Raw genomic sequence first — 57,100 nt, forward strand, 5'->3', positions numbered from 1 at the left:
AGATAATTCCTTAGATCATGTTGGCGTGATTGATTTTAATGGGGTTCAAGGTACGACTCTATTTTTTGATGAATTAAATATAGCAGAGGGCGGATATTTGGTAATCAAAAACCTTGGGGATAATAGTATTGCTGGGCACCACCACCGTTCTTCGAATTGGGAAAAACTCCGGAGTATTACCATCGAGATAGGTGGAAAATTAATGGAGGTTCGCCATTACTGGCAGGGTAATCATTGGTCGTGCTGCGAGTGGGCTCCCTATGATCTCATCGTGCCTACATACAACCTGTGGACTCCCATCCCCGAGCCCGGCACTTACGGGCAAATCTTCGCTGCCCTGGGAGTCGGCGTAGCCTCGTTTCGGCGAAAGAGAGGGGGGAAACGCCTATCCTGATAGGCTCTGTGCAAGAGGTGCTCGTTCAGGCGAGCACGTTTTTGGGAAACTACGCGGATAGGGTTGGAGCGCCACTGGCCTCGCTGTGGCTTTTTACCGAATAGCGCGCAAGACCCCGCCCTCAAGGGCGAGGTCTTGCGCGCAACTCGATAAAACGCTCTTTGGCTGCGCCCTCGACATTCGGTTTGGAGCCCGATGCTCTGCGCAGCAGATGAAGATTTATTTCATGGGGATTTGCGGGACGGCGATGGGAAATGCGGCGCTACTCGCGCGTGCTAGCGGGCACGAAGTGCTGGGGAGCGATGCGGGCGTATATCCGCCGATGAGTACGGTTTTGCACGAGGCCGGCATCGCCATTCACGAGGGCTATGCTGCCGGACGGCTGGCGGCGCTCGCGCCCGACTTGGTGGTAATTGGCAATGCGCTTTCGCGTGGGAATCCCGAGGTCGAGTGGCTGCTCGATTCGCGGCAAATCCCCTATACCTCGCTGCCCGCTTGGCTGGCCGAGTTTGTTCTAAAAGGCCGTCGTCCGATTGTCATTTGTGGCACGCATGGGAAGACTACGACGAGCGCGTTAACGGCATTTCTGCTGCGGGAAAATGGGCGCGATGCCGGGTTTCTGATTGGCGGTGTGCCTGTTGAGCCGCCGGTGGGGCAGCATCTCGGGGAGCCGAGCGAGCCCTTTGTCATTGAGGGCGACGAGTACGACAGTGCGTTTTTTGACAAGCGCAGTAAGTTCATCCACTACGCGCCGCAGATCGCGGTGCTCAACAATCTGGAGTTCGACCATGCCGATATTTTCAGGGATTTGGCGGACGTTCAGCGTAGTTTTAAACACCTTACACGGATCGTTCCGAGCAGCGGCTATATCGTGATGAATGGGGATGACGAAAACCTTGCTGCGCTCGGGCCGATTGACTGGACGCGCGTTGTCCGGGTGGGGACGGGCGCGCATTGCGAGGTGCAGTTGGTCGATTTCTCAGAGGATGTGAATGGGGCGGCCTTTTCGCTTTTTTGGCGCGGCGAAGTGTGGGCTAAGGTACGCTGGGCACAGCCGGGCATTTTCAATGCCCGCAATGCCGCGATGGCCGCGACTGCGGCGGCGCTTGCCGTGTGTCCGGATAGTCCGAGCAGCTTCGACCTCGGCGGGCTTGCACGGTTTCGCGGTGTGCGCCGCCGGCAGGAGCGGCGAGTGGATACGCCCGAGCTCACCGTGATTGAGGATTTCGGCCACCACCCGACTGCGATTGCCGAGACCTTGCGCTCGCTGCGTGCGCGCTACCCGCAGCATGTGCTTTGCGCGGCCTTTGAGCCGCGCAGTAATACGGCGCGAACGAGCGTGCTTTTGGAGGGCTTTATCGCGGCGCTGAGCCTGGCCGACCGTGTGTATTTGGGGGCGACTTTTGAGCCGCGTGTTGAGGGCGCGGCGCGTTTTGACACGGCGCGAGTCATTGAGGAACTGGCTAAAAAGGGAGTGGTCGCGAAGACTGCGACTCGTGCGCTAGCGCAGTCGGCGACTCGTGCGCTAGCGCAGTCGGCGGGGTGGCGTGAGGCGTTGTTGGAGCTGATGCTGCAGGAGACTTTGCCCGCGCTTGGCGAGAGTAGTGAGCCGGGGCGGTTGAATCGGTCGCCGCAGCTAGTCGTGTTTTTTACGAGCGGCTCGTTTGCTGGGATTATTGAGGACTACGTGTCGGCGGCGAAGGCCTTGGCTCAATGATTCTGGTGATACGAGCTGTGCCATTTGTGCAGGCACAGCCAGCTTAGCCCGAGGACGGTGCATACGAAAAGGAAGCCGAGCAGGCAGGTAAGCCCTGCTGTGGCGAAGAGTGCGGCGTATTTGCCTTGGGAGCTAAAGAGGACGGCTTGGAAGCCGAGTCCACCGGCCCCGCGCACGGTGCTGCCCGCTGTGTAATCGCCCACAAGTGCGCCGATCGGTGCGAGGACGGCGGCGATACGCAGGCCGGTAAAAAAATACGGGAGTGCACCGGGCAGCCGCAGCCGCCAGAGGGTTTGGGCTTCGGTTGCACGATAGAGTTTGAAGAGATCCACGAGTCCGCGATCCGCCGAGATGAGCCCTTGGGTCGTGTTTACGACGAGTGGAAAAAAACACATCAGGAAGGTGACCATGACGACGCTCGGCAGGCCGGGCCCGACCCAGAGGATGAGGATGGGCACCATGATGATGATGGGCGTCATCTGCAGAATCATGAGGTAGGGGTAGAGACTGAGCCGGATGAGTCGCGAAAGCGAGAGCACTACCGCGCACGCGACGCTCGCTAGGATTGCTAGGCCGAAACCGAGGAGGGCGGCTTGTGTGGTGTTGAGGATGGCACGGGTGAGCAGCGCAAAGTTGTCGCGTAGTGCCGCGAGGACTTCGTGCGGCAGCGGGAGCAAGAAACGTGTCTCCGGCGAGAGCCGGTGCCAGAGCCCATACCAAAGCGCGATGACGAGTGCACCGGTCGCGCACGGGTAGCCGATTGTTCGCAACTTGTTTCTCATGAGGCGGTTGCCGTTTCGACGTTGCGAAGGAGGCGAGAGACTTCGGCGACTTGGGCTTGGTAAGCGGGGCTTAGGCGTGTGTCGGCGTCGCGTTCGCTGGGGAGTTTTATTGAGACCTCGTGGACGAGTTTTCCGGGGTTGGCACTCATGATAAAAATGCGGTCGGAGAGGAAGACGGCTTCGGCGACCGAGTGCGTGACGAAGAGCCCGCACCAGCGTTGCGCGGCGTGCAGTGCGAGGAGTTCTTCTTGGAGGTGCTCGCGGGTCATCTCGTCGAGTGCGCCAAAGGGTTCGTCGAGGAGGAGGAGCTGCGGCGAGAGCGTGAGGGCGCGTGCGATTGAGACGCGCATTTTTTGGCCGCCGGAGAGTTCGTGCGGATAGGCGCGCGAGTGCTCGGTTAGCCGGACGAGCGCTAGGAGAGCTTTTGCCGTTTGTGGCCTTTGCTTAGTTGAGTGGCTGCGCAGCGTTTGCGGGAGCGCGACGTTGGCCTCGACTGTGAGCCAAGGCAGCAGCGTCGGATCTTGGAAAACGAAGCCGACCTCCGTGTGTGGCGCGAGTTGTAGTGTGCCTGTGGTGACAGGGAGGAGCCTCGCGATGAGTCGCAGGAGGGTGGATTTTCCGCAGCCACTCGGGCCGATGAAGCTGATGAACTCGCCGCGGCGGGCTTTTAGGGAGAGTCGATCGAGGACGAGCGAGCTGTCGCCATTTTTATACCGATGGCTGAGCGCGCTAAATTCGACGATGGGGGCTGCAGTGTTTGAACTCACAGGTTATCGAGGGCGATCCGGGCTGCGGCAAAGTCTGGGGCGAGTGTGAGAGCGGTTTCGTAAGCTTGGCGGGCTTTGGTTTTCTCGCCCACCTTTGCAGCGAGTTGTCCGAGTGTGTAATGGGCGAAGGCGTTGTCGGGATTGTCGATTAGGAAGGCCTCATAAACCTCGATAGCGCGTGCGGTGTCGTTTGAGCGTAGATAAAGGTGGGCGAGGAGTCGGGTGCCACGCTCTGCGTCTTGCGCTCGAATCTGCTCCGCTTGAGCGAAGGCTTTCGCGATTCCGCCACCGAGGAAGCTCGGTGCTTGGCGGTAGTAATCGACCAGTCCCTCGCGGGCATCGAGATTGCTCGGGTCGAGTGTGACGGCGTGTTCGAGCGTGCTGCGGACTTTGCGTGCGAGACCCGGCTTTTTGAGTGTCGCGGCCTTATCAAGGGCGAGTGCGTAGGCCGCACCGAGTTCGGCGAAGTAGCCGCTGTTACTCGGGGCGAGTGCGGTCGCGCGTTCTAAGTGAAAAATCGCATCCCGCTCGTCGCTGCGCTTTATCGCGATCCGACCGAGGTAGTAATGGATGCGTGGGTTGTCCGGTTCAGTGGTCGAGCCCAACTCCTCAAAGGCACGCCGCGACTCGGGATAACGCTGTGCCATGAAGAGTGCTCGCGCTTCCTGAAATGCGGGAGAGTCAGGGCCGGCGTTTCCCCCCGCAGCCGACAGCAGCGGTGTAAAGAGCAAGCAGACGAGTAATAACAGGGAGCCAGCGTAGGGCATGATTCGCGCAAAGACTGCGCCAGCTTTCGCGCGGGCTTCCAGAACTTAATGGTTAAGGCTGGAGCGCCGGCCCTCGCGTCAGCGGGGAGCACCTGTTGCCGTGCCTCGTCATATCCGCGAGGTGCGCGGCACAGGCAGAGCAGCATGCCTTACTCGTAGCGCAGAGCGTCGATTGGGTCTAGGAGGGCGGCTTTGCGGGCCGGGTAGTAACCAAAGAAGATGCCGACTGCGGCACTAAAGAGGACGGCGATTAGCATGGCGTCGGTCGACACGAGGGTGGGCCATCCGTTGAGCCGCGACATGAGTTGCGAGAGCCCGATGCCGAGGGCGACCCCGAGTAGTCCGCCGAAGGCACTGAGGACGACCGACTCGGTGAGGAACTGGAGCATGACGTCGCGGCTGCGCGCACCGATGGCGAGGCGGATGCCGATCTCGCGCGTGCGCTCGGTGACGCTTACGAGCATGATGTTCATGATGCCGATGCCGCCGACGAGGAGCGATACGCCGGCGATTGCCCCTAGGAGCAGTGTCATGGTGCGGGTAGTGGCAGTGGCCGCTTCGGCGATTTCGACTTGGTTGCGCACGGTGAAGTCGACGCGCCCGCCCGGGCGGCGTTCGGCAAGGAGGTCTTCGATGGCTTCTTGGATGCGGGGCATGTGCTCGGGCGCATCGGCTTGGACGAGGATGGAGCTGAGGTTTCGTTGCCAACTGAAGCGGCTGAGGTAGCTGGTGATGGGCATGATAACCACATCGTCTTGGTCTTGGCCGAAGGAGTTGAAGCCTTTGGGGCTTAGGGTACCGACGACGCGGAAGGGGGAGTTGAAGATCCGGATGCTTTGGCCGACCGGGTCTTCGTCAGGGAAAAGCTGCTCGACGACGGTTTGGCCGATGACGACAACCTTGGCGTAGCGGTCTTGGTCTTGCTCGGTGAACATCGCGCCTTCGGCGAGGGGCCAACTGCGGATTTGGAGATAGTCGACTTCTTCGCCGAGGACTTGGGAGCGCCAGTTTAGCCCGTTTGCGATGAGTTGGGCCATGCCGCGCATCTCGGCACTGACACCGATGACGCCGGGGATTTCGTTCGCAATCGCTTGGGCGTCAGCTCGGGTGAGCGTGCTACTGCTGCCCCAACCGCCACGGAGGCCGCCAGTGGTGCTAGTGCCTGGCCAGATGAGGATGACGTTTTGGCCAAGCCCTGCGATTTGGGCTTCGACTTGAGATTTGGCCCCGTTGCCGATGCCGACCATCGCAATGACGGCGGCGACGCCGATGATGATCCCGAGCGCGGTGAGCGCGGAGCGCATGACATTGCGCCGGAGGGCTTGTAGGGCGATAGCGATGGTGATTCCGAATCTCACGGGTGACGTGTTTTGGAGCTAGGGGCGTAGCCTTGGCAGGCGTTAGGCGGCTTTGGGAGTGGCTGTGCTCGGCATTTCGTCCTTGGGGGCGTTGGCAAGGTAGCGGCGCAGCTCTTCGTCGGCGAGTGTGCGTGGCGATACGGTCGTGTCACTGACAAGGAGGCCGTCGCGCACGAGGAGATCGCGTTTACAGAAGCGGGCGATGTCGGGTTCGTGGGTGACCATGATGATGGTCATCCCGGCGTCATTGAGCCGCTGGAAGACGCCCATGATTTCGATGGAAGTCTTGCTATCGAGGTTGCCTGTGGGCTCGTCGGCGAGAAGGAGCTGGGGCTGATTAGCGATGGCGCGGGCGATCGCGACGCGTTGTTGCTGGCCGCCGGAGAGTTGTGAGGAGTAGTGGTGTGCGCGTTCGGCGAGGCCCACGATTTCGAGGCTGCGCAGGGCGCGTTCGCGGCGTTCGGCTTTGGGGAGGTTTTCGGCACCGTAAAGCATGGGGAGCTCTACGTTTTCGAGGGCGGTGGTGCGGGCGAGCAGGTTAAAGCCTTGGAAGACGAAGCCGAGCTTGTGGTTGCGGATGTCGGCGAGTTCGTCGCGGTCGAGGTGCGAGACGTCCGTGCCGTCGAGCAGGTATTGTCCCGACGTGGGGCGGTCTAGGCAGCCAAGCGTGTTCATTAGCGTGGACTTGCCCGAGCCGGAGGCACCCATGATGGCGACAAATTCGCCGCGCTCGATTTTTAGCGAGATGCCGCGCACCGCGTGCACGGTGGCCTCGCCCGAGGCATAGGTTTTGCGAATGTCGTGGAGTTCGACGACGGGGGAGGTGCTCATCGGCGGCGGGTGGGGGCTTGGGGCGCGAAGGGGTTACTGGCGGAGGCCGCGGGAGTGCTGACCGCCTTGGCGGCTTTGCCCGAGGTGATGAGTGCACTGGTGACGAGTTTGTCGCCAGCCTCTAGGCCTTCAATTACCTCGGTAATGGTGCCGTCGGTGATGCCGAGTTTGACGGTCACGGGGAGGACTTCCGGTTTTTGTGCAGAGCCGCCGAGTTTGTAGACAGTGCGGGTCGTGACGGCATCGGCGTCGGGGCTTTGCGGGCTACGGCGACGCGTGCCGAAGCCTCCGGGGCCTCCGGGCGCGCCTGCTGCGCCACTGCCGCCCGCCATTCCGCCCGGGAGGGTGATGCCGCGCTCTTTGGCGAGTTCTTGCATGCGGGCGCGGACTTCGGGCGAGGGCGCGCCGCTGCCGGGAGTGAAGCCGGCGTCGCGCATGAGTTGCTGCATGGCGTCTCTATTATTGGGCGCCGGGCTCGTGGCCCCCGTGGTCGAGCTGGTCGTTTCTGCGGGAGGGAGCAGTGCGGCGGGGACGCGGGCGCGCAGTGCACTGTTGGCGAGGCGCAGGGTGTTTTGGCGTTCGGCGACGATTACCGAGACGTTGGCCGTCATGCCGGGCTTGAGCTTCAGGTCGTCGTTGGTGACTTGGATGATGGTTTGGTAGTTAACGACGTTCGACGAGGTGGTGGGTGAGTTGCGGATTTGGGTGATGCGGCCGCGGAACTCGCGATTGGGGAAAGCATCGACGGTGAAATTGACGCGCTGGCCTTCGACGATTTGCCCGATATCGGCCTCGGAGATGAGGGCGTTGATCTGCATCTGGGTGAGGTCGGCGGCGATGATGAAGAGGACGGGAGCGTTGAGGCTGGCGGCGACGGTGCGCCCTACCTCAATTTGCCGGTCGAGGACGATGCCGTCGACGGGTGCGTAGATGGAGCAGCGGTCGAGGTCGACACGGGCATTTTCGACGCTGGCTTCGCGGGTGAGCAGATTCGCTGCGGCTTGCTTGAGGTTGGCCTCGGCTTGGTCGAGCTCTTGCTGGGAAACTAGGTTTTTCTCACGGAGTTCGCGGGTGCGCTCGGTGTTGAGGTGCACGAGGGCGTAGCTGGCTTGCGAGCTGGCGAGGTCGGCCTCGACTTGGCGGAGGCGTTGCTCGTAGGTCGCGGGGTCGATTCGAGCGATGAGCTGGCCCGCTTTGACCGGCGAATTAAAGTCAACGAACACATCAGTGATGAGCCCGGAAACTTGGCTGCCGACTTGGATAGAGGTGACGGGCTCAAGCTGGCCGGTGGCAGTGACGATCTGGGACATATCACCGCGCTCGACGGTCGTCGTGGTAAAGACGGCACTGGCTTCAGCACTGCTTTGGGTGCGGAGCCAGAGCCCAAAGCCGAGCCCAGCGATGACGAGGAGAATCAGGAGCTTGCGGACGGAGGAGGAGCGTTTTTTGCGGGCCATGCGGCGAAGGAGCGTGTGGGTAGGTTTTGAGGGACTTGCGAGAGCTCTAAAACTAGCGGGGCCTGCCCCAGCAGAAGGGCAGGAACGGCGGCTAAGACGGTGGGCTCTGCAAGTCGGTGACAGAGACTCGTCGCATTTTTTTGGAGCTGCGCTTGTCTTTTTAAGACCGCAGTGCGGGGCGCATTCCTACCTGAATAGGCCCGAGATGCAGTTAGGGCCTACTCTACTGGCTGGAGGCGGCACTGGGCAGTGCCAGCGGGCACTGCGCCAATAAAAAAAGCCAGCGACTCTCAGTCGATGTGGCCGCGCGCTTCGGCGGCGCGTTTGAGCGCGGTGGCCACGATGGGGGGGACGAAGTGGGTGACATCGCCGCCGTATTTGGCGACTTGTTTGACGAGCGTGGAGCTGGTGTAGCTGAATTGCTCGCTGGGCATCACAAAGAGGGTTTCGAGCGTGGGCTGGAGGTGCCGGTTCATGAGTGCCATGTTAAACTCGAACTCAAAATCGGAGAGCGCACGCAGTCCGCGGATGATGGCTTGGGCTTTTTGCTCGGAGGCGAAGTTAACGAGCAGTCCGTCGAAAACCGTCGCGCTGACATTGGGGATTTCCCTAATCGTTTCCTCCACCATAGCGAGTCGCAGCTCGGTGCTAAAGAACGGAGCCTTGGTGGAGCTGCGCGCGATAGCGACGGTGACGTGGTCGAAGAGTTTGGCGGCGCGGTGCAGCACGTCGAGGTGACCATTGGTGATCGGGTCAAAGGTGCCTGGGTAGATACAGTGGCGCATGGTGGTATTTTGGAGAAGTCCGCTACTTATAAGAAGATAAAGTGAAGTTTGAGGCTGCGCAGGCTGGAGGCTGAGCTGACCTCGCCGCCGAAGAGTTCGAGGTGAAGATCGATCGAGCGGTTGAAGGTCCGGTTCCCCTCGGTGACTAGTTCGTGTTTGTGGCGGATGAGGTGTTCTTGGCGTTTTTCGCGGCGGTCGGGGCGTTCATTGCCGTTGCGATCGCCAAAAAAGGTGAGGGCCACCCCGTCGTAGTAAAAGTGCACTTTTACGGTCTCGTCGCTGCGCCAGCTCTTGCGCGAGTTGCGCTTCATTTTGAGTTCGAGCCGGTAGAAGTTTTCGCCGAGCGGGTAAACGATGGGCGGCGCATCGGGGGACAGGGTGTAGTCCTTTTTGCCAATATTGGCCTGTGCGTGGAGGAGCCGGAGGTCGAGCGGCGCGGGGGCCGAGATGGGGTAGCCGCCTTGCGGTAAGGGTTGAGCGCGGGCAACGCCTGCTGTAAAGGCCGCAGCGGTGCAGGCGAGTAGCGCGAGGAGGAGCCGGTGCGCAAATGGTGCGAGTCGGCGCAGCGTGTAACTTGGAAGGAGGAGTCGGGAGTGATTCATGGCGGAGTTCGGGGCGGGGGGCGAAAATGTGGGGAGTTGGCAGGGAGGCTAGCCCGCCTAGCGGGCGGGGGAAAAGAAATAGTTGAAGGAGCTTGGTGCCGTGTGTGTCGTCGTGCTCAGCGTGCGCTTTAACCTGCCCAATATTCTCACGATCTCTCGCGTGCCTGCGCTTTTCGCCATCGTGGCGTTGATGTATGGCGACTTCCGCTGGGGCGCGACTTTTGCGTTTTGGCTATTTGTCGCTGCAGCATTTTCCGACTGGCTCGACGGGAAGCTGGCGCGCAGTGGTGGGCAAGTCTCCACCTTTGGCCGCTTCATGGATGCGGTGATTGATAAGGTGATGGTGGTCGGGTTGATGGTCGCGCTGGTGAATGGCGGCTACTTCGTGCAATGGCGGACGACCGCGATGGTGCTGCTGCTGTGTGTGATCGGGCGCGAGTTTATCATTTCGGGGCTGCGGATGGTCGCCGCGAGCAAGGGGGTGGTGGTCGAGGCCGACGCAGGCGGGAAATTGAAAACCTTTATGCAGCTCAATGCAATCGGCTGGCTACTCGCCTGGCGGATGCTGGCGCATAACTTTATCCCCGAGCCGCACGGGCTGGGGCTGCAAGTAGTGCACACGATCGGGCTCTTGTTTTTCGCTGCGTCGGTGCTGCTAGCACTCACCTCCGGCTGGTCGTATTGGCGCAAACACGGCTATGTCGTCCGTGACTGAGTTTTCCGTCCTGCCGTTTTTATAACTTAACGCCTTTCGCCGCGCCGCCTTAGCCCCGTGTTCCCGTTTTCCGATGTCGCTTAAACAACCCGTTTGGCCACGTTTTCTATCGACTGCCGCCGTGCTCAATTGCGCGACACTTGGACCGCTGGGCCGTCGATTGCCCGCGCCGGGCACTTGGGGGAGCCTCGCGGGACTGTTGTATTTTACTGTGTTTTTTGCGGGCCGCTACGGTGTGGTCGGGACTTTTTTGCTAAGTGCGATTGGGGTTTATGTCGCAATCGGCGTGTGCGGCGAAGCGGAGTTTCGGCTTGGGCGGCGAGACCCGGGCGAAGTGATTTTAGACGAGTTTGTGGTTATGCCCTTGTGTTTTCTTGGCTGGCCGATGCTCGCGCACAACGTGCCGAACTGGATGGTATTCTTGGCCGGTTTCGCGCTCTTCCGGCTCTTTGATATTATAAAACCTTTCGGCATAAAACGCCTGCAAAGCCTTCCCGGTGGCTGGGGTGTCGTGTTGGACGACGTGGCCGCCGCACTCGCCACCTGCGCCACATTGCACGGACTCGTCGCACTCGCTACGGGCTTGGGCTGGCTCGACTAGGCCGATTTGGCGGCGAAATCGAGTGGGGCCCTTTGGCTTTTGAAACGGGAACAGACCCTAGCGATTGTGCTCTCGAGCATCGGGGGAGCTGTTATTCCTGCCTCGGGTCAGATTCTTGAAGACCCGCTCCCACATTTCTTTACGGCGCAAACTCCGTTGCCGCTCGCCCTTGTAAAAGCAAAAAAGCAAGCCCTAGGGCTTGCTTCTTTTATGATAAACTAGGTTTGAGGGTGCGCGCTTAGCCTTTGACGGCCCCTCCGGTGAGGCCCGCGATGAATTCGCGTTGTAGGAGGAGGAAGATGCACATGACGGGCGCGATAGAGACAATCGTCCCTGCCATGATGAGGCCGTAGTCGGTGCCGTAGATGCCTTTGAGGCTGTTGAGCGCGACAGAGAGAGGTTGGAGGTCAGGGGATTGGAGGATAATTTGAGGGCTAATGAAGTTATTCCATGTGCCCATGAAGCTGATCATGAGGTAGGCGCCCATCATGGGGCGGACGAGCGGGAGCACTAGGCTGAAGAAGATGCGCGCTTCGTTTGCCCCGTCGATACGGGCGGCTTCGAGGAGTTCGCTCGGGATGCCGTTGAGCATGGCCTGGCGGAAGAGGAAGACGCCAAAGGCGGGGGTCAGGCCGGGGAGGATTAGGCCGGTGTAGGTGTTGAGGAGGCCGAGTTGGTAGAGGAGTTTAAAGCCCGGGGCGAGGAGCAGTGGGCCGGGGATGATGAGGGCGACTAGGACGACCATCGTCACTGCTTCGCGGCCTTTGAACTGGAGTTTCGAGAGGGCATAGCCGCCCATTGAGCAGAAGAGGACGGTGAGGCTAGAGGTGACAGAGGAGAGAAACAGCGAGTTAAGCATGGCGCGCGAGATCTTCAGCTCGGTGAAGAGGCGCACGAAGTTATCAACGGTGATGCGATCCCAGCCGATGCCCAGGAAGCCGTCACCGGCTGGGAGGAAGAGGGTGGCCGCGTAGTCGAACTTGGTCTTCAAGGCCCCCGCGAGCATGTGCGCAAAGGGGATGAGTGTGATGACCGCGAAAACTACGAGCATGGTGTAGACGGTGATTTCGACGATACGTTTAACCTGTGTGACAGTCATGGCGCGTGTGTGGCTGTGTTTGGGGCTTTGGAGGCGTGGGGGCAGGGGGGGATTTCAGTCTTCTTTGCGCTTCATTATGCGACGCTGAATATAGGCGACACTCATGAGGATGAGCGCGAGTACCCAGCCGATGGTACTGGCGTAGCCGAGGTCGCCGGTTTGGAAGCCCGTCTGATAAAGGTACATCACGATAGTGAGGCCGCGGTTATCGGGGCCGGCGGAGTCGCCAAGCATGATCCAACTGAGTTCAAAGAGTTGGAAGCTGCCGATGATGGACAGGAGGGTGACGAAGCCGGCGACAGGGGTAATCTCGGGCAGGGTAATGTGCCAGAATCGGTGCCAAGGTCCGGCGCCGTCGATTTCTGCGGCTTCGAGGAGTTCTTTGGAGACGTTTTGAAGGGCGGCGAGGAAGTACACCATGTTAAAGCCCGCATACATCCAAGTGGAGGCGATGATGAGGGCGGTCATGATGTAGTTTTGCGTCCATGCGAAGTCGGGATCCCAAGCTGAGGTGATGTTGTGGAGCATCACGTTGAGGAGGCCGGTGCGTCGCTCGAAGATGGGCGCAAAGAGCATCGCGACAAAAGGGAGCCCGACGAGCGAGGGGGCGAAGAAAGTGAGGCGGAATAAGGCGCGGCCTTTGAGGCCCGGGCTGTTGAGCAGGATCGCGAGGCCGAGGGCGATGGGGAGTTGAAAGGCCAGCGTGCCAACGGCGAATTTTACCGTGTTGGCCGTGGCTTTCCAAAAGAGCGGGTCAGAGAGAAGGAACTTAAAGTTGTGCAGGCCGACCCACTGGGAGTGTCCGGGCCCGTAGGTTTGCTGCATGGCAAGCACCATCGAGTGAATCAGCGGCCAGACGGCGAAGAGACCAAATAGGCCGAGGAAAGGGGTCAGAAAAACCCATGGCGCGTAGTTCCAGCGTGTCGTCATAAAGGGGAGGGTATTTTTTCGAATTATGGGGTTAACCTTACAGCCGTTAGTAACGTAGGGGGACGGCTGCTTATAAAAAGACAAAGGGCTGCGTCATCTGGGGGCACTCGCACACACCGGAGTCAGCAGAACAAGCGGTGAGGTAGAGAGGGGCATGAGAGTAACTTTGACGGAGTGGGGAGGATGAAAAGGAGGGGACCCGCGCGAAAGGCGCAGACTCGGAAAGCTACTAGTGCTTTGTCAACATGTACTTAAGCGGTAGTAATTGACTTCGAGGGGAAAGGGGAAAGTCGGAGCGTAGAGATGTTCTCTTCTGTGAGGCAAGAAATAGAAAGTGGCTGCGTAATGTTATGGGGGAGTGAGTTTGCTTCGCGTGGATTACTCTTCCCATAGGGTGTTTCGGGACATGAAGAGGATGAGTTCAGACTGGGCTTTCTCGAGGAGACGCTGGGCTTCGGGCACGAGTGCATCAATATCGTAATTCTCATTGCGGTCGGCGTAGGCGCGCAGGGCCATCGCAGCGGTGCTGATGGCCTGCTCGGCACTGGTGGTGTAGGGGGAGGCGGTGCGGATGGGGATTTGTGGCGCGTAGTCGATGTAGAGGCGCCCGATTTTTTGGCCGCCGAAGAAGGGGTCTGGCTGGTCGTAAAATGGGGCGTCCCAGAGTGCTTTTACCGGGGAAATGATGCAGTTGGTCGCGAAGAGTTCTTCGGCCACTTCGGCAGAGGTGTAGAGGTAGAGGGCGAGCTCCCAGGCGAGGTCGATTTGCGTACTGGTTTTGCTGATGCCCATCATACAGCCTTGGGCGACGGAGACTCGCCGGCCGCCGCGTTCCCATGCCGGTAAGGGCATGACTTTGAGTTTTCCGCTGAGACCGGGGTTTTCGATTTTCCAGTGGCCGAGCATCCAGTCCGGGGCGATGGTGCCGATGACTGCGCCGTCTAGGCGTTGGCGATGGCCGGAGGCACTGGAGGGGGGGACTTCGAGGCAGCGGCGATTTGGGCCGGTGACCCAAGTGATGAGGGTGGCGAGGAGGCGGGCGTTGCGCGCGTTGGCGAAGGCGGGGCGGTCATCGGCGTCGAAGATTTCGCCTCCGTTTTGGAGCATGAGGATGATGATTTCGGTGGGGCGGATTTCGGAAAATTCGAGGAGGTAGCGGTCGGGGCGACCGTCGCCGTCGTGGTCGGCCATGAGCGGGGCCATGACGCGGAAGTAGTCGTCCCAAGTTTCGATTTGGGAGACGTCGATACCCGCGGCTTCGACTAGGTCGGCGCGATAGGCGAGGAGCACGGGGTGGACATCGTGCGGGAGGCCAAAGATGCGTCCGCGCGAGGTATAGGGGGCGAAGGAGGCTTCGTTGAACTGGTCGTAGACGCCCTCGGCGTGGAGCCGATCGGTGAGGTCGAGAAAGCCGACTTGGTCGAGTGGGCCGAGGAAGGCTTTTGGCGAGACGATGGAGCTGACTTCGAGCAGGTCGGCTACGGGCGTGCCGGAGAGGAAGCCGGAGAGCATGCGGCGCTCGAAGGCGCTTTGGTGAAGGAGCTGCATGTCGACGCGTTTTTCGGGGTGGCGGGCGTTCCACTCGGCGACTTTGGGCTCGTAGGCTTCGTAGTGGCGGATACGCATCGTCCAAAAGGGGAGGCCCTCGCGTTTCTCGCTTGGGGTGAGGGCGACGATAACGCTGGTGACGATGGCGATAAAGAGGATGAGGATGCGGCCCGAGGGCAGGGCACGGGCGAGACCTGTTTTTTTCGATGTGGGCGATTGCGCAGAGGGCGTGTGCGAGGAAGTCATTGTTGCGGAGAGCGAGTGCTGAGCTAGCGGTGGGTGAGTATGAGGGGCGGCTTCCTTTGGGTAAGTCTCACTGCGAGTGCTGCGGCGAAGTAAGAAAGACGTTTCGCGAGATGAGTTTTTCGAGGCGGGCTTGGGCCTCTTGTAGGAGGCGGAGCGCTTCGGTCTCTAGCTGAGGGATGTCGTAAACGGCGTGTTGGTCGGCGTAGCTGCGCAGGGCCATCGCGACGCTACCGATGTAGTCTTCGGCAGTGGGATTGTAGGGGGAAGAGGGGCGGTGCGGGACGTGGGGTGCCTGCTCAATGTAGAGCCGTCCGCTAGGCTGGCCGCTAACGAAAGGGTCTGGCTCGTCGTAAAAAGGTGCAGCCCACAGCGCTTTTACCGGAGAGATTATGGAGCTGTCGCGGTAAGTCTGCTCGGCGACTTCGATCGAGGTGTAGAGGTATTTTAGGACTTCCCAGCAGGTCTCGATGTGGGGGCTGCGTTTGTTGATACCGATCATCGTGCCGCCGCGGACGCTGGTGCGGCGGCCTCCGCGTTCCCAAGCGGGTAGAGGCATGAGTTTAATTTTTCCGCCGATTTGGGGATTCTCGACTTTCCAATAGCCGAGCATCCAATCGGGCATGATAACGCCGACGACGAGGCCCTCTAGACGTTGGCGGTGCGCGGCGAGGCCGCTGGTGTTGGACGTGACGCGGTTGGGGCCGGTGATCCATGTGGTAAGGGTGGCGAGGGTGCGGGCGTTGCGCGGATTGGCGAAGATGGGGCGGTCGTACTCGTCGAAAATCTCTCCGTCGTTTTGGAGGAGCAGCATGATGATTTCCGAGGTGCGGTATTCGGAGAGTTCGAGGAGGTAGCGGTCGGGGCGACCATCACCGTCGAGATCTTGTATCAAGGGATGCATGACGCGGAAGTAGTCGTCCCAAGTTTCGATTTGGGAGACGTCGATACCGGCGGCTTCGACGATGTCGGCGCGGTAGCAAAGGAGCGCGGGGTGTACGTCGTGTGGCAGGCCGTAAATGCGTCCGCGAGAGGTGAAAAAGGAGAAGGAGGGCGCGTTGAGCTGCTCGTAGATGCCCTCGGCGTGGAGCCGATCCGTGAGGTCGAGGAAGCCGACTTGTTCGGGTGGGCCGAGAAAGGCCCGGGGGATGACACTCACGTCGGACTCCAGCAAGTCGGCGAGTGGGGTTTCGGACAAGAAGCCGGAGAGCATCCGCCGCTCGAAGGCGCGGGTGTGAAAGAGTGTGGCGGCGACTTGTTTTTCGGGGTGCCGGGCGTTCCACTCGTCGAGTTTGGGCTGATAGGCTTCGTAATGGCGGTGTGCCGTCAGCCAAAATGGGATACCGCTGCGCTGCCGGGCGGGAAGCAGCCAGACGAGTGCGGAGCTAGCAAGCGCGAGCGCAAGGATGACGACTATGCCTGGGGAGAGGAGTTTTCCAGAGAGCGATGAGAGGAAGCGGGGGCGCGATTGGCTGAGTTTCTTATCCGGTGTCGATTCGGTTTGGGGCGGGGTAGAGTGGGGCATCGGGGCTTAGGGGGTTTGGGAAAAGAGGTTTCGCGCGATTTGTTTTTGGAGTGCGGCTTGGGCTTCGGAAAGGAGGCGGAGCGCCTCGGTCTCGAGGGCGGCCACGTCATAAGTTTCGGTGCGTTCTGCGTACGCTCGCAGGGCCATTGTCACGTTGCGGACGTATTCACTGGCCAAGCCTGCGTAGGGGGATGAGGGCTTGCGTGGTACATGCGGGGCTTGGTCGATGTACATGCGTCCGACGATTTGGCCGCCGCAGTAGGGCTCGGGCTCGTCGTAGATAGGGAGCGACCAGAGGGCTTTGACGGTGGTGATAAGGGAGTTTTCCCTAAAACTCTGCTCGGCGAGTTCGGCGGACATGTAGAGGTGCTTGGCGAGTTCCCAAGCCTGCTCGATATGTTCGGCGCGTTTGTTGATGCCGATCATTGTGCCGCCGTTTATAGTCGTACGGCGTCCGCCGCGTTCCCACGCGGGCAGCGGCATGAGTTTGATTTTTCCGGCGAGTTGGGGGTTTTCGACTTTCCAAGAGCCGAGCATCCAGTCGGGGAGGATCATCCCGATGACGATGCCCTCGAGCCGCTGGCGATGTCCGGCGGCGGTGAATAGGGGGACGTCAATGGCGGCCTGTGCGGGCCCGGTGAGCCAAGTGACGATAGTGGCGAGGGCGTGGGCGTTGCGCGGGGAGGCGAAGGCGAGGGCGTCGTTTTCGTCGAATAGGAGTCCGTCGTTTTGGAAGAGCAGCGAGATGATGAGGCCGGTATCGTTTTCGGAGAGGTTGAGGAGGTAGTGGTCGGGGCGTCCGTTGCCGTCGTGGTCGGCCATCAGCGGGCGCATGATGCGAAAGTAGTCGTCCCAAGTTTCGATTTGGGAGACATCGATACCGGCGGCTTCAACAAGGTCGGCGCGGTAGGCGAGGAGCACCGGGTGCACGCTGCGCGGCAGGCCAAAGATGCGCCCGCGCGAGGTGAAGGCGGAGAAGGAGGGTTCGTTAAATTGCTCGTAGAGCCCCTCAGCGTGGATCCGGTCGGTGAGGTCGAGGAAGCCGACTTGATCAATGGGGCCGAGGAAAGCCTTGGGGGCAGTGCCGTCGTTGAGTTCTAGGAGGTCGGCAACTGGAGTTCCGGCGAGGAAGCCGGAGAGCATGCGGCGCTCAAAGGCGCGGTCGGTGATGAGCTGCATGCCGAAGCGTTTTTCGGGGTGCTTGCGATTCCACTCGGCGATGACCGGCACGTAAGCGCGGTGTATTTGCGTGGACATTACCCAGAAGGGGATGCCCTCGGGATCTTTGGCGGGGATGAGCGCGACGATGACGCTGGTAACGACGGCAATCGCGAGGATGACGAGCGCGCCGAACGAAAAGACAGTACGGGAGAGTTTTTCGCGCAAGCTGGGGTGGGGAGGCGCAGCTTGGGGTGGCGGCTGTGTTGTCATGGGGCCGGAGGTTAACGCGCGATTGTCATTATGACAATCGGGGGGACTTACGGAGCTGCCGTTGGGAGACAAGGGGCGCCGGCACCGCGCGCGCATTTTCTTTTCAATTCGCACACTTAAGAACTTGCGGGGCCTGTGCTTTCGCTTTCAGCGTGCGCTCCGTTGTTTTCTCAGCAAAGGCGCGGTAGCCAAGTGGTAAGGCCGAGCTCTGCAAAAGCTCTATGCGCCGGTTCGATTCCGGCCCGCGCCTCCAACGATTGTCTTTTCGTCGGCTTTTTTCACCTTAGCGGGCCGCATTTGCGGGCTGTTTTTTGAGTGGGAGGGGCGACAGCTAGTCGCTGCGGAGGAGACATTGTCTCGTATACCCCACCCCAAACACACATTGTACATGAAGACCGCGCCTAAGTTTAAGAAGGCTTCGGATATTAAAGTCGGTGTCGTCGGCTACGGCGGCGCTTTTAGCATGGGGAGGTTACACCTTAACTCCATGAAGGAGGCGGGGATGACCCCTTATGCAGTGGCTGAGCCGGACAAGTCACGGCTCGCCGTGGCCGCCGAGGAGTTCCCCGGGATCGAGACCTACGCGAGCATTACAGAAATGCTCAAGAAGTCGGCGGTAAACCTCGTGGTCCTCATCACTCCGCACAACACGCATGCGCCTCTCGCACTCCAGTGTCTGCGTGCAGGTCGCCATGTGATCAGCGAGAAGCCGCTGGCTCTGACGACTAAGGAGTGCGACGCGATGATTGCCGCCGCGAAGAAGGCGGGTGTCATGCTCTCCACTTACCACAATCGACACTGGGATGGCTGCGTGCTTAGTGCGCTAGAGACCTTGCGCTCGGGGGCGATCGGCGAACTCGTGCGCGTGGAAGCGCGTATGGGAGGCTGGGGCAAGCCGGGCGATTGGTGGCGCAGCAGCCGCTCAATCTCCGGCGGGATTCTCTACGACTGGGGAGTGCACTTGCTCGAATATACGCTGCAACTGGTGGACTCGGAAATCGTTGAGGTCAGCGGCTTCGCTAAAAACGGCTTCTGGGCTAAACAAACCAAATGGAAGTCCGATACGAACGAGGATGAGGCCCAAGCAATCGTGCGCTACAAGAGTGGCGTATGGTCGAGCCTGCGGATGAGCTCCATCGACTCTAGTCCGAAGCCCGGCTTCCTCGAAATCACGGGCACTAAGGGCACGATCCTCGCCGAGGGCGACATGAAGCTCATCGTGAAGTCGGAGAGCGGTACGACGACCACTCAAGTGAAGTGCCCTCCTAACCAATGGGATAAGTATTACGCGAATATCTCTGCCCACCTCGCTAAGGGCGAGCCACTGATTATTACGCCCGAGTGGTCGCGCCGCCCGATTCACATCATCGACCTCGCAATTCAGAGTGCGAAAAAGGGCCGCAGCCTCACGGCGAAGTACAAGTAGAGCCCCTTCACGGACTCGTATTTACACGGCGTGTTGGGTGTCGCCGCCACCGTGTGTTTCGCTTTGCGGCCCCAATAAAAAACCGGCTCTGTTTGGAGCCGGTTTTTTCGTTTCTTGTTCTTAGTAAAATCGCGTTCCGAAAATCGGGCTTACAGGCTTCGGCCTTTAAAGGTGATCTCGGCGACACCGGACTTGTCGAGTCCGCCCAAGCCGCGCGCGACGAGCCGTTCGTATTGTTGTTTTGCGGCCGAGGCGAGCGGGAGCGGGAGCCCCGCCTCGACGCCGAGCGTCCACGCGATGCCACTGTCTTTCGCGGCGTGCGCGGCAGAGAAGTAGCACTCGTGGTCGCGCCGCTGCATGTCTTCGCCATCGGTTTTAAGGACATGGGAGGCGGCTCCTGTTTGCGAAAACACTTCGCGCAACATGTCGAGGTCGAGGCCCAGTGCTTCGCCGAGCCCGAGCCCTTCGGCGAGGCCGGCCGTGTTGATGTTCATGACCATGTTGACGAGAGCCTTCACTTGGGCGGCTTGGCCAGTCCTGCCGATGTAGCGCAGCGAAGAGGAGAGCGTTTTGAGGATGGGTTCGGCGCGGGCGAAGTCCGTTTCGGCACCGGCACACATTAGATAGAGAGTGCCTTGGCGAGCTTGGGGAATGGAGGAGGCCATGCAGGCTTCGAGGGTTGCGGCCCCGGCTGCTTGGGCGCGTCGCTCGACTTCGACATGAGTCTTGGGGCTGATGGTCGCACAGTTGATGAAGAGTTTTCCCTGGGCGCTGGTGAGGAGCGTATCAGTGTTGTTACCGGCCTCATCGAAGAGCGAGAGTTGTGCCGCGTCGTCCGTGACGACGGTAAAGATAATGTCTGCCGCCGCCGTGACCTCGGCGAGCGTTTCGGCATGTTTCGCACCAATCTCTTTGGCGAGTGCGGTGGCGTTTTCGCTGTGGGCGTCGTAGACGGCAGTGACGGCATAGCCGCAATCTACGAGTCGGCGGGCCATGTTGCCGCCCATGCGGCCTACTCCGACGAGGGCGATTTTTTCAGATTTTTCGGACATATGTGTTTTGAGTATTGAGTGTTTTGAGGGGATGCGAGCGGAGGCGGGGAGAGACGGGCCTGTGCACCTAAGCGGGGGAGCGCGTCAACGGGCAGCCCTCTATCTATCGCGCGAAGAAGGGATTATATTTTTTCTCTTGGGCAACGGTCGTGAGCGGGCCGTGACCAGGGGCGATGATGGTGTCTTTGGGCAGCGTCATCAGTTTCTCCTTATTGTGGTGGAGTTGGTTCCCGAAGTGGCTGGGGCTGCCGCCCATTGAACACGAAAAAATGGAGTCGCCGACGATGGCCAGCGGCCAGCTAAGTCCCGTGATGTAGAAGCTGCTTTGTCCCGGAGAGTGTCCCCAGGTGTAGAGCGTTTTGATGGCGATCTCGCCGAGGTGGAATTGGGCGTTTTCTTTAAAAGTCCGCGCATCGGGGTGCTCGACGGGCTCGCGCTCGCTGGCCCAGACCTCGGCACGGGGGGCCGCTGCGGCGAGGCGCTCGAGGTCAGCGATGTGGTCGCCGTGCGTGTGAGTGAGGAAGACATAGTGCAGGTCGAGCCGTTCGTCGCGGAGGACGTCGAGCATGGCCTGGCAATCCGAGCCGGTGTCAAAGGCTGCGGCCTGCCGCGTGCGCGTATCCCAGACGAGATAGGCGTTTACGGTCATGTCTTCGTAGGCGGTGTTGAACATCGCGAAGCCACGTGGGAGCACGGGTTGCTCGGGGTACCACGCTTTTTTCGCCAGAACTTCGAGCGCGTCAGGGCTGAGGTTGAGGTGACGGGCGACGCGACGGATGACGCCGTACAGAGGAGTGCCACTTTTTACGGCGGCGAGCTGATCGGCAGTGATTTCGGCGCGGGCGGCGAGGTCTTCGTCGCTGATGCGCAGCCCGCGCTGCGTCTTGTTAATCACATCGTCAAAATTGTCCTCAATCGGTATTCTGGGCATAGGGCGCAGACGAGTAATGCGCACTCCTGCGGAGGGCAAGCGGGGGCCTGTGATTTTTTGCAAAGAAGGAAGATCGGGAGCGTGGGAGGCACCTGAGCGCGATGGCATCCGACGCTAGACGCCGTTTACCCGTTCGCGGGGCGCAATTGGGCCCGTCTTGGTGGGGAAATGTGAATTCAGCAGCCTCGCTGTTGGCTGGCCGTCATGCCGACTGAATAATGGCACGCAGCTAGCTTAGCCATTTAAGTGAGATAAAATTATACTCAAGTTCAGTAGAGTGTAGGGAGGGGCTGTAGAGTTATTTATTTGTCCGAGTTTCTTTTTGCGTTATTTGCTTTCTAGCTAGTTTTAGCCCTAAAATTTATAAACCTTGGCGGGCTTTCTTGTTCCTTAGCTAAAAACACCCCCAAACCCGTGCTCCCATGAAACCCTCCCTAATCGCTGCTGCGTTTGGCCTTTGTTCCTGCGTTTTCCGCCTCACGCCAGAGCTTGTCGCTCAATCTAGGCCTTACACTGCTGACCAAGCTCAACAAGCCGACGACGAAATGGTCGTCTTGCCTACTTTTACCATCGAGAGCGATACGGTCGACCGCTACCGTGCTGCGGATGCACTCTCCTCTGCACGCGTCCGTACTCAATTAATCGAGACGCCAAGCTCTATCTCGGTGATCCCGCGCGTGTTCTTAGAGGATGTCGTTCCCGTTCGTTTATATGAGGCGGCCAAATACATCGCCGGTGTCCAAGATGCCCGGGGTAATACTTTCCAAGATCGGGTGACCATACGCGGCTTTGAAAGTGCGGGGCGTCTAGTTAATAACTTCTCGGATACTGGAGCGCACAATATTGATGAGTCTCTTATTGAGCGTGTTGAGATAAGCAAAGGCCCCAATGCTATCCTCTCTCCCGGTGGCAACCCCGGTGGCACGATTAATATCGTGACCAAGGCCCCAGAGTTTACAGCGAAACACTCGATTACGGCCTTAGTCGGGCAATATGACGCACAAAAGGTCTCGATCGACACGACTGCTCCGCTTCCGGACTCTGATCGCTTTGCCTATCGGGTGATTGCTGCCTACCAAGACACGCGCCGCTATGTGTCTAGTGAGGCCAAGCTCCGCACTAAGGTGATTGCCCCGCAGTTTACTTGGAAAATTAGCCCAACGAGTGAACTGATTACGCGCTACGACTACCTCGAAACGATCACGTTTCGTGAGCAGTTTATGATTATCGATCCCGAGGCTGTGGGGACTAAAGCCCCCGCCCCTGCTCCCGGCTTTAACTGGAGAGGGACGAACGGGGCTCCCGGCTGGAGCAATCTCGCGTATCAGAAGCACAGCTTTTCACTAGAGTTTAATACCTCGTTTAACCAATACCTGACGATGCGTTTGGCTGGCCGCTTCCAGCGTGCCAGAGAAACCTCCGAGCAAGCGGCGATAGTTGTTCCGGGCTTAGCTGATCGGTACAACCCCTATACGGGGATTCAAACTCCTAACCAAACTTGGGGCCTTGTAGATCCGAATCTCGATCACGATGAGGTGTTAAATCCCTATGTCCCGACTGATTCGCCCTACTATGATCCGACTAACATAGAAGTTCGCGCGACGCGGAATCTCGGCTCTTATACCAATACCTATTCGCTGCAAAACGACTGGGTACTTAGCGTTGAGGTGCCTTATGCCAAGTTGCAAACGGTCGCAGGCTTCGCTTGGGCCAATGATAAAGGCGTGGGGCTAGCGGGAGAGGGGGCGCTCGCCCCGCTCAACCTCTTCGACCTAGCAAGCTACGATCCTAACCCAACTTGGGGGAGCGCTCTCATTGCGGATAACGAAAGTAAAGCCACCAATTGGCAACTCTACCTCAACCAACGAGTTACATTTTGGGAAGATCGTATTGCATTAACGGGGGGAGTCCTCCGCTACGATACAGACGGCAAGGGCCGCGATAAGCTCGTCGGGGGGCCTTGGAATGGACTCGCGGAGGCCAAGGATCTGTTTCTTGGGAGCGTGTTGGTGCGCATCACCCCCTCAGCTTCAGTCTACTACAGTCACTCGACTAACGCGACACCGACGGTGGTGGATTCCGTCCCCACATGGCGCGAGGGCAAGCAACAGGAATGGGGAGCAAAGATGGAGTTCTTTAACCGTCGGCTTGGAGTAAACATCGCCTACTTCGAGATTCGCCAGACTAACGTAGTCACGGGCAATCCCGAATACTACGCGGGCGATCTGACCCAACCCCCGGAGATTCTTACTGACTATGGAAACCACGGCACCGAGTTCGAAGTTACTGGAGCACTCACTCGCAATCTTTCGGTCGTAGGCAGTGTGACCGATCTCAAAATGCGCGATCCACGTGGTCGCCGAGTGCGTTCTATCGCCGATCGCCTTGCTGGACTCATGCTCAACTATCACTTTGACGAAGGAGCGCTTAAAGGGCTTAGCCTTAAATTAGGCGGTAACTACGTGGGGGGTCGGGCGGGGGATTTACCCAGCGGCGAATTCACTCAGCTCGGCGTCGTGCGTCAGACTAGCTTTTTCGTCCCAAGCCAAACTCTCCTGAATGCAGGTGCCTCCTACGAGTGGGGCGGTTTCGGTGTAAGGCTGATCGTCAATAATCTCGCCGACAAAAAGAACTACTTCTCGGGGGCGGGCGGGCGCTTTTCCGGCACGGGCCTGTTTACCGCGACCGGTCGTAATATCCGAGGGGCATTCACCGTAAAGTTCTAAGCTTAGTTAATTTAGTGTATTCTGCTGGACTCATTTTTTAATAAAAACCTAGGGAAACGCATTAGGTGCAAGCGTTCCCGTTGCATAGATCTTTGACATCCTCCCCCGCCTAAAGACGGGGGATTCCTACCGCGTCCAGCGAAGCGTTGCCGCTTTGCTGAATCACCTCGGCGGATTCCTGCTGCTGATCCCTTTTGGGATTCACTTCACAGGCGAACCGGGCATGCCCTGCCCTTAGTACATTAATTGCGCCGACAACATCGGCATTGTTTTTATAACCGCATTCGACACAAACGAAACCGGCTTGCGTTTGGCGATTATCTTTTGAGACATGCCCGCATGCGGGACATGTACGGCTGGTATTTTGCGGCGGCACCGCTATCAGCATCCCGCCGTTCCAGTCCAGCTTGTATTGCAACTGCCGCCGAAACTCGAACCAGCCTTGGTCGAGTATGGCTTTGTTCAGGCCAGACTTGGCACGGACATTACGCCCCGGCGCTTCGCTTGTCCCCGTCGCCGATTTCGACATATTGCGTACCTGCAAATCCTCAATACACACCATCGCGTGGTTTTTGCTAATAGTGGTTGTGGCTTTGTGCAGGTAGTCGTGGCGGGCGTTGCCAATGCGAGCGTGCAGGCGCTGAACCTTGCGTTTGGCCTTCCTCCAATTGCTGCTGAATTTCTCTTTTCGGCTCAATGACTGCTGCGCCTTTCTTAGCGCCGCTTCATGCCACTTGAAACTGCTTAACGGCGCAAGATAGCTGCCGTCCGAGAACGTGGCAAACCGGACAATACCAACATCAATACCAATGGCACTGGTAGATTTAGGCAATGGCCGATCCACTTCCCGCTCGGTCTGTATAGACACAAACCACTTACCCGCACGCAGCAATACTGTGACGTTTCGCAATACACCTTGAATATTGCGGCTGTTGCGATAGCGCATCCAACCCAGTTTGGGTAGAAATATCCGGCTATTCGCTTCATCGAGCTTAATTTGTTGCGGCTGCGGATAACGGAAACTGTCGCGCACGCCTTTCCTTTTGAACCGTGGAAATTCCGTCCGTTTGGCAAAGAAGTTGGCATACGCCCGCTCAAGGTCTTTGAGCGATTGCTGCAACGCTTGGGAGGGACTGTCGCAAAGCCACGGGGTTTCAAAACTTGCCCGCCATTGCGTGAGCAGCTTGCATAACGCCGAGTAGCTGTGTTTCTCCTCACCTGCCTCGTAGCGCTCCTTTTGCAACGCCAGCCCCTTGTTATAGACGAACCGGCACGAACCGGCAAAACGGCTCATGCTGCGCTTTTGCTGCCCATCCGGCATCAGTTCGTATTTGTAGGCCTGCAGACGCTGCATGCCTGCCAGTATATAGTTTTGTCTATGAAAAACAACAAGGAAGTTCGACACGGAAGTCACTGTGGATCTGCCATGCACGTCCACTTGGTCTTTGTGACTAAATATCGCCGTAAGGTGTTCACCAAAGCAATCCTGGACGACATGCGCACCATCTTCGAGAGCGTCTGCCGTGACTTTGAAGCCGAACTTATTGAGTTCGACGGCGAAGATGACCACGTTCACCTGCTGGTGACCTGTCCGCCCAAAGTCCCCATCTCCTCCTTGGTGAACAGCCTCAAGGGCGTATCCAGCCGCATGCTGCGCAAGAAAAACTATCCCAGCATCCGCAAAAAATTATGGGGCAATGCCCTCTGGTCGCCTTCTTACTTCGCCGTTAGCTGTGGCGGCGCGCCATCAGCATCATCCGGCAGTACATCGAACAACAACAAACACCACACTGAATCGTTACGCTGCAAGGACGGCTACGCCGTCCGCGCTATCCATCCCCGCCCTGAAGGACGGGGTTTTCTGCGCTATTTGGTAAAACTACGAGGGGCGGGGGTTGCTTATTGCGCAGCTCGGTTATAAGCAGGTGTAAGTTATTGTCGGTTAACCATAAGTTTTTATAGATTGGTAAATATTCTTAAGGCGATATTTCGTATCCCGTTTATGACACGGTTTTATTTTAAGCTGTGTTGTTTCTAAGCCGGGTTAGCCCAAAGCCTGCTTTTCCATGTCGTATTCCAAACTCCTCGGCCGTGCTTTGCCCGGCCTTAGTCTTGCGATGGGACTTTCGTCGTTTTCTTATGCGCAACTTGCTCCTTCCGATACCTCTGATGATCAAGTCGATGAGGACACAGTCGTCCTTTCGCCATTCGAGGTTTCGTCTGCTGCTACAGGCCGTTATCAGGCCAACGATGTCGTGAGCGGTGGGCGTATCTCGACCAACGTCTTGGATGCTCCGGGCTCGATCACAGTACTCACGAGTGACTTTATTAAAGATATCGGCGGAGGCCGCGTCCTCGATGTGGCTAAATACGTAGCCGGTGTAACCGAGTCGACTATCCCAAATGCCCAAGATCGCGCGTACATTCGCGGATTCCAGGGCGCGTCGGCACTGGTCGATGGTTTCATGACCGCCTCCGATGCGAACTACGACTATGTCGCGATTGAGCGTATGGAAGTGACCAAAGGCCCCGATGCGGTGCTCCAGCCTGCGGGTATCCCGGGCGGTTCCATTAACCTCGTGACCAAGAAACCGCAGTGGGACTTTGGCGGTTCGCTTAAGCTCAAGCTTGGCGAGTACGATGCAAACCGTATCGAGGCGGATGTTACGGGCCCGATTAACTCGGCACTCGCGTACCGGCTCGTGATGGCGGGGCAGGATAGCAGGAGCTACATGCGCAATAGTTTCCGCGACTCGCTGTTCATCAACCCCTCGATCGCGTGGCGGATTTCGCCCAGCACGCAGCTCGTGCTCCGCTACGAGCATTACGACTTTAAGAGCTCGCAGCTAGAGGGGCTTAGCATTGATCCGACGGTTGGCACCGACGATGAGTTTAGGACCTTCCCGGGCATGCCCACGGACTTTAACCCCGAGCCGGGCAAGGAGTTTGCCTCTCGCGTAAGTCGGTTCAATACGGGGACGATGCTGCTCACTTCAGTCATCACCGATCGGCTTTCGGTGCGCTTATCGGGACGCTTGCAGCACATTCAGGGCGGAGCCTCGGCCTTCCACTATGGGTTTTTGGACAAAGATGGAAACGTCACCGAAGGCGGCAGCCGAAATCCTTTTACTGGCAAATGGGAAGGCGGGGTTTTGTGGGTTAATACTTCGACCGACCCGGCGAATCCCAACTGGGTTGCTACGCCGGCCACCCAGCCCACCGGCAGCTTCCGGCATGCAGGTAACTACTCGAAGAGTCAGGTGTGGTACCGCGATTTGCAGAACGACTGGGCCTATGTGGTCGATTCGGACTTTGCGAAGTCGAGCACCCTAATAGGCTTCTCGTACCGTTATGCGCACAATAACAGTCAATCGGGCGCAGAGTCCTTGCCGGATTTCACGATCGATGATGTGCCTAACGGCCCTATCATCACAAAACCCTACGGGGGCGATAGCCGTGGGATTACCACGAGCTATCAGACCTATGCCACGGAGACTTTAGAGTTTTTTAAGAATCGGCTGATTCTCTCGGGAGGCATCGCGCATATGAGCTTTAGTGGAAGTAGCCAAGATAAGCTCTCGGATCCGATTACCGATGGCCCCTTTCCTGTGCCTGCTGGGATGACCTACCCGGGCTCAGGCTCGAAGGCGACTTACAACTATGGAGTCGTCGTTAAGCCTACGGAAAACATCTCGCTCTACTACGGGCACACTGAAAACGCGGTTCCCTCGGGGGATCATAAGGAGACTTATAAGGGCGAAGATCCTTTTACTTTGGGGACCCAAGATGACCTTGGGCTCAAGCTGCGGCTGTTTGATGGGAGACTCTTTGCGACGATTGCTTATTACGAGATTACCCAGGAAAACTACGCGGTAGCGGATCCTCGTAATAGCGAACTGCCTCCGCCGCCACTGTACTACCCTGACATCTTACTTCATCGCGAAGCTAAGGGCTGGGAGTTCCAAGTCATCGGTTCAATTACTCCGCAGCTTTCGTTCATCGCTTCCTATGCTGATACCAAAAACCGCGACCCAAACGGGATCATGCTGCGTGGTGCGGCGGAGGACTCTGCCTCGGGCTTCGTTCGCTACGAGTTTGGGCCCGGGCCGCTCAAGGGGCTGTCCGCTGGTATCGGTGCGAACTGGCTGAGCAAGCGCGCGCTCGACACGGCGACCGGGCTCACGCCGGCCGGAGTGCCCAACCAGCCGAGTGCCTATCTCCCTCCCCGCACTTTGGTCGATGCCTATGTCGCCTACGAGTGGGGGGCCTGGAGTGCCCGAGTCGATGTGACCAACCTCACCGACCAGCTCGACTTCATCCCGCAGGGGCGAAACATGATCTGGCCGGTGAATCCTCGTGCCTTTTCTGGTTCGGTTACTTGGACATTCTGAGGCGAGTAGCGGGCGGCGGGCCTGCCGATGTGCACAGGGCGGCTTTAGCTGCCGCGCCGTCGTAAATTGTTGGCCCGCCGGTTCGCAGGGGGGCCAATTGCGCGGCCGGCCCAGCAGCGGCTGGGCACCGCGCAATTGATGCGGGGGCTGTGCCATCTCGTCGGCGAAACGACTACCCGCCAAATGGGCGGTTTAGCATGTCACGTTCTTCCCTTCACTGCCGAAGTTTTTGAGCCGCTCGCTGTCGTCGGGCAGAGGCTGTATTTCCTCAGCAGTGTAGTGATACTGGAGCGCGCGGCGGCGTTGGCCGCTGGAGTTGTGCGGCGTGCCGTGCGGGAGTAGTCCGTTGAAGAGGAGCAGCCCGCCGGGCTCAAGTGGGGCGGCAAGCGGCCTCTGACCGAGTGTATCGGTATCGCAGAGCTGCCAGTCGCGGCGCATGAAGTGCACTTTGGGCCCATCCCGATGTTGCCCCGGGAGGAAACGCATGCAGCCGTTTTCGATGGTTGCATCGTCGAGTGCTATCCACACGCCGACCACCAGTGCGTTTACCGGATAATTGAAGTACGCGTTATCCTGATGCCAAGGCTTCTCGCGGCCAATATGCGGCGGCTTTATGAGGGCCATATCTTGAATGAGTTTTGGTGCTGCGCCGCCGAGGACTTGGCGCATGACTCGCACCAGTGCGGGGTGAAACGCGAGCGCATGGAGCACTGGCGCGTAATTGACGAAGTTCTGGAGCTTGCGAACGGCGTCCTGCCGTTGATCAACGCTCAGCATAGGCAAAATCCCGCGTGCTTTTGCCTCAAACGAGATGCCTTTAAAATCAGGCATCTTGCCCATGATTAGGTCGATGAGTTCGGCCTTTGCGCGCGCAACTGTATCGGAATCGAAGGCGTGGCGAACGACTAAGTAGCCCTCTCGGTGGAAAAAATCGACTTCGTCGGGGCCGACATCTTCGAGGCGTTCGACGCCGTGGCCAATGCCCACTGGCTGATATAACTCGGGCGAGTGAAAGTCCACTTCGTGGTCATCAAAAACGGGGGCTGGGGCAGTATTCATGGGGGAGGGGGGTGAAGGCTCTGGACAATATCTGTTACGCAGTTATCGAGCCATAGACGTATCAGACAAAAATTTAAATTTATCCGATAAGTTATGATGAAAATTGAAGCGCTTAGTTTTCATCCGATTGCCGGCCTTTGTGGGCGTGTACGGTGTGAGCCCGGCTGGAATCTGAGCGCGACTTGGGCAAAGGGGCTAATCGACTACGACTTGTGGTTTGTCTGGGAGGGGCGGGGAACGATGATTACTTCAACGGGGGAGTACGCGCTTTATCCCGGTGTTTGTTTGTGGATGCGCCCTGGGCACCGCTATGAGGCCGAGCAAGATCCAGCCGCTCGGCTCGGCGTAAACTACATCCACTTTTCAGCGCGGCAGCAGAAAAGTACGCTCGAACGAAATGGGACTCAACAGCCAGTCGATAATTTGCCCACATCCGCTTTTAATCCCCCCTTTGAGATCTTAGTTTCTCGGCAAATTGAACTCGTAGATATGCTGATGCGGCGGATTATTCTACTTTCAGGAGAGTCGCAGGCTGAAGCGGCCAACGCTGCCTTGTTGACCGCACTCCTTGTCGAGCTCTGCCGCGAATATACAAGCGGACGTGCAGCTACTGAAGGAGGCGTTTCCGGTACAGAGCTTTATCATTATAAAGTGGCATTGGAAAGTGCCGCCCGGATTCGCGAAAGTCCGGCTGAGATCTTGAGTGTCGCCCAACTCGCTAGGGAGGCGGGTTACAGCCCCGATCACTTTTCTCGAGTTTTCCTTGGTGCGATCGGTTTACGCCCGCAGGATTACCTGATGAGAGCGCGCCTCGACCGGGCTCGCCAACTCCTGGCTGAGACTGACCTGTCGGTCGGGGAAGTCGCGACACGCGTTGGCTTCGCCGACATTTTTTACTTCTCCCGGTTTTTCCGCCAACATACCGGCCAGCCTCCCAGCGAATTTAGGCGGAGCTTGCGCAGGGGAAGTTCATAATGGCGCCGATACTGGGCGAGGAGAGTGTGAGTCCATCAGTAATGCAAATTTATCTATTCTGCAATATGTGTCATAGAAGGGAGCAAGTTTCACAGCCCATTTTCTCAAGGGAGCAAGCCCCGTACGAAAATGGCCATTCAAGCTTCCGAAGGATTACTATCTCCCTTTTTGTGTCATAAACGTTTAGCTGCTGTTAGGCCTTACCTACAAGGAAGAGTCTTAGATTTTGGCTGTGGCTCTGGTGCTCTCGCAAAGTATGTAGCCTCGGGGCATTACTTAGGGGTAGATATTGACTCTGAGTCTCTAGTTCAGGCACGGACTAATTACCCTAAACATCACTTTGTCTTACCAACTCCAAGCACTAAAGAGAAGTTTGATACAGTTGTTGCCTTGGCTGTTATTGAGCATGTTTCCGATCCATTTGGCTTATTGGTAACGCTTAAAGGTTATAGTTTAAATAGCCAATCTTCCTGTATCGTGATTACGACGCCTCATCCGTCGATGAGGTGGGTACATTCGTCGGGTGCAGCTCTTGGACTATTTAGCAAGCATGCTAATGAAGAGCATCAAGCACTACTTGGTGGCGATAAGTTGAAGGTATTCGGGAGCGAGTTAGGTCTGAAAGTTTCCGTCTACCGTCGCTTCCTATTTGGGACAAATCAACGTATAGTTTATTTCGGTTAATATGGCCTGCGCTTTGGAATGTATCTGGTATGATTTTGGGGCTATCCTAGCTTAGGGATTAAGCTAGGATAGCCCCAAGGAAAATTACGGGATATTTATAAATTTTTATCGGATGGATACATAGCTTTGCGGAGAGCTCAGGCTATATTGTTCGCTGTGTTAGCATCACCCCTGATGCTCGCTTACAGGTACCCCATGGCCTTAAACCCCATTATCCCATGACTTATTCCAAATTCTTGGGCCGTGCGATGCCCGGCCTTGGCGTTGTGCTTGGATGTTCGCTTATTTCCCATGCGCAACTTCCCAATATTACTGATGACCAAGTGGATGAAGAGACCGTGATACTGTCGCCCTTTGAGGTGTCGTCTGCGGTAGTGGGCCGTTACCAGGCCAATGACGCAGCGACGGGAGGCCGTATCGCGACCAATGTGCTCGATACTCCGGGCTCAATCACGGTTCTGACCAGTGACTTTATTGAGGATATCGGCGGAGGCCGTGTCCTCGACGTGGCTAGATACGTGGCGGGTGTCGCCGAATCGACGATACCTAATGCCCAAGACCGCGTGTATATTCGCGGCTTTCAGGGGGCGTCGGCACTGGTCGATGGTTTCATGACCGCCTCCGATGCGAACTACGACCATGTCGCGATTGAGCGTATGGAGGTAACCAAAGGCCCCGATGCAGTGCTCCAGCCTGCCGGTATTCCCGGTGGCTCGATCAATCTCGTAACCAAGAAACCGCAGTGGGACTTTAGCGGTTCGCTTAAGCTCAAGCTTGGCGAGTACGACTCCAATCGTATCGAGACAGATGTTACAGGCCCGATTAACTCGGCACTCGCTTACCGGCTCGTGATGGCCGGGCAGGATAGTAAGAGCTATATGCGCAATAGCTACCGCGACTCGCTGTTTATTAACCCCTCGCTCGCGTGGCGGATTTCTCCTGGGTCGCAGCTGGTGCTCCGCTACGAGCATTACGACTTTAAGACATCGAACCTAGAGGGCGTCATCATCGATCCGATGGTCGGTACGGATGACAAGTTTCGGATCTTTCCGGGGATGCCGACGGATTTTAACCCCGAGCCGAGTAAGGAATTCTCCTACCGTTCGAACCGGTTTAACACGGGGACGATGCTGCTCACCTCCGTGATTACCGACCGGCTCTCCGTGCGACTTTCCGGTCGTCTACAACACATCCAAGGTGGCGGTGCGGATTTTCGCTATGGGCTCTTGGACGAAAATGGAGATATCACCAACGGTGGTAGCCGAAACCCGTTTACGGGAAAGTGGGAGGGCGGGGTCTTGTGGGTTAATACTTCGTCCGATCCGGCGAATCCCAACTGGGTTCCTACGTCGGCTACACAGCCGACCGGCACCTTCCGCCACGAAGGCGGCTACTCGAAGACCGAGACTTGGTACCGCGACCTGCAGAACGATTGGGCCTATGTCGTCGATTCGGACTTCGTGAAGTCGAGCACGCTCGTGGGCTTCTCCTATCGCTACTCGCATGGGAATGGGCAATCGGGCGGTCAGACTTTGCCCGACTTTACGATTGATAACGTGCCTGGTGGGCCGGTGACCACTGGCCCCTTCACAGGCGATGGACGGAGCATCACTACGAGCTATCAGACCTATATTACGGAAACCTTGGAGTTCTTTAATAATCGGCTGATTCTTTCGGGCGGCGTTGCCCATATGAGTTTTAGCGCAAGCAACCAAAATAAGCTTTCGGAGGCGATCACTACTGGCCCCTTTCCTGTGCCTGCTGCGATGAACTACCCGGGCTCAGGTTCCAAGGCCACTTACAACTATGGCGTGGTCGTGAAGCCCACAGAAAACCTCTCGCTTTACTACGGGCACACTGAAAACGCAGTACCCTCAGGGGATGCGAGGTCGATCTATGAGGGGGCGGACCCCTTTACGCGAGGCGAGCAGGATGACATTGGGCTAAAGCTCCGGCTTTTCGACGGAAAGATTTTTGCAACGATCGCCTACTACGAGATCACCCAAGAGAACTACGCTATCTGGAATCCACTGAACAGCGAGGTGCCGCCGCCGCCAGTTTTCTTGCCCAATCTCCTTGTTGATCGTGAAGCCAAGGGCTGGGAGTTCCAAGTCGTCGGCTCAATCACTCCGCAGCTTTCGTTCATCGTTTCCTACGCTGATACCAAAAACCGCGACCCCAACGGGATCATGCTGCGTGGTGCGGCGGAGGACTCGGCTGCCGGCTTCGTGCGTTATGAGTTTGGGCCCGGGCCGCTCAAGGGGCTGTCTGCTGGTATCGGTGCGAACTGGCTGAGCAAGCGCGCCCTCGACACGGCGACTGGACTTACGCCGACTGGCGTTCCCAACCAGCCGAGTGCCTATATCTCGCCCCGCACTTTAGTCGATGCTCATGTGGCCTACGAGCGCGGGCCGTGGAGTGTCCGCGTCGATGTGACGAATCTGACCGATGAGCTCGATTTCATCCCCCTCGCTCGCAACATCGTCTGGCCGGTGAATCCTCGTGCCTTTTCTGGCTCGGTTACTTGGAGGTTCTGAGGCGAGTAGCGCGGGCGGCGAGCCGGCCGATGCGCACAGGGCAGCTTTAGCTGCCGCGCCGTCGTAAATTGTCAGCCCGCCGCCCGAATCTACAGAGCCCCATTCCGCCGGTGCGCGGCTTGACAACGTGCACCGCTTAGACTTGGTCGCCGCCAAGGCTGCAGCACTTGTCTCCCCCTCGGTGCTGTCAGATGTTGGTCAGGTACTGCTTTCTTAGTTCCAAACCCCATGAACTCCTCGGACGAAAAAAACGAACACACTGGCTCGCTGCGCGCCGAATGGTGCGAGTGGGCGCGTCGGCTCGCTGCGCCGATTTTCGATGCGCTCGATAAACGCGAGCTCAAGCTGCGAATGCCAGTCGAGTCGACTGCCACGCACTCTCGCGCGCCTGTCGCGCACCTCGAAGCACTCGGGCGTTTGCTCGGCGGGCTCGCGCCTTGGCTAGAGCTGGGGCCAGACGATTCGCCTGAAGGTCAACTTCGTGGTCAGATGGCGGAGGCCGCGCGCCGTGCGATCGATGCGGCGACCGATCCTGAGTCGCCCGATGTGATGAACTTTTCACAGTACGAGCAGCCACTCGTCGATGCGGCGTTTCTTGCGCAGGCGACTTTCCGGGCACCGACTGAGCTTTGGGAGAAGCTCGAGCCACGCGTCCGGGCTAACCTCGTCGCACGTCTCAAGGAGACGCGGCGCGTGCCTTTCCCCGAGACGGGTAATTGGCAGCTCTTTGCGGCTTTTGTGGAGCTTGCCCTTGCCCGAGGAGGGGAGCAGCGCGATGACTCGCGCTTTTTACCTGCACTCGAAAATTTCAAGACTTGGTACCTCGGCGATGGGGCTTATGGCGACGGGCCGGAGCATCGTTGGGACTACTATAACTCCTTTGTCATTCACCCGATGCTGCTCGGGATTCTCGATGAGGCGGCGCAGGAGAGTGACGCGCATCGTCAGTTTCAAAAAGAAGCCCTAGTCGCCGCGCGCCGCTATGCAGTCGTGCAAGAGCGCATGGTCGCTCCAGATGGCAGTTTCCCCGTGATTGGCCGCTCAATCGTTTATCGTTGTGGTGCGCTTCAAGCCTTGGCCGACATCGCGCTGAGGCGTGAGCTGCCGGACTCCATCCCGCCTGCGGCCGCGCGCACGGCACTGACGCGGGCGATTCGGCGTACACTTGGTGCCCCGGGCACTTTTGACGAACAAGGCTGGTTGCAGCTTGGGCTCGCGGGACACCAGCGCTCGTTAGCGGAGTTTTATATCTGCACGGGTAGCTTGTACCTGTGTAGTGTGGCTCTGCTCCCGCTCGGGCTGCCGGCGAAGGACGCTTTCTGGAGTGACCCGCATGCGCCGACAACTTGGGAGCGGATTTGGGGCGGTGAAGATGCGCCCGCTGACGGTGCGCTCTACGGTATCCCTCCAAGACTTCCTGAAGACGTTTGAACGATACCGGCCTCGTTTCGCGCTGCCGCTATTTAAACGGCGACAGCGCGAAAACAGAGGAAGGGAGGAAGGGCCGGCCGCTTAGGCTGGCTCTCGATTCGGCGAGAATAGCTCGCGGTGGACGCGTTCGCGCTCGCGGTCGATTTGCTCGGGGGTCGCGCCGAAGTCGCGCAGGATGTGCTCGGTGACCGCGAGGGCGACCTCGCCTTCGCCGGAGAAAATCCCGTCTGCGCCGACATCGCGCAGGGCTTCCAATTCGCGCAGGTAGGCAGTGCGGGCGACGATACGGATGTCGGGGTTGAGTTCGCGGACTTGGCGGACGACTTCGCGCCCATCTTTGATGCTTGATGCGCTGAGAACGAGGGCGCGGGCATCCGGCACGCCCGCTTGCATGAGCGTGTCGATGCGAGTGGCATCGCCGTAAACGACGGGCACGCCTTCGGCTTTGAGCCGCTGGACGGTATCGACGTTTAGCTCGACGATTGTTAGGTCGAAGTCGTTTTCGCGGAGCAGCCGGGCGACGATTTGGCCAACTGGGCCGTAGCCGACGACGATGGCGCGTTGCTTGTCGCTGGCGATGGGGTGTGCCGCAGCGGCTTCGCCCGCTAGCCCGCCTGAGGCGCGTTTGTTTATCCAGCGCACGAGGCCCGGGAAGAGTCGCTCGGTGCCGCGCTCAATGCGTGGGATGAGGCGGTAGGTGAGCGGGTTGAGCGTGATCGAGAGGATCGCCGAGGCGACCATCGCGTTAGTCGCACTTTCGGGGATGATGTTGAGCTGGCGGCTCATCGTCGCGAGGATGAACGAGAACTCGCCGATTTGCGCGAGGACGATGGCGACCGAGAGTGCCACGCGTAGCGGGTAGCGCATGAGGATGACGATCGCGAGCGCAGCGGCGGGCTTACCGACCAAGATGACGAACATCGTCGCCGTCACGAGCCACGGGTTGGCCAGCAGGCTCTGCCAATTAAAGAGCATGCCGACCGAGACGAAGAAGAGCACGGCGAAGGCGTCGCGCATCGGGAGAGCCTCGGTCGCGGCGCGCAAACTGAAATCCGAGCGGCCCACGACCATTCCGGCGAGGAAGGCCCCGAGTGCCATCGATACGCCAAAGACCTTTGCGGAGCCGACGGCGATCCCGAGCGCGATGGCGAGGACAGCCAGCGTGAAGAGCTCGCGCGAGCCGGTTTTGGCGATGCCGGTGAGTAAGCGCGGAATCACCCAGCCACCGACAATGAAGGTAAAGGCGACGAGCGCGCCGATTTTGAGCGAGGCCAAGCCGGTGGCCTTGGTCACTTCGCCAAGGCCCAGTGCGAGCTCGCCGCCGGTCGCGGCTGCGCCGAAAATCGCGGGCAAGAGCACGAGGATGAAAATCGTAAACAAGTCCTCCATCACCAGCCAGCCGACCGAGATATGGCCGGTCACGGTGTGCAGGTCGCCATTATCGGCGAGCACTCGGATGAGGACGACGGTGCTTGCGACTGACACGGCCAAGCCGAAGACCACACCCGCCGGCCAGCCCCAACCAAAGCCGTAGTGAAGAATGAGCGCACTGAGCACGGTCGCAGTGAGACTTTGCACGACCGCGCCCGGCACTGCGATCCGCTTCACCGCCAAGAGCTCCTTAAAGTGAAATTGGAGTCCGACACCGAACATCAGCAGGATGACGCCGACTTCCGCCAACTGCTCGGCCAACTCGGGATCCGCATTAAAGCCCGGCGTGTGCGGGCTCACCACGATGCCCGCAAAGAGGTAACCGATGATGGGGGAAATGCCGATGCGCTGGGTGATGTAGCCGAAGGTGAGGGCGGCCACAAAACCTCCGGTCAATGTGAGGATTAGGTCGATATTGTGCATGTGGGGTGTGCGCTAGATGTGCTCTGGAGCGGGCGAGCCTTGGGAGAAAGGGGGAGTGCGCCAGCGTTTATTGGCTGAGTATTAGTGAAAAATTTGCGTCAGCATGAGCTGCGAACGCGCCGCCACGGCCGCAAACCGTCTGCGGCGAGAAAAAATAAGCAGTCGAAGCCTGTGCCAGTCGTTTGTTTGCCGCTGCGCAAAAAAAGTTCGCGCGCCGTGCGTGAGTTGCGCGCGAGCGGCAAAGTTTACTCTCGCGGGCGGCGAGTGCGCTCGATTGGACTCCGCGCCTTTTTCACGAACTCCCAACTTCGACCACCGCCCTCTTTCCTCATTTTCCCTTTTTCCAAGAAGCTATGAAGCGCACCCATCACTGTGGCCAACTCACCAAGACCGACCTCGGCGCAAGCGTCTCGCTAGCAGGCTGGGTAGACAGCATCCGCGACCACGGCGGCATCCTCTTTATCGACCTGCGCGACCGCAAAGGCATTACCCAGGTCAAGTTTGACCCGCAGGATGACGCCGCACTCGGTGAGGCTGCCGCGCAGCTCAAGCCCGAGTCAGTGATCGCCGTTTCCGGCACGGTGGCCCTGCGCCCCGAAGGCACGGCCAATGCCTCGCTGCCCACCGGCGAAATCGAGGTTAACGCCACCGCTCTCGAAGTCCTCAACCGCTCTGAGCCGCCGCCCTTTCCGCTCGACGACGCGGGAGGCGACAAGGTCAGCGAAGACCTCCGGCTCAGCTACCGCTACCTCGACCTGCGCCGCCCCAAGATGCGCCGCAACCTCGAAGTCCGCCACCGTGCCACCAAGGCCATACGCGACTACTTCGACTCGCAGGAGTTTATCGAAGTCGAGACGCCCGCGCTCTTTAAGAGCACACCCGAAGGGGCGCGCGAGTACCTAGTCCCCTCGCGCATCCACCCCGGCCAGTTCTACGCCCTCTCGCAATCGCCCCAGCAGTTTAAGCAAATCCTCATGGTCGCAGGCGTGGAAAAGTATTTCCAAATCGCTCGCTGCTTCCGCGACGAAGATCTCCGCGCCGACCGGCAAATGGAGTTTACGCAAGTCGATGTCGAGGCGTCCTTCGTCACGCGCGAGGACATTTATGCGCTCTTTGAAGGCATGTTGAAGAAAGTCTGGCGCGACGTGCTCGGCACCGACATCCCCACGCCCTTTCCGCGCCTTCCCTTTGCCGACGCGATGAACCGCTACGGTAGCGATAAACCCGATACACGCTTCGCGCTCGAACTCGTGGACTTCACCGAACTGTTCAAGACGAGCAGCTTTAAGGTTTTCGCATCCACTGCGGCCAGTGGTGGCGCGATTAAGGCGATTAACGTAAAGGGCCTCGCTGACCTCACCCAGGGTGAACTCAAAGCCCTCGAAGATGCGGCCAAAGCCCTCGGCGCGAAGGGCCTCGCCTTCATCAAGGTCGAGGGCGGCGAGTGGAAATCGCCCATCGTGAAATTCTTTAGCGAGGCGGAGAAGGCGGAGCTCAGCGCACGGCTCTCCCTAGAGGAGGGCGACATCGTCTTCTTCGCCGCGGCGGAGTGGGAGCGCGCGTGCGCCATCCTCGGTCGCGTGCGGCTCGACGCGGCGCAACTTCTCGTGAAGCGCGGAAAGCTCGCGCTGCGCGACGACGATTGGAAGTTCCTCTGGGTCGTCGACTTCCCGCTCATGAGTTACGACGAAGAGCGCGGCGGCTACGCAGCGACGCACCACCCGTTTACAGCACCCGTGCCGGAGGACGCTTCGCTACTCGTAAGCGACCCGAAAGCCGTCCGCGGACAGCACTACGACATCGTCCTCAACGGAGTGGAGCTCGGCGGTGGCTCTATCCGCATCCACCAGCCCGCGCTGCAAAAACAAGTCTTTGAGGACGTGCTCAAAATCCCTGCCGACGTAGTCGAAAGCCGCTTTGGTTACATGCTGCGCGCCTTTACCTTTGGCGCACCGCCGCACGGCGGGATCGCCTTTGGGCTCGACCGCATTGTCGCGCTGCTCTGCGGCACACAAAGCATCCGCGACGTCATCGCCTTCCCGAAAACCCAACGCGGCCAAGACCTCATGGCCCAAAGCCCGACCCCCGTGACGCCCAAGCAGCTCAAAGAGCTGCACATCGCAACCGCCGTGCCGGTGGAAAACGGATAAGTTTTCCCGTGGGTGCATCCCACTGCGCGTGGTGCGCAGCCGCAGGCTGTTTTATTTGGCGGCGGGCTCGTTGGCCCGCCGTCCATCGCTGCACCCGTTCAATTTGGGAATTGGCCTCGTCGCTTCGCGACAAAACCAATTCCCAAATTTGAAAGTATTCCCCCCTGTCGCGTTGCGACAGGGCTAGCAGTAAAAGGAAAAGTAGAGTGATAACCCGTTTGGGCGAGGAGGGAAAAATCACCAGTAAACTCCCGTCTCCAAGTTTGGGTTCCTTTTCACAGAGCCGCTTGGTTGCTGTGCGAATGCACGGCAACCAAGCGGCTCTGTAAATGGGTGCAGCGACACGCTGCCGCCCCACGCGTAGTGGAAAAGTGCTTCGGCTCGGGGCTGCGCGTGTTTTTAGTTTTGGCGGGCGGTCTGCGTAGACTCGCGGAGGCACGTTTTATTTGTTCCAGGGGCGGCTTTTTTTGCGGCGCGTAAGGGCAAGGAATAAGCGGCCTTTGCTTCTGTGCCGCCGAAATGTGAGCTGTGCTGTTACCGGCCTTGTGCACGCGATACCCGGCCTAATCGGGCATAATTTTGTTTCTAATAGGTCAAGGTTTTCGCCAGCGTTTTACGCATGCCCAAACAATTGAAATTCTGGCGTTGGCCGCTCGCTAACCAAATTTTGTTCGGACTGGTGATGGGAATCCTGCTCGGCCTCGCGGCGGGAGCGTGGGTGGACAGTGCGGCGGGGCAGGCCCGGCTCGATTTTTGGGTGGAGCAACTCATCCAACCGCTCGGTCGGCTTTTTATTCGGATCATCTTCATGATCGTGGTGCCGCTGATCTTTTCGGCGATTGTTCTAGGTGTGGCGGAGATGGGCGATGTGCGAAAGCTGGGGCGCGTGGGGCTGCGCTCACTCTTGTTTACGCTGCTGCTTTCGGGGACGAGCGTCTTCGTGGGGATTACGCTGGTCGATTTGCTAAAACCGGGAAAGCACCTCAGCGAGGAGACGCACCACGAACTGATTGCGCGCTATGGAGGGGACGCGGTTTCTCACGCGGTGGACTTGGGCAGTGCGAATGCCGCGCCGCTGGCCGAGACCTTGCTCAACCTCATCCCTCAAAATCCGCTCGCCGAGGCGGTGTACTCTTTCTCGCCCAACTACACGGGCGGCGGTTTGATGTCGGTGATGGTCTTTAGCCTGTTCTTCGGCGTGGCACTGGCACTCGTGCCTCGCGAAAAGGCGGCGGGGCTGATTTCCCTTTTCCAAGGCACTTTCGAGGTGTGCATGCGGATCATCCAGTTTGCGATGCGGCTGGCCCCGATGGGGGTGACTTGTCTGGGCTTTGTCATGGCCAACACGCTGGGCTTGGACATGGTTCAGAGCCTCGGTTTTTACATGGGCGTAGTGGTGCTGGGATTGGCGATTCAGCAGTTCGTGGTCTACAGCTTGTTTTTGAAAGTGATCGGCGGATACTCGCCGCGGAAATTCTTTAGCCGGATAAAGGAGGTGATGCTCACTGCGTTTAGCACCTCGTCGAGTAATGCGACCTTACCGGTGTCGCTGCGGGTGGGGGAGGAGAACCTAAAATTGCCGCGCCGGATCAGCCGTTTCGTCCTGACGGTCGGGGCGAGTGCGAACCAAAACGGCACGGCGCTGTACGAAGGCGTTACGGTGCTTTTCCTCGCGCAAGTTTTCGGCGTGGAGCTGACGCTCGTGCAGCAAATCGTGGTGACCTTTATGTGTATTATGACGGGACTGGGGACTGCCGGTGTACCGGGGGGATCGCTACCGCTAGTCGTGGGCGTGCTCGTGACGATCGGCGTGCCGGGCGAGAGCATCGCCATCATCCTCGGAATCGACCGTTTGCTCGATATGTGCCGCAGCTGCCTGAACGTCACGGGCGATCTTGTTTGTGCGGTCCTTGTTAGCCGTAATGAGCCGCCGGATACGGCCGACCTAGCCGAGGACGAATTACTTGAGGCTGAGGTCGCCGCTGTGGCGGCGAGTAGCCGTTAGTAAGTTTCTGGTACTACGAAGCGCGGCTAATTCCCGCTATTTGGAACCGCCGCACCGTTGCCTTGATCACTAGCAGCCGGAAGCCTCCGGCGCGGGGTGTGCGCCGACGTCTTCTGGATGGGGCGTGTGCCTCTCGCTACTCTGCTAGCCCACTTTCCCATGAATACCCAGCTACTCATCGTTCTTGTACTACTCTGCGCGTGCATAGGGCTATTTATCATTAACAAGCCGCGAATGGATGTCGTCGCGCTGTGCGTCATCATTCTGTTGCCGTTGTGCGGGATCATGAGTGTGCAGGAGGCGTTGCTGGGCTTTAGCGATACGAATGTCGTCCTCATTGGCGCGCTGTTCATCGTGGGGGAGGGGCTTTCGCGTACGGGGATTAGTTTTCGAGTGGGCGATTGGCTCCTTAGGCGCGCGGGCAACAGCGAGACGCGGCTCGTCGTACTGCTCATCGTCGCCGTGGTCGTGTTGGGAAGTATGATTAGCTCGACCGGCATCGTCGCGATTTTCATCCCGGTCGTCCTTAGCTGCGCCTCGCGGATGCGCGTGCCTCCGTCGCGGTTAATGATGACCCTTTCGTTTGCGGCGCTGATTAGCGGCATGCAGACGCTCGTTTCGACTCCGCCAAACATGATGGTCGATAGTGCGCTGCGGCGTGAGGGCTTCGAGGGATTGAAGTTTTTTAGCTACACGCCGATAGGGCTGGTCGTACTCGTCCTTGGGGTCGGTTACATGTTGGTGGCACGCCACTGGCTAAACGGCACTGACAAGGCCGCAGGAGACGACGACGGACAGCCTGCGGGCGACGGCGCTTTGGTGGGTAGCTCACAGCGTCGACTTCAGGACTTTATTACCGACTACCAACTCGAAGGCCGCGCCCATCGTGCGCGCGTAAAAATCCACTCGCCGCTGGTGGGGCTAAAGCTGCGCGAGCTCACGTTACGCCAAGACTACGGGGCGAACATTGTCGCGGTGGAGCGGCGCGGGCGTTTTAGCGACGAACTGCGTGAGCCTAATTCGGGGCTGGAGCTGCGCGATGGGGACGTACTCCTAATCGACTTGTTTAGGGAGGGCGCAGACATTGCGGCGCTTTGCCGTGCCATGTCGTTGGAGCCACTCGCCATGCCGGAGGGCTACTTTACCGATGAATCGCGAGCGATCGGCATGGCGGAAGTGCTACTGCCGCCAGACTCGGGAATCATTGGCAAGACCGTGCCCGAAGCCGCCCTGCGTCGCCGTTACGGGCTAAACGTCGTCGGCTTGCGCCGAGGTCGTAAAGCGCTGGGGCCGGTGGCCTTGGATCAACCGTTTCACGCGGGTGACACCTTACTGGTCATCGGCTCGTGGAAGGCGATTCGTCGGCTGCAACGTCGTTTGGAAGACTTTCTCGTGTTGACCATGCCCGCCGAGAGCGAGGTCGTCGCGCCCGCGCTGAGCCGTGCCCCTTACGCGTTGTTGAGCCTCGCCGTCATGGTTGGGCTCATGGTTACGGGAATCGTCCCGAACGTAATTGCGGCGCTACTGGCCTGTTTACTCATGGGCGTTTTTCGCTGCGTCGACCTTACAAGCGCCTACAAGTCGATTCACTGGCCGAGCCTCGTGTTAATTGCAGGGATGATTCCCTTCGCGCTCGCGCTGGAGCGCACGGGCGGCGTGGACATAGCGGTAAATGGGCTCGTGAATGCACTGGGCGACTCGGGCCCGCGTGTGCTGCTTGGCGGGCTCTTTTTCGTAACGGTGGCCACCACACTCTTCATCTCGAACACGGCGACCGCCGTGCTCATGGCACCGGTTGCGGTGACACTCGCAACCCGACTGGAGGTTTCGCCACTGCCGTTTGCGATTACGGTCGCTCTCGCAGCCTCGACTGCCTTTAGCACCCCCGTCGCCTCGCCCGTAAACATGCTGGTGCTTGGGCCAGGCGGCTACCGCTTCATCGACTTTGTAAAGGTCGGCCTGCCCTTTTCGATCGTGGTGCTCTTGGTCTGCATGCTGCTCGTGCCGCTATTTTTCCCGATGTGAGCTTCAGCCAGTTCGGTGCGCTTGTTGAGCGCACCGTCACGCTGGCTTAGCTTCGTTTACTTAGCGCCGCGCGTTGCTCGCGCCGACTCCGCCGCCACGCTTGCAGTCCTTCGACGACCATCGGGATTACCGACAGGACGATGATCGCGAGGATAACGAGCTTGAAGTTGCTCTGGATGAAGGGGAGTTCGCCGAAGAAAAAGCCCGCATAGGTAAAGAAGTACACCCAGGCGAAACCGCCTAGCACGTTGTAGGCCATGAAGTGCCGGTAGCTCATTGTCCCTACGCCTGCGACGAAGGGGACGAAGGTGCGCACAATCGGCACGAAGCGCGCGAGAATGATGGCCCGGCCGCCGTAACGTTCGAAAAACGCGTGTGCGCGCTCTAGATGTTTTTTGCGCAGGAAAATCGAGTCCTCGCGCTTGAAAACGGCAGGGCCGATTCGCGAGCCGATCCAGTAGTTGAGGCTATCGCCCGCGACCGCGCAGCCGAAGAGGGTCAGCGCGAGCAGGTGCACATTGAGTTGGCTTTCGACAGGCGAGGCGAGTGCGCCTGCCGCGAAGAGTAGCGAGTCGCCCGGCAAGAAGGGCGTGACGACCAGCCCCGTTTCTGCGAAGACGATCATCGCCAAAAATGCATAAGTGGCTGTCCCATATTGCTCTACGATTTCCTTTAAATGGACATCAATATGGAGGATGAAGTCGATCAGGTGCTTAACGGCATCAATCATAGAAGTGCAAAGAGTTGGCAGAAACGAAACAGACTCGGGGCTCGGAGTCGGCCGCTCCTCTGCACCCGAGTCAAGCGTAGGGCCCTCTTTTGTCGTCAGTTATTATGCAGGTTTGCGACGAGGTGGAGGAAGGCTTGTGCCGGAGGGGATTGGCTCGCGTTGAGGCACCAACCCGCGACGAGGCGGCTTTCGGGGCTGGGGCCTTCGAGTGGGCGAAAGACGATGTCGCCCGGCAGCGTTTGCGCCTCCGAGGGCGTGATGAAGGTCGCCCCCAGCCCAGCGCGGACGAGCCCGATCGCGTTGGCTCGCGGCCAGATTTCGTCGGCGATTTTTAGGGTGATACCCGCGCGCGTGCAGCTCGTGAGGATGCGGTCGTAAAAGCTGGGGTTTAGGTGTCGCGGAAAGAGAACAAAGGGCGTGTCGCCAAGCTCGCCCAAATGGAGCATTTTCTTTTTGGCGAGCGGGTGCGTAACGGGGAGCAGGACGCCGTTGGGCTCGCGCAACAGTTGGCGTGTGCGAATGCCTTCGGGCTTTTCTTGAGCGGGGTGAAAGAAGCCGCAGTCGATTTCGCCCGAGCGGAGTGCGTCGATTTGTGCGGCAGTCGGCGACTCGCTCAGCTCGACGCGGATGGCCGGATGCGTCTGCGCGAAGGCGCGCAGTATCTTGGGGAGCACGGTCGCCATAGCGAGGCCGGTGAAGCCGATTCGCACTTGCCCAACTTCGCCCGCACTGACTGCGGCGAGCTCGGTCGGCAAGCGTTGGAGTGCGCCCAAGAGCGGCTGTAGCCGCTCGAAGAGCGCGTGCCCGGCTGCTGTGAGCTCTACGCTACGGCGCGTGCGCGCAAAGAGTGCCGTGCCCAGCGCTTCCTCCAAGTGAGCGATTTGGCGACTGAGCGCAGGCTGCGCAATGCCGAGAAGCTCGGCGGCCCGGCTAAAATGCAGGAGCTGCGCGACGGCGAAGAAGCTCGTTAGGTGCCGCAGGTCGTAGTCGAACTGATACTTTAAAAGCATTAAAATGATCAAATTTGGTATTTTGAGGCATTTCAAGAATGCGCTATTCTTTCTGCCTCGCGCTTAATCTAAGCCGTGTATTTATAACCGTTACTACTATGGAAAAGCCTAAGTCCCTCTTCGAAAAAGTCTGGAACGCGCACACGGTGCGCACGTTGAAGAATGGGCAAACGCAGCTTCTCATCGGCACGCATTTGATTCACGAGGTCACGAGTCCACAGGCCTTTGGGATGCTGCGCGACCTCGGCTTAAAAGTCGCCATGCCGCAGCGCACTTTCGCCACGGTTGACCACATCGTGCCCACCGACCAGCGCAGCGAGCCATTTAGCGACCCGCTCGCCGACCAGATGATTAAGGCCCTGCGCGCAAACTGCGCGGAGCACGGCATCACTTACTTTGACCTCGGCTCGGGCAAGCAGGGCATCGTCCACATGGTCGGCCCCGAGCAGGGCATCACGCAGCCGGGATCGACGATTGCTTGCGGCGATTCGCACACGAGCACGCATGGCGCATTTGGCGCGATCGCGCTGGGGATCGGCACAAGCCAAGTGCGCGACGTGTTGGCGACGCAGACGATTGCGCTCTCGCCGCTCAAGGTGCGCCGCATCGAGGTCACGGGTCGCTTGCGTCCGGGGGTCTACGCGAAGGACGTCATCCTGCACATCATCCGTGTGCTCGGTGTAAATGGCGGCACGGGTTACGCCTACGAGTATGCGGGCGAGGTCTTTGAGCGCTTCTCGATGGATGAGCGCATGACTGTCTGCAACATGTCGATCGAGGGCGGTGCGCGCGTTGGCTACGTGAATCCCGATGACACGACCTTTGAGTATCTAAAAGGCCGTCCTTACGCGCCGAAGGGGGCGGATTGGGAACAGGCCGTTGCGCGGTGGCGCGCCGTTGCGAGTGATCCGGGTTGCGCGTACGACGATGTGGTAAAAATCCGCGCGGAGGAAATCGCGCCGACCATCACTTGGGGCATAAACCCGGGCCAAGGAATCAGCGTCGAGGAAACCGTGCCTGACCCGGAAAAGGCGGGCTCTGCCGACGAGCGGGCGAGCATCAACGAAGCCCTCGCCTACATGAAGCTGGGAGCGGGGGCGCCGATTAGTGGGACAAAGATTGATGTGGCTTTTCTCGGGAGCTGTACGAATGCGCGGCTCTCCGATTTTAAGGAAGTCGCCCGCTATTTGCCCGGTCACCGCGTCGCCCCGGGCGTTAAGGCAATCGCCGTGCCGGGCTCGCAACTCGTCAGCGCGGCCTGCGCGGAGCTGGGGATCGATCGCGTGTTTAAGGAGGCTGGCTTTGAGTGGCGCGAGGCCGGTTGCTCAATGTGCCTGGCGATGAATCCCGACAAACTCGTTGGCGACCAAGTCTGCGCGAGCTCGTCGAATCGCAATTTCAAGGGCCGCCAAGGTAGCCCGACTGGCCGCACGCTGCTGATGAGCCCGCTGATGGTCGCCGCTGCCGCTGTGACCGGCGCGGTGGCCGATGCGCGTGAGGTCTTCGCCGTGCGCGAGGCGAGCTAAACCCGCACCCGCCCGCTCCGCTTTATTCGCAGTTCGTATTCGTTTTAATACTACACTTCTTCGCTCCTCTGTAAAAATGGCACTTCAGAAAATTTCCGAGATAAGGGGCCGGGCCGTGACCGTGCCCGGCAACGACATTGACACCGACCGGATCATCCCCGCGCGCTTCTTGAAATGCGTGACCTTTGACACGCTGGGCGAGGGGCTCTTCGCCGACGACCGCAAAGCGGCGGAGGGCGGGCATCCGCTCGACGATCCGCGTTATGTGGGCGCGAGCATCCTGCTTAGCGGAGCGAATTTTGGTTGCGGGAGCTCGCGCGAGCACGCGCCCCAAGCACTCAAGAAATTCGGGTTTCGTGCAGTCGTCGCGGAGAACTTCGCCGAAATCTTTTTCGGCAACGCGACCAACATCGGGCTCACCTGCGTGAACGCTGCGCGTGAGGATATTGGCAAAATCAGCGCGGCCATCGCTGCCGATCCGAGTGTAGCAGTCACGGTTGACCTTGGTGCTCAAGAGATCCGCTTCGGCGGTGAGTGTGTGTCGCTTACGATTCGCGAAGCCGCACGCGATGCGCTCGTGAATGGGCGTTGGGATGCAATCGCTGAGCTGCTCGAAGGCAGCGAGGCCGTCGCAGCGACAGCGGCGGGTTTGCCCTACGTGAAGGGTTGGTCGCTCACTTGATTCTGCGCCGCTTTTTCAGCGTGCGCGGCCTTGCGTTTCTTTTTTGAACTTTTGCCGCGCGCTCGCATCCCAAGCCCGTTTCCCTTTTCCGTTCACACCCAATTTCCCCTCATGACGATTTTTGCGGCTATCGAAGTTTTTACGGGCGCGGGCCTCCTGATTTATCCGCTGGGGCTGTGCTCGGCAGTGGCCGTCTACATCCTCTGTGAGCGCGGGTTTGCGCTGCGGCGCGCAGCAGTCATGCCGCAAGACCTCGTCGAGGCCGTCATCGCCAATCGCCCGCTCACGGGTGGGCGGCACACCGTGCTGGCGCGAATTGTCGAGTTCGCCGAAGCGCACCGCGAAGACGAAGGCGCAGTTCGCGCTTTTGCGCGACTGGAGATTAACCGGATGGAGCGTGGGATTCCTTACCTCGACGTCATCTACGCGGCGGCTCCGCTGATTGGCCTCACCGGCACGGTCACGGGGCTCTTGCGCGTGTTTTCACAAATCTCACCCGAGACGGGGTTGCCCGATCCGGTGGCATTTACTTCGGGGGTTGCGCTTGCGCTCTCGGCGACAGTGATCGGACTCGTCATAGCGATTCCCGCACTTGTGGGCGGTGGCTGGCTTCAGCGACGCGTTGAAAACTACGCCGCACAACTCGATGTGCTTCTCGAGCGCATCCTAAAAAATGGTAAGGCGGCGACGACGACGCCCCTTTCTTCCCCGGTCGCGGCGACTGCCTCGCGCTCTGCCTAAATGAACTCGTCGCTCTACACGAAACGCCGCGCTCGGCCCGAGATGAACCTCGTGCCGTTAATCGACGTGCTCGTGATGCTTGTTTTCTTCGCCTTTGTGACGATGCAGTTTAAGTCGGCGACGACGCTCAACATCACCGTCCCGCGGGTGCAGACCTCCGGCACCAACCAGTTCGAAGGGCGGGTCGAGATCGGCATCGATAAGGAGGGCAACATCTCCTACAACGGACGTCCGACCAGCCTCGAGGCGCTCGAAGGCTTGCTCCAAGAAGTGAAGCAAATCAACCGCGAGACGCCCATCCTCGTGCGCGCCGACGAGACCAGCCACTTCGGCGCAGTGACCCAAGTGTGGGACAGCTGCCGCCGCCTCGGTCTAAACAAAGTCGTGATGCAAACGCGGAAGTAGCTGCGGCTCGCCGAGCCTTTCATTTTGCGGGCTCCCCTAGGGGCACCAGGGCCGGCCTAGCTGCCGAGCCGTCCTTTCTTACTCCAAGCTACCCTTAATTGTATGAAGATCCTCATTACAGGCGTGAGTCGTGGGCTGGGCCGGGCGTTGACCGAGTTTTACATTGCGGCGGGGCACACGGTCTTTGGCTGTGGGCGTTCGGGCGCGGAGATCTTTGAGCTGCGCATGGCGTATCCCGATCATCATTTTGCGGTCGTTGATATTGCGCTCGAAAACAAAGTCGCGCTTTGGGCGGCGGATGTCCTTGGCAGCCACGGCGCACCCGACCTGTTGATTAACAACGCGGGCGGCATGTGTCGCAGCGCGCCGCTTTGGGCGCAGAGCGACGAAGCGTTTACGCGATTGCTCGACGGCAACGTGCGCGGTGTCGCCAACGTCATTCGCCACTTCGTCCCTCCGATGGTCGAGCGAAAGAGCGGTGTGATTGTAGCCTTCAGCTCGGGCTGGGGCCGCACTGTCGCAGCAGGCGTTGCGCCCTACTGTGCGACCAAATGGGCAATTGAGGGCCTGACTCGCGCGATGGCCGCAGAGCTTCCCGAAGGCATGGCTGCGGTAACGCTCGACCCGGGCATCATTGACACCGAAATGCTCCGCAGCTGCTGGGGCGAAGGTGCGGGCGAGTATCCGCCCCCTGCCGAGTGGGCCAAAGCTGCGGCCCCTTTCATCCTAAAAATCTCGCCCAAGGACAACGGCCAGCCCCTGACGCTGCCGGGCGCCAAAGACGTGCGTTAAGCACAGGGCTTAATTTCGCGGCCCCGCATTGCGCGTGGCGGCTCTGTGCGTTGTGCCGTCGTGCTGCTCGCTCGTCGCTCTGGCTCTAAAGGGAGCCCGAGTCTTGTGTGCCGCGCCTTTCTGCGCTTAGCGTCGCCCTTGCTTGAGCTCTGAAGAACCCACTATCGCGTACCTCTTTACAACTTTTCCGAAGCCGACGGAGACCTTTCTCCAGCGCGAGGTGACGGCGATGTTGGCGCGTGGGGCACGCTTGCGCTTGTACTCGCTTTGGGGCGGGGGCGGGGACTTCCTCGGTGTGCCGGTTGAGCATTTTCCCAAGTGGAAGCTGCTCATGCTTCTGTGGATGATTCCTTACGAGGCTGTGCGCTGCCCTCGGGTGTTGTGGGAGGTAGTGCGCGGGCTGTTTACACGGCTCGCACCTTCGTGGATCAACTTTTGGGAAAACATGCTGGGCGCCGGTTTTGCCTGTTTGCATGCACGCAGTTTTAGGAAAAACCCGCCTGCGCTCGTTCATGCGCCGTGGGGTGGGGCGCCTGCTACGGCGGCTTGGTTGATTTGGCGGCTGGGTGGGCCGCGTTATAGCGCGGCAGCGCACGCGTACGACATTTACGAGCACGGCGGGGATTGGTGGCTCGTCGAAAAGCTGGCGCACGCGCACTTCGTTCACACTTCTACGGAGATGGGGCAGCGCGAATTGATTCGGCGCGGTGTGGATGCGGCCAAGGTCATCTGCATTCGGCGCGGTCTCGATGCTATGCCGCAATTTAAGCCGCTACGCGCAGAGCGTACGCCTTTGCGACTGGTTTGTGTGGCTCGGCTCGTGGAGAAAAAGGGACTGCGCCACCAGCTCCAAGTTTATGCGGCACTGCGCGCGGCGGGGATTGCGTTTCAGGCACGGATTATCGGCGAGGGCCCATTGGGCGAGGAGTTGGAGCGGTTGGCCGCGCAACTCGGGATCGCCGATGCTGTGGATTTCACCGGCCACTTGGAGCACGCGCTAGTTTGGAAATACCTAGAGTGGGCGGATGTCCTTCTGCACACAGGGATGGTTGCACCGAGTGGCGACCGCGACGGACTCCCCAATGTGATTCCCGAGGCGATGTCTGTCGGCACGCTGGTTGTCTCTTCGCTAGCCGCGGCGACGACCGAGGCGATCAAAGACGGTGAGACGGGGCTGGTCGCCGCCGTGCGCGATACCGAGAGCTGGCTTGCTGCGCTTAATCGTCTGCGTAGCGACGATGCTCTGGCCGAGTCACTCCGCGCCAACGCGCGCCGCTGGGTCGAGGAAAACTTCAATGCGCATAAAAATGCGGAAAAGCTTTTCACACACTTTGAAGGGGCGATTCACGTATGAATAAAGGGACTACACGATTAGGAACGATTTGGTACGACTGCACAAAGTCGGCCAAGGCCACCCATCGTTCGGGCCTGCAACGGGTCGCCCACAAGTTACTCGAAGAGCTTGGCGAGGCCGCTACGCCGACGCAGGGCTTGGAGTGGGTGCCGCGAGCGAGAGCGGAAGACTGGTTTCTGACTGCCGAGGTTTTTGGACCAAGCGAGCGGCCCGAGTTTGCTGAAATTTTGGCAAATCGCCCCTGCCGAATGGCCGCGATTTTTTACGACGCGATTCCCCTAAAACAGCCGCACATTACTTGGCCTGCGAGCGTCGCGCGGCATCCGGCTTACATGAAGATGCTGGCGAGCTTCGACCTCGTGTTGGCGATTTCCGAGGCGAGTCGGCGCGAGCTACTCGACTACTGGGCGTGGATGGGGCTTTCGCGCGTGCCGCGAGTTGAGGCGATTCAGCTCGGCTCTAACTTTGCGGCGTCGCCGCGCGCCCTGCCGAAGCCGGAACGGGCCGAGGGGCCTGCGCTCCTCCTCTGTGTGGGGATTATCGAGCCGCGCAAAAATCAGCGTTTCCTACTCGATGTGTGCGCGCCTTTATGGGCCGAGGGCGCGGAGTTTGAGCTTCACGTTGTCGGGCGGGTGAATCCGCATTTTGGGAAGCCGATTATTGAGCAGATGAAGCGCGTGGCGCGCGGTCGCAGTCGAGTTCGTTACCACAAGCACTTGAGCGATGAGGGACTTGCCGGGCTCTACGAGCGAGCGACTGTGAACGTGTTTCCAACGATTGCGGAGGGCTGTGGGTTGCCAGTGCTAGAGTCTCTGTGGCGGGGCGTACCTTGTTTGTGCAGCGATATCCCTGCGATTCGCGAAAACGCGACCGATGGCGGCGTGCTGCTTTTGCCGCCAAATGATGGCGAGGCGTGGGCGCGGGCACTCCGAGAAGTCACGCAGAGCGGCAGCGTGCTTTGGGAAAGACTGCGCAGCGAGGTGGCGGCGCGGCCGCTGCCGACTTGGGCGGATACGGCCAAGCAGGCTCTAGGCTACCTACACTTATAGAAAGGCGGCGGCGGGCTCAGAGGCCGACTTTCTTAACCGCGTAGGCCATCGCTTCGCCGATTTGGTCGAGTTGCTCGTCGCTGTGCAGCGCGGAAATGGCGGTGCGGATGAGGTCTTTCCCTGCGGGCACAGCGGGTGCGATCGACATGATGGTAAAAATGCCTTTCTCGCGCAGCGCTTGCCAAAACGGGTAGGCGCGCTCTTTCGAGCCGAGGACGATGGGGATAGCGGGGGTCTCGCTGCCCCAGGTGTCGAGGCCGAGCGAGTGGAGCATATCGCGGTAGCGGCGGGTGTTTGCCCAGAGGCGTTCGCGGTGCTCGGGCTCGTTTTGGAGGACGTCGAGCGCGGCGCTGGCGATGGCGGTTTGAGCGGGGCTGAGCGCAGCACTGAAGATGGTTTGTTTCGAGTTGGTGCGCAGGTACTCGATGACTTCGCGCGAAGCGGCGACGAAGCCGCCGGTGCTGCCGAGCGATTTAGAGAGGCTGCCGCAGAGGATGTCGACTTGGTCGCCGAGCCCGAAATGAGCGGCGGTGCCGCGCCCCCCTTCGCCGAGAACGCCGAGCCCGTGTGCGTCGTCGAGGACGGTGAAGCAGCGGTGCGCTTCGCCGAGTTGCGCAAGCTCGGGCAAGCGGCAGATGTGGCCTTCCATCGAGTAAACGCCTTCGAGGACGAGCATCTTAGTCGCAGCGGGTGAGGACGCTTCGAGGGCTTCGCGCAGGTCGTCCGGGTTGTTATGCGCGAAGCGTTCGACTGTCGCCATCGAGAGTCGGATGCCATCCCAGAGGCTGGAGTGGAGGTTTTTATCGCCGAAGATGAGGTCGCCTTTCTGGGCAAAACTGGCGGTCGCAGCGACACACGAGAGGTAGCCGCTGCTGTGCACATGGCAGGCTTCGCGACCGAGGAACGCGGCGAGCTTTTCTTCGAGCTCGATGTGGTAAGCGCGCGAGCCGTTGGCAGAGCGGGCACCGGTGGGGCTGGCGCCCCATTTGCGCAGTGCGGTTTGTCCCGCCTCGACGACTTTGGGGTGAAAGGAGAGGCCTAGGTAGTCGTTACTCGCGAGCATGATCATGTCGCGCCCGCCGAGCTGGATGCGGCTGCCCTGCTGTGCCTGAATGACGTGGTAATAGGGGTCGTACTTGAGCCGCATCTTCGTGGCGAGGTCGTCGCGACAGCGATTGAGGAGCGGCTTGGTGTGCTTGGGCTTGGTAAAGAAGGGCAGAGCCATCGGAGAAAAAGAGGAAGAGGCTAAGTGCGCGTTGCGGTGTGTTTCGAGTGTGTTTTAAAGAGAGGTCGGCCGTGAAGTTCTTTGTGTGGCTTAAAGCGTGCTCATCCAGTCCAGGAGCGAGTCGGTGTACTCGGCCCAAGTGCGGAAGCGGCGAGCGCGGGCTTCGGTAGCGAGCTGGGAGAGCGTGTCGGGGTTTTGGAGCAGCGTATCGATTGCGGTGGCGATTGCGGGTGAGGTCATTTCGTCGAGTGTAAGCGTACCGCCCCCTGCGGCGACTTCGCCGAGTGCGCCTTTACCCGAGCAAATGCAGGGCCGTCCGCGTGCGAGACTCTCGATAACGGGCAGGCCAAAGCCTTCAATAATTGAGGGATAGACCGTGAAGCGGCACTCGGCGTAGGCGGCTTCGACTGTGGCGAGGTCGGCGTGTCCCGGGTAGCGCAGCGGGCGACCGGCGGCTTGGAGGGCGCGGATTTTTTCGAGTGCCGCGCGGCCAGTCTCTGCTTGGGCGAGCCCGATGATGTAGAGCGTAAAGCGGCGACCTCGGGCCCAGAGCGACTCCGCCGCGTCGAGAAGCGAGAGATGGTTTTTGCGTCCTTCGATGCTGCCGATTGAGAGAATTGTAGGCAGTTCGGAAGAAGGGGCCGAAGCGTCAAACGTGAGTGGCGGCGGAATCGTGGCCGGCAGGTTAACACCGAGTGGGATAGCGGTGACTTGAGGTGTGCGCGCTGGCGCGAGCCAGCGAAAGTAGTCGCGCAGCGTTTGCGCAGAGTCTTCGGAGTTTGCCGCGATGCCGTCGAACTGGAGGAGCGAGTGCAAGTAGCCCGGGTAGAAGGCGACAGTTTTGGCGGGGCTTAGCTCGGGATATTTTAGGGGAATCGCATCGTGAAAAATCGCTACCCGCGGGCCCTGGACTCGGAGCTGCGCATGATAGCGTGCGAGACTCGGAGCAAAGAGCTCGGGGATAATTAGGCCACTAGCTGAGTTATGTTTGCTGGCAGTTGCGCCGGCGTGAGTGGCGAGTGAGTCGGCACAGGGAGCGCCCAAGGCTCTGCATAGCCGCCGCAGGCGGCCATTTACCCGCGCACTTAGCGGCCACTGCGCACTGCGCTTAGCGTGAGCCTTTTTTTGAGTGACTGTGGGCGTGTTACTAGTGGAGGGGCTGCGCTCGTCGTCCCGCTTCGCGTGTAAATCGAGGTTTGCCTGCTCCCAGGCTTGAAGTTCACGCCACTCCTTGGCGTAGCGATCCCAAGTGATGGGGCGTGCGGCGTCGCGTTTGGCAAGCTCGGCATAGAGTGCGCGGCAAACGACTTGGATGCCCGTTTGCACTCGGGTGTGCGCGGTGTGGGTGAGGTCCAGCAAGTGCATTAATTTGGTTGTAACCGCTTACTTAGAGACATTGCTTCCCAAAATGTCCCCCCAAAAAACAGCAGTGTCCTTAGTGTCTCACAGAGGCGCGAGTTGAAGCGGGGTATCTCGTATTGTGCGGAGTGTGTTGCCCCAGATGAAGCTCATTATCCAAATCCCCTGTTTTAACGAAGCCGAAACACTGGCCGTTACGCTTGCCGCTTTGCCGCGTCAGGTGCCCGGTTTTAATAGCGTGGAGTGGTTGATTATCGATGATGGTAGCGAGGACAACACGGTGCAGATTGCGCGCGAAAATGGAGTTGATCACATCGTGCGGCATACGCGCAATCACGGCCTCGCGCGCGGGTTTATGACCGGGCTAGATGCCTGTCTCCGACTTGGGGCGGACGTCATCGTTAACACCGATGCCGATAATCAATACAACGCGGAGGATATTCCCGCGCTGACGGCCCCGATTTTGGAGCGGCGCGCAGATATCGTCGTGGGGGCGCGCCCGATAAAGACAATCGCACACTTTTCCCCAGCAAAGAAAATGCTCCAGAAGTTTGGGAGTTGGGTCGTGCGCATGGCGAGTAAGACGGACATTCCCGATGCGCCGAGTGGGTTTCGCGCGATGAGTCGAGTCGCCGCGCAAAACTTAATGGTGTTTAATGATTACACCTACACGCTGGAAACGATTATACAGGCCGGGCAGAAAAACATGGCGATTACCTCGGTGCCGATTCGCGTAAATGGTGATCTGCGGCCCTCCCGATTAGTCAAAAGCATCCCGTCTTATATTAGGCGAAGCATAGGCACGATTATTCGGATTTTTATTATCTATCGGCCCGTCCGATTTTTTGGGGCTATCGGTTTTACAGTGTTCGGAGCGGGTGTGCTGATTGGGCTTTGGTTCTTGAGTCATTACTTGAGGGGAGAGGGCGGTGGGCATATTCAAATGCTTATCCTCGCTTCGGTGCTTCTGGTTTCAGGTTTCCAAACCTTCTTAGTCGCCTTACTCGCCGACCTCCTCGCTGCAAATCGAAAACTTTTGGAAGAGGTGCGTTTTTACTCAAAATCAAAGATAGAAACCACAGAGGGCGGTTCTACGAGTGCTCAATCTAAACATTCAAAAGAAAATATTAAGTCATGAGAATTGCGAAAGGAATGGTAGAGGACGGGGTTGTTATTGGAAATACCTATGACAAGTACGGCTCCAAAAACCCGATCGTACGCCGAATCATGACAGGGTTTTCGGATGCCTTGTCCTCTTTGGTTGCCCACGCTAAACCACGTAGTATCCACGAGGCTGGCTGTGGCGAAGGCTACTGGGTAAGGCTGTGGAATAGCCAAGGGATTGCTGCCCGTGGGAGCGATTTTTCTGAAAAGGTAATCGAGCTAGCCCGAGAAAACTCGAAAGCTGCGAATTTTCCCGAGGATACTTTTTTTGTTCGCAGTGTTTACGATTTAGAGGAAGGGCGCGATAGTGCCGATCTTCTCGTGTGTTGTGAAGTGCTGGAGCATGTAGAGGATCCTGAAGCAGCCCTTGCTGCGCTCCAGCGAGCCGCAAGCAACTATGTGATTGTGAGCGTCCCCAGAGAACCGATTTGGCGGGTGCTCAATATGGCCCGCGGGAAGTATTGGGGCCAGTTGGGCAATACCCCCGGGCACCTCAATCATTGGTCGTCACGCGCCTTCGTTCGGCTAGTAAGCAACTATTTTGATATTGTAGAGATTAAAAAACCTCTTCCCTGGACGATGCTTCTTTGCCGAGTACGTCGATGAGGCTTTTATTTAGATGAGTCCAAATTGGCGAAAAGCGCTCTATCTTTTTGGAGGCAGCTTGGGGGTGCTTGGCATCGTCTTTGTAGCCCTACGCTTGCACTCGTATGTTGAAGAACTGGATTTTAGCCAATTCACCCCGCGGGTTTGGTCTTTGATTTTTTTCCTCTCTGTCGTCTACGGGGCTGCCAATTTGTTTCTTGCAGTCGCATGGCGCAAACTGCTCCTCTACTTTGATAGTCAGATATCAGTTGCTCAGGCGATTCGGTTGTTTGGGCTTTCTCAACTGGCAAAATACGTGCCGGGGAATATTGTTCACCTAGCGGGGCGACAAGCACTGGGAATGGCCATAGGCCTCCTACCTAAGCCCTTGGCCAAGTCTGTGCTATGGGAGCTTGGTGGCCTCTTGGTGGCGGGGGCACTATTTACACCCATTGTTGCTCCTTTAGTTTTTGAGTTAGTTTCTGCCTGGCTGTCGCTGACAGTATTTACCGCTGCACTGCTGTGTGCATGGTTTGTCGTGCGCAGATTATTTACCACGACTGTGAGTAATGCACTCTTGGATCAGTGTAGTTTTTTGGCGATTTCTGGAGTGATTTTCGTTATTCTCTTGGAGCTTGTCTCGCCTCAGTCCTATAGTGTGTCGCTGTTCCCCGCTCTATGCGGTGCCTATGTGATTGCGTGGTTGGCTGGCTTTGTGATACCGGGGGCGCCTGCGGGAGTAGGAGTACGAGAATTCGTACTGCTTTTCTTACTGAAAGACTTGGTTTCAGAGGCGGATTTACTATTGGCGGTGGTGCTGGGGCGCGCCATTACCGTGCTGGGAGATCTGATATTTTTCTTAACGACTCTTGTTATCAAAAAAAGATGAATTGATTGGATAAAATCCAATGCCCAAATTGCCGCAGAGACTGGCACGGCCTCCGGTAGAGTCGCGTGAGGATTGAGCTGAGTGGGGCCCGTTTCGAGCTGGATTCTAGTGCGCGTAATGCAGCTTTGGCGGGTGGGGGTTCGCCGGAGTGAGGAGGCTGGGTTTCCCCGCGCGCAGTGCGGCGTACTCCATCACGACGGCAAAGAGCGTAGTGAAGCTCAGGTCGCTGATGAGTGAGTTTTTGAAGAAGAAAATCGTGCTCGGATATTCAGGATGTCCGATGGTCATGGCTTGCCACCAGCCTGCGAGAGTTTGGGCATAGGTTTTGTCGACTGCCCAAGCCGCAGTGTTGGTGACGAGGTAGAAAACGAAGGAGGCCGCGAGTGCCCCGCCGAAGATGGCACTCCAAGATTTGCGGCGCGAGACGAGCCAGCCCAAGCCAAGTGCGGCACCGTAGCAGCCGTAGCGCAGCAGTAGTTCCTTGAGCGCCCAGCCGTAGTCGTACTGGGCCAAGTAGTAGTGGTTGAGCCAGAGATCCGAAAGGATGAGGGCGACGAAGGGGACGGCCCAAAGCCACTTTTCGCGAAGGTAGATCGCACCGCAGAAGGCCAGTGCCATGACGGGTGAAAAGTTGGGGATTTCGAGCGCGGTGGCGGCGACTAAGCGATAAGCGACCGTGAGGGCGGTCATCACGAGGGCGTATAACATGATGGTCGGGAGTCCTAGAGGAAGGTGTGCGCGCCGCCTAGGAAAATTGTGAAAGCTGTCGTGAGGCAAGGTGTCGCCGGACG

General features: G+C 58.9%; 47 protein-coding genes, 1 tRNA gene and 1 pseudogene. 26 read left to right on the top strand and 23 right to left on the bottom strand.

Annotated elements, in window-relative coordinates; all coding sequences use genetic code 11:
- The coding region (locus AXK12_RS09460) for a PEP-CTERM sorting domain-containing protein (RefSeq protein WP_231863589.1) at positions 1 to 394 on the top strand (394 nt) is incomplete at its 5' end.
- 211 nt (positions 395 to 605) lie between these two features.
- Positions 606 to 2,111, top strand: a complete 1,506-nt coding sequence (locus AXK12_RS07265; RefSeq protein ID WP_068712961.1) for a UDP-N-acetylmuramate--L-alanine ligase — start codon at positions 606 to 608, stop codon at positions 2,109 to 2,111.
- On the opposite strand, the gene AXK12_RS07270 is transcribed toward AXK12_RS07265, so the two are convergent.
- The 8 genes from AXK12_RS07270 to AXK12_RS07305 form a co-directional block, all read right to left on the bottom strand.
- Positions 2,105 to 2,893, bottom strand: coding sequence for an ABC transporter permease (locus AXK12_RS07270; RefSeq protein ID WP_068712963.1), 789 nt, complete (start codon positions 2,891 to 2,893; stop codon positions 2,105 to 2,107). The genes AXK12_RS07265 and AXK12_RS07270 overlap by 7 nt on opposite strands.
- On the bottom strand, positions 2,890 to 3,660 hold the full coding sequence (locus AXK12_RS07275; protein WP_068712965.1) for an ABC transporter ATP-binding protein: 771 nt from the start codon (positions 3,658 to 3,660) through the stop codon (positions 2,890 to 2,892). The genes AXK12_RS07270 and AXK12_RS07275 overlap by 4 nt, the downstream gene beginning before the upstream one ends.
- On the bottom strand, positions 3,657 to 4,427 hold the full coding sequence (locus AXK12_RS07280; RefSeq protein WP_068712967.1) for a tetratricopeptide repeat protein: 771 nt from the start codon (positions 4,425 to 4,427) through the stop codon (positions 3,657 to 3,659). Before AXK12_RS07280 ends, AXK12_RS07275 begins: the two co-directional genes overlap by 4 nt.
- Positions 4,428 to 4,576: 149 nt before the next feature.
- Positions 4,577 to 5,785 (bottom strand): ABC transporter permease, encoded by a 1,209-nt coding sequence (locus AXK12_RS07285; RefSeq protein ID WP_231863590.1) that lies wholly within the window; start codon positions 5,783 to 5,785, stop codon positions 4,577 to 4,579.
- Between the two features lie 42 nt (positions 5,786 to 5,827).
- Positions 5,828 to 6,616 carry an ABC transporter ATP-binding protein gene (locus AXK12_RS07290; RefSeq protein WP_068712971.1) on the bottom strand — a complete coding sequence of 263 codons (789 nt, stop codon included), beginning with the start codon at positions 6,614 to 6,616 and terminating at the stop codon, positions 5,828 to 5,830.
- Positions 6,613 to 8,073 (bottom strand): efflux RND transporter periplasmic adaptor subunit, encoded by a 1,461-nt coding sequence (locus AXK12_RS07295; RefSeq protein ID WP_068712973.1) that lies wholly within the window; start codon positions 8,071 to 8,073, stop codon positions 6,613 to 6,615. The genes AXK12_RS07290 and AXK12_RS07295 overlap by 4 nt, the downstream gene beginning before the upstream one ends.
- Before the next feature lie 290 nt (positions 8,074 to 8,363).
- On the bottom strand, positions 8,364 to 8,858 hold the full coding sequence (gene coaD, locus AXK12_RS07300; RefSeq protein ID WP_068712975.1) for a pantetheine-phosphate adenylyltransferase: 495 nt from the start codon (positions 8,856 to 8,858) through the stop codon (positions 8,364 to 8,366).
- Positions 8,859 to 8,884: 26 nt separating this feature from the next.
- Positions 8,885 to 9,460: a hypothetical protein gene (locus tag AXK12_RS07305; protein WP_068712977.1), complete on the bottom strand. Its 576-nt coding sequence runs from the start codon at positions 9,458 to 9,460 to the stop codon at positions 8,885 to 8,887.
- An 82-nt stretch (positions 9,461 to 9,542) separates the two neighbouring features.
- Here AXK12_RS07305 and pgsA point away from each other — a divergent pair, with 82 nt between their 5' ends.
- On the top strand, positions 9,543 to 10,175 hold the full coding sequence (gene pgsA, locus AXK12_RS07310; RefSeq protein WP_231863591.1) for a CDP-diacylglycerol--glycerol-3-phosphate 3-phosphatidyltransferase: 633 nt from the start codon (positions 9,543 to 9,545) through the stop codon (positions 10,173 to 10,175).
- A gap of 73 nt (positions 10,176 to 10,248) precedes the next feature.
- A complete protein-coding gene (locus AXK12_RS07315) occupies positions 10,249 to 10,776 on the top strand; it encodes a phosphatidylglycerophosphatase A family protein (protein WP_068712979.1) in 528 nt (175 codons plus the stop codon).
- Between the two features lie 238 nt (positions 10,777 to 11,014).
- On the opposite strand, the gene AXK12_RS07320 is transcribed toward AXK12_RS07315, so the two are convergent.
- The 5 genes from AXK12_RS07320 to AXK12_RS07340 form a co-directional block, all read right to left on the bottom strand.
- The gene (locus AXK12_RS07320; protein WP_068712981.1) at positions 11,015 to 11,875 is read right to left on the bottom strand and encodes a carbohydrate ABC transporter permease; all 861 of its coding nucleotides are present in this window, start codon (positions 11,873 to 11,875) and stop codon (positions 11,015 to 11,017) included.
- A gap of 54 nt (positions 11,876 to 11,929) precedes the next feature.
- Complete coding sequence (locus tag AXK12_RS07325; protein ID WP_068712983.1) at positions 11,930 to 12,805, bottom strand: carbohydrate ABC transporter permease; 876 nt, start codon at positions 12,803 to 12,805, stop codon at positions 11,930 to 11,932.
- A gap of 378 nt (positions 12,806 to 13,183) precedes the next feature.
- Entirely contained in the window at positions 13,184 to 14,599 is a 1,416-nt protein-coding gene (locus AXK12_RS07330; protein ID WP_068712985.1) for an ABC transporter substrate-binding protein, read from the bottom strand.
- Positions 14,600 to 14,666: 67 nt separating this feature from the next.
- A complete protein-coding gene (locus AXK12_RS07335; protein ID WP_068712987.1) occupies positions 14,667 to 16,121 on the bottom strand; it encodes an ABC transporter substrate-binding protein in 1,455 nt (484 codons plus the stop codon).
- A 6-nt stretch (positions 16,122 to 16,127) separates the two neighbouring features.
- Positions 16,128 to 17,552 (bottom strand): ABC transporter substrate-binding protein, encoded by a 1,425-nt coding sequence (locus tag AXK12_RS07340; protein WP_197457021.1) that lies wholly within the window; start codon positions 17,550 to 17,552, stop codon positions 16,128 to 16,130.
- 178 nt (positions 17,553 to 17,730) lie between these two features.
- Here AXK12_RS07340 and AXK12_RS07345 point away from each other — a divergent pair.
- Together AXK12_RS07345 and AXK12_RS07350 are read left to right on the top strand one after the other, a co-directional pair.
- Positions 17,731 to 17,805, top strand: a tRNA-Cys gene (locus tag AXK12_RS07345).
- A gap of 135 nt (positions 17,806 to 17,940) precedes the next feature.
- The gene (locus AXK12_RS07350) at positions 17,941 to 18,978 is read left to right on the top strand and encodes a Gfo/Idh/MocA family protein (RefSeq protein ID WP_068712991.1); all 1,038 of its coding nucleotides are present in this window, start codon (positions 17,941 to 17,943) and stop codon (positions 18,976 to 18,978) included.
- Between the two features lie 149 nt (positions 18,979 to 19,127).
- Here the strand turns inward: AXK12_RS07350 and AXK12_RS07355 are convergent, their stop codons facing one another.
- Positions 19,128 to 20,030 (bottom strand): NAD(P)-dependent oxidoreductase, encoded by a 903-nt coding sequence (locus AXK12_RS07355; RefSeq protein WP_082782732.1) that lies wholly within the window; start codon positions 20,028 to 20,030, stop codon positions 19,128 to 19,130.
- Positions 20,031 to 20,133: 103 nt separating this feature from the next.
- Positions 20,134 to 20,961, bottom strand: a complete 828-nt coding sequence (locus AXK12_RS07360; protein ID WP_068712993.1) for an MBL fold metallo-hydrolase — start codon at positions 20,959 to 20,961, stop codon at positions 20,134 to 20,136.
- A gap of 422 nt (positions 20,962 to 21,383) precedes the next feature.
- Here AXK12_RS07360 and AXK12_RS07365 point away from each other — a divergent pair, with 422 nt between their 5' ends.
- Positions 21,384 to 23,687, top strand: coding sequence for a TonB-dependent siderophore receptor (locus tag AXK12_RS07365; RefSeq protein ID WP_068712996.1), 2,304 nt, complete (start codon positions 21,384 to 21,386; stop codon positions 23,685 to 23,687).
- 109 nt (positions 23,688 to 23,796) lie between these two features.
- Here the strand turns inward: AXK12_RS07365 and AXK12_RS07370 are convergent, their stop codons facing one another.
- Complete coding sequence (locus tag AXK12_RS07370; RefSeq protein WP_156468929.1) at positions 23,797 to 25,041, bottom strand: RNA-guided endonuclease InsQ/TnpB family protein; 1,245 nt, start codon at positions 25,039 to 25,041, stop codon at positions 23,797 to 23,799.
- A gap of 24 nt (positions 25,042 to 25,065) precedes the next feature.
- On the opposite strand from AXK12_RS07370, the pseudogene tnpA reads away from it, so the two are divergent.
- Together tnpA and AXK12_RS07375 are read left to right on the top strand one after the other, a co-directional pair.
- Positions 25,066 to 25,481 (top strand): annotated as a pseudogene (gene tnpA, locus AXK12_RS08595) (IS200/IS605 family transposase).
- 272 nt (positions 25,482 to 25,753) lie between these two features.
- Entirely contained in the window at positions 25,754 to 28,078 is a 2,325-nt protein-coding gene (locus tag AXK12_RS07375) for a TonB-dependent siderophore receptor (protein WP_068712998.1), read from the top strand.
- A gap of 192 nt (positions 28,079 to 28,270) precedes the next feature.
- Here the strand turns inward: AXK12_RS07375 and AXK12_RS07380 are convergent, their stop codons facing one another.
- Positions 28,271 to 29,137: a phytanoyl-CoA dioxygenase family protein gene (locus AXK12_RS07380; protein ID WP_068712999.1), complete on the bottom strand. Its 867-nt coding sequence runs from the start codon at positions 29,135 to 29,137 to the stop codon at positions 28,271 to 28,273.
- A 93-nt stretch (positions 29,138 to 29,230) separates the two neighbouring features.
- Between AXK12_RS07380 and AXK12_RS07385 the strand changes: the two genes are divergently transcribed.
- From AXK12_RS07385 to AXK12_RS07395, 4 genes are all read left to right on the top strand, one after another.
- Entirely contained in the window at positions 29,231 to 30,112 is an 882-nt protein-coding gene (locus AXK12_RS07385; RefSeq protein ID WP_068713001.1) for a helix-turn-helix transcriptional regulator, read from the top strand.
- 72 nt (positions 30,113 to 30,184) lie between these two features.
- Positions 30,185 to 30,796: a class I SAM-dependent methyltransferase gene (locus tag AXK12_RS08600; protein ID WP_269446582.1), complete on the top strand. Its 612-nt coding sequence runs from the start codon at positions 30,185 to 30,187 to the stop codon at positions 30,794 to 30,796.
- A 218-nt stretch (positions 30,797 to 31,014) separates the two neighbouring features.
- The gene (locus tag AXK12_RS07390; protein WP_082782734.1) at positions 31,015 to 33,333 is read left to right on the top strand and encodes a TonB-dependent siderophore receptor; all 2,319 of its coding nucleotides are present in this window, start codon (positions 31,015 to 31,017) and stop codon (positions 33,331 to 33,333) included.
- 228 nt (positions 33,334 to 33,561) lie between these two features.
- Positions 33,562 to 34,764, top strand: a complete 1,203-nt coding sequence (locus AXK12_RS07395; protein ID WP_068713005.1) for a DUF2264 domain-containing protein — start codon at positions 33,562 to 33,564, stop codon at positions 34,762 to 34,764.
- A gap of 81 nt (positions 34,765 to 34,845) precedes the next feature.
- Here the strand turns inward: AXK12_RS07395 and AXK12_RS07400 are convergent, their stop codons facing one another.
- Positions 34,846 to 36,618, bottom strand: coding sequence for a cation:proton antiporter (locus AXK12_RS07400; protein ID WP_068713007.1), 1,773 nt, complete (start codon positions 36,616 to 36,618; stop codon positions 34,846 to 34,848).
- A gap of 353 nt (positions 36,619 to 36,971) precedes the next feature.
- Here AXK12_RS07400 and aspS point away from each other — a divergent pair, with 353 nt between their 5' ends.
- The 3 genes from aspS (at position 36,972) to AXK12_RS07420 (ending at position 42,798) form a co-directional block, all read left to right on the top strand.
- Complete coding sequence (gene aspS, locus AXK12_RS07410) at positions 36,972 to 38,768, top strand: aspartate--tRNA ligase (protein ID WP_068713011.1); 1,797 nt, start codon at positions 36,972 to 36,974, stop codon at positions 38,766 to 38,768.
- A 619-nt stretch (positions 38,769 to 39,387) separates the two neighbouring features.
- On the top strand, positions 39,388 to 40,773 hold the full coding sequence (locus AXK12_RS07415; protein ID WP_068713013.1) for a dicarboxylate/amino acid:cation symporter: 1,386 nt from the start codon (positions 39,388 to 39,390) through the stop codon (positions 40,771 to 40,773).
- 159 nt (positions 40,774 to 40,932) lie between these two features.
- On the top strand, positions 40,933 to 42,798 hold the full coding sequence (locus AXK12_RS07420; RefSeq protein WP_068713015.1) for an SLC13 family permease: 1,866 nt from the start codon (positions 40,933 to 40,935) through the stop codon (positions 42,796 to 42,798).
- A 46-nt stretch (positions 42,799 to 42,844) separates the two neighbouring features.
- Here AXK12_RS07420 and AXK12_RS07425 read toward each other — a convergent pair whose 3' ends face one another.
- Positions 42,845 to 43,525 carry a DedA family protein gene (locus tag AXK12_RS07425; protein WP_343124147.1) on the bottom strand — a complete coding sequence of 227 codons (681 nt, stop codon included), beginning with the start codon at positions 43,523 to 43,525 and terminating at the stop codon, positions 42,845 to 42,847.
- Between the two features lie 98 nt (positions 43,526 to 43,623).
- The gene (locus tag AXK12_RS07430; protein ID WP_068713103.1) at positions 43,624 to 44,538 is read right to left on the bottom strand and encodes a LysR family transcriptional regulator; all 915 of its coding nucleotides are present in this window, start codon (positions 44,536 to 44,538) and stop codon (positions 43,624 to 43,626) included.
- 98 nt (positions 44,539 to 44,636) lie between these two features.
- Here AXK12_RS07430 and leuC point away from each other — a divergent pair, with 98 nt between their 5' ends.
- The 7 genes from leuC to AXK12_RS07465 all read left to right on the top strand — a co-directional run bounded on the left by leuC (position 44,637) and on the right by AXK12_RS07465 (position 51,087).
- Entirely contained in the window at positions 44,637 to 46,064 is a 1,428-nt protein-coding gene (gene leuC / locus AXK12_RS07435) for a 3-isopropylmalate dehydratase large subunit (RefSeq protein WP_068713019.1), read from the top strand.
- Positions 46,065 to 46,140: 76 nt separating this feature from the next.
- Positions 46,141 to 46,746, top strand: coding sequence for a 3-isopropylmalate dehydratase small subunit (gene leuD / locus AXK12_RS07440; protein ID WP_068713021.1), 606 nt, complete (start codon positions 46,141 to 46,143; stop codon positions 46,744 to 46,746).
- A gap of 111 nt (positions 46,747 to 46,857) precedes the next feature.
- On the top strand, positions 46,858 to 47,487 hold the full coding sequence (locus tag AXK12_RS07445) for a MotA/TolQ/ExbB proton channel family protein (RefSeq protein ID WP_068713023.1): 630 nt from the start codon (positions 46,858 to 46,860) through the stop codon (positions 47,485 to 47,487).
- Complete coding sequence (locus AXK12_RS07450) at positions 47,488 to 47,892, top strand: ExbD/TolR family protein (RefSeq protein WP_068713025.1); 405 nt, start codon at positions 47,488 to 47,490, stop codon at positions 47,890 to 47,892.
- 102 nt (positions 47,893 to 47,994) lie between these two features.
- Positions 47,995 to 48,684 carry an SDR family oxidoreductase gene (locus tag AXK12_RS07455; RefSeq protein ID WP_068713027.1) on the top strand — a complete coding sequence of 230 codons (690 nt, stop codon included), beginning with the start codon at positions 47,995 to 47,997 and terminating at the stop codon, positions 48,682 to 48,684.
- Between the two features lie 142 nt (positions 48,685 to 48,826).
- Positions 48,827 to 50,038, top strand: a complete 1,212-nt coding sequence (locus AXK12_RS07460; RefSeq protein WP_068713029.1) for a glycosyltransferase — start codon at positions 48,827 to 48,829, stop codon at positions 50,036 to 50,038.
- Positions 50,035 to 51,087 (top strand): glycosyltransferase family 4 protein, encoded by a 1,053-nt coding sequence (locus tag AXK12_RS07465; RefSeq protein WP_068713031.1) that lies wholly within the window; start codon positions 50,035 to 50,037, stop codon positions 51,085 to 51,087. The genes AXK12_RS07460 and AXK12_RS07465 overlap by 4 nt, the downstream gene beginning before the upstream one ends.
- 16 nt (positions 51,088 to 51,103) lie before the next feature.
- Here the strand turns inward: AXK12_RS07465 and AXK12_RS07470 are convergent, their stop codons facing one another.
- Positions 51,104 to 52,312: an aminotransferase class I/II-fold pyridoxal phosphate-dependent enzyme gene (locus AXK12_RS07470; RefSeq protein WP_068713032.1), complete on the bottom strand. Its 1,209-nt coding sequence runs from the start codon at positions 52,310 to 52,312 to the stop codon at positions 51,104 to 51,106.
- 90 nt (positions 52,313 to 52,402) lie between these two features.
- Positions 52,403 to 53,677, bottom strand: coding sequence for a glycosyltransferase family 4 protein (locus AXK12_RS07475; RefSeq protein WP_068713034.1), 1,275 nt, complete (start codon positions 53,675 to 53,677; stop codon positions 52,403 to 52,405).
- Positions 53,678 to 53,813: 136 nt separating this feature from the next.
- On the opposite strand from AXK12_RS07475, the gene AXK12_RS07480 reads away from it, so the two are divergent.
- The 3 genes from AXK12_RS07480 to AXK12_RS07490 are packed head-to-tail and all read left to right on the top strand — an operon-like array spanning position 53,814 to position 56,309.
- Entirely contained in the window at positions 53,814 to 54,809 is a 996-nt protein-coding gene (locus tag AXK12_RS07480) for a glycosyltransferase family 2 protein (RefSeq protein WP_068713036.1), read from the top strand.
- Positions 54,806 to 55,441 (top strand): class I SAM-dependent methyltransferase, encoded by a 636-nt coding sequence (locus tag AXK12_RS08605; protein WP_082782735.1) that lies wholly within the window; start codon positions 54,806 to 54,808, stop codon positions 55,439 to 55,441. The genes AXK12_RS07480 and AXK12_RS08605 overlap by 4 nt, the downstream gene beginning before the upstream one ends.
- Before the next feature lie 13 nt (positions 55,442 to 55,454).
- Positions 55,455 to 56,309, top strand: a complete 855-nt coding sequence (locus tag AXK12_RS07490; protein ID WP_068713039.1) for a hypothetical protein — start codon at positions 55,455 to 55,457, stop codon at positions 56,307 to 56,309.
- 105 nt (positions 56,310 to 56,414) lie between these two features.
- Here AXK12_RS07490 and AXK12_RS07495 read toward each other — a convergent pair whose 3' ends face one another.
- Entirely contained in the window at positions 56,415 to 57,017 is a 603-nt protein-coding gene (locus tag AXK12_RS07495) for a DUF6580 family putative transport protein (protein ID WP_068713041.1), read from the bottom strand.
- Positions 57,018 to 57,100: the final 83 nt, after the last annotated feature.

The sequence above is a fragment of the Cephaloticoccus capnophilus genome (assembly GCF_001580045.1).
GTDB classification, from domain to species: domain Bacteria; phylum Verrucomicrobiota; class Verrucomicrobiia; order Opitutales; family Opitutaceae; genus Cephaloticoccus; species Cephaloticoccus capnophilus.

What these genes read in the sequence shown, in the direction of transcription:
- AXK12_RS07430 (WP_068713103.1), bottom strand. Translation starts at nt 44,538, where the DNA reads ATGCTTTTAAAGTATCAGTTCGACTACGACCTGCGGCACCTAACGAGC.
- AXK12_RS07350 (WP_068712991.1), top strand. Translation starts at nt 17,941, where the DNA reads ATGAAGACCGCGCCTAAGTTTAAGAAGGCTTCGGATATTAAAGTCGGT.
- AXK12_RS07335 (WP_068712987.1), bottom strand. Translation starts at nt 16,121, where the DNA reads ATGCCCCACTCTACCCCGCCCCAAACCGAATCGACACCGGATAAGAAA.
- AXK12_RS07270 (WP_068712963.1), bottom strand. Translation starts at nt 2,893, where the DNA reads ATGAGAAACAAGTTGCGAACAATCGGCTACCCGTGCGCGACCGGTGCA.
- AXK12_RS07295 (WP_068712973.1), bottom strand. Translation starts at nt 8,073, where the DNA reads ATGGCCCGCAAAAAACGCTCCTCCTCCGTCCGCAAGCTCCTGATTCTC.
- AXK12_RS07490 (WP_068713039.1), top strand. Translation starts at nt 55,455, where the DNA reads ATGAGTCCAAATTGGCGAAAAGCGCTCTATCTTTTTGGAGGCAGCTTG.
- AXK12_RS07280 (WP_068712967.1), bottom strand. Translation starts at nt 4,427, where the DNA reads ATGCCCTACGCTGGCTCCCTGTTATTACTCGTCTGCTTGCTCTTTACA.
- AXK12_RS07390 (WP_082782734.1), top strand. Translation starts at nt 31,015, where the DNA reads ATGACTTATTCCAAATTCTTGGGCCGTGCGATGCCCGGCCTTGGCGTT.
- AXK12_RS07330 (WP_068712985.1), bottom strand. Translation starts at nt 14,599, where the DNA reads ATGACTTCCTCGCACACGCCCTCTGCGCAATCGCCCACATCGAAAAAA.
- leuC (WP_068713019.1), top strand. Translation starts at nt 44,637, where the DNA reads ATGGAAAAGCCTAAGTCCCTCTTCGAAAAAGTCTGGAACGCGCACACG.
- AXK12_RS07465 (WP_068713031.1), top strand. Translation starts at nt 50,035, where the DNA reads ATGAATAAAGGGACTACACGATTAGGAACGATTTGGTACGACTGCACA.
- AXK12_RS07470 (WP_068713032.1), bottom strand. Translation starts at nt 52,312, where the DNA reads ATGGCTCTGCCCTTCTTTACCAAGCCCAAGCACACCAAGCCGCTCCTC.
- AXK12_RS07455 (WP_068713027.1), top strand. Translation starts at nt 47,995, where the DNA reads ATGAAGATCCTCATTACAGGCGTGAGTCGTGGGCTGGGCCGGGCGTTG.
- AXK12_RS07365 (WP_068712996.1), top strand. Translation starts at nt 21,384, where the DNA reads ATGAAACCCTCCCTAATCGCTGCTGCGTTTGGCCTTTGTTCCTGCGTT.
- AXK12_RS07415 (WP_068713013.1), top strand. Translation starts at nt 39,388, where the DNA reads ATGCCCAAACAATTGAAATTCTGGCGTTGGCCGCTCGCTAACCAAATT.
- AXK12_RS07385 (WP_068713001.1), top strand. Translation starts at nt 29,231, where the DNA reads ATGATGAAAATTGAAGCGCTTAGTTTTCATCCGATTGCCGGCCTTTGT.
- AXK12_RS07480 (WP_068713036.1), top strand. Translation starts at nt 53,814, where the DNA reads ATGAAGCTCATTATCCAAATCCCCTGTTTTAACGAAGCCGAAACACTG.
- AXK12_RS07315 (WP_068712979.1), top strand. Translation starts at nt 10,249, where the DNA reads ATGTCGCTTAAACAACCCGTTTGGCCACGTTTTCTATCGACTGCCGCC.
- coaD (WP_068712975.1), bottom strand. Translation starts at nt 8,858, where the DNA reads ATGCGCCACTGTATCTACCCAGGCACCTTTGACCCGATCACCAATGGT.
- AXK12_RS07475 (WP_068713034.1), bottom strand. Translation starts at nt 53,677, where the DNA reads ATGCACTTGCTGGACCTCACCCACACCGCGCACACCCGAGTGCAAACG.
- AXK12_RS07375 (WP_068712998.1), top strand. Translation starts at nt 25,754, where the DNA reads ATGTCGTATTCCAAACTCCTCGGCCGTGCTTTGCCCGGCCTTAGTCTT.
- AXK12_RS07395 (WP_068713005.1), top strand. Translation starts at nt 33,562, where the DNA reads ATGAACTCCTCGGACGAAAAAAACGAACACACTGGCTCGCTGCGCGCC.
- AXK12_RS07400 (WP_068713007.1), bottom strand. Translation starts at nt 36,618, where the DNA reads ATGCACAATATCGACCTAATCCTCACATTGACCGGAGGTTTTGTGGCC.
- AXK12_RS07360 (WP_068712993.1), bottom strand. Translation starts at nt 20,961, where the DNA reads ATGCCCAGAATACCGATTGAGGACAATTTTGACGATGTGATTAACAAG.
- AXK12_RS07305 (WP_068712977.1), bottom strand. Translation starts at nt 9,460, where the DNA reads ATGAATCACTCCCGACTCCTCCTTCCAAGTTACACGCTGCGCCGACTC.
- AXK12_RS07325 (WP_068712983.1), bottom strand. Translation starts at nt 12,805, where the DNA reads ATGACGACACGCTGGAACTACGCGCCATGGGTTTTTCTGACCCCTTTC.
- AXK12_RS07370 (WP_156468929.1), bottom strand. Translation starts at nt 25,041, where the DNA reads ATGCAGCGTCTGCAGGCCTACAAATACGAACTGATGCCGGATGGGCAG.
- AXK12_RS07380 (WP_068712999.1), bottom strand. Translation starts at nt 29,137, where the DNA reads ATGAATACTGCCCCAGCCCCCGTTTTTGATGACCACGAAGTGGACTTT.
- AXK12_RS07495 (WP_068713041.1), bottom strand. Translation starts at nt 57,017, where the DNA reads ATGTTATACGCCCTCGTGATGACCGCCCTCACGGTCGCTTATCGCTTA.
- AXK12_RS07265 (WP_068712961.1), top strand. Translation starts at nt 606, where the DNA reads ATGAAGATTTATTTCATGGGGATTTGCGGGACGGCGATGGGAAATGCG.
- aspS (WP_068713011.1), top strand. Translation starts at nt 36,972, where the DNA reads ATGAAGCGCACCCATCACTGTGGCCAACTCACCAAGACCGACCTCGGC.
- AXK12_RS07450 (WP_068713025.1), top strand. Translation starts at nt 47,488, where the DNA reads ATGAACTCGTCGCTCTACACGAAACGCCGCGCTCGGCCCGAGATGAAC.
- AXK12_RS07355 (WP_082782732.1), bottom strand. Translation starts at nt 20,030, where the DNA reads ATGTCCGAAAAATCTGAAAAAATCGCCCTCGTCGGAGTAGGCCGCATG.
- AXK12_RS07445 (WP_068713023.1), top strand. Translation starts at nt 46,858, where the DNA reads ATGACGATTTTTGCGGCTATCGAAGTTTTTACGGGCGCGGGCCTCCTG.
- AXK12_RS07320 (WP_068712981.1), bottom strand. Translation starts at nt 11,875, where the DNA reads ATGACTGTCACACAGGTTAAACGTATCGTCGAAATCACCGTCTACACC.
- AXK12_RS07290 (WP_068712971.1), bottom strand. Translation starts at nt 6,616, where the DNA reads ATGAGCACCTCCCCCGTCGTCGAACTCCACGACATTCGCAAAACCTAT.
- AXK12_RS07420 (WP_068713015.1), top strand. Translation starts at nt 40,933, where the DNA reads ATGAATACCCAGCTACTCATCGTTCTTGTACTACTCTGCGCGTGCATA.
- AXK12_RS07340 (WP_197457021.1), bottom strand. Translation starts at nt 17,552, where the DNA reads ATGACAACACAGCCGCCACCCCAAGCTGCGCCTCCCCACCCCAGCTTG.
- leuD (WP_068713021.1), top strand. Translation starts at nt 46,141, where the DNA reads ATGGCACTTCAGAAAATTTCCGAGATAAGGGGCCGGGCCGTGACCGTG.
- AXK12_RS08605 (WP_082782735.1), top strand. Translation starts at nt 54,806, where the DNA reads ATGAGAATTGCGAAAGGAATGGTAGAGGACGGGGTTGTTATTGGAAAT.